Raw genomic sequence first — 57671 nt, 5'->3', positions numbered from 1 at the left:
AAATCACCTTCCGGATCAATCACACATTGCTGCACCCATTGCGCGCTCTGCTCAAGCAAGCGGCGCAAAAGATGGGATTTGCCGGAACCGGAATTACCCTGCACAAGAAGACGGGTTGCCAGAAGTTCTTCGAGATCAAGCATAGCCTGTTTACCGCTTCCCAGCGCACTTGCTGACGCGGTCCCGCTTCCAGCGACAGATCCCATGTCGATACCGACCTGCATCTCGCCTCCTTCCGGAAAATCAATTAATCTGAAATCAGGCGACTCAAACCAGCGCCTTTTGACCTGCCATCCCCTATCACCTTTGATAAGAGCAAGGCCAGACGCAGAGGCAAATGCCCACAGAAGCTGTCTTTAAAGCGTAAAAAACTTGCGCAATAGCCGCCTTTCCTCTATAGCAGCGCCATCCGCGTAGACACCCTTGGAGGCAGCGCGGGATGAAGCTGACTGGCCTCGTTCTATGAACGAGGTAAATCGGAAGGTTTCATGTCGTTTATTTTTAAGCGACACTCCAGTTATTATTTGAAAGGTAATGCCATGAGCGAAAATTTCGTGCTCAAGGCCGATTTGCGCAGCCGGGTTGGTAAGGGGTCCTCCCGCGAACTTCGCCGCAACGGCCAGATTCCGGCTGTCATTTATGGTGACAAGCAGGCCCCCCTTGCAATCGCTATTCCTTATAAGGAAGTTTATTACAAAATCCACGGCGGCGGCTTCAAGACCACCATCATCTCGATCGATGTCGACGGCAAGAAGATCAACGTTCTGCCGAAAGACTATCAGCTCGATCCCGTTCGCGATTTCCCAATGCATGTCGACTTTTTGCGCGTTTCCGCAAAGTCGGTTGTAACGGTTAACGTTCCGGTTCAATTCAAAAACGAAGAAGCATCTCCCGGCATCAAGCGCGGCGGTGTTCTTAACATCGTTCGTCACGAAGTTGAACTCGTTGTTGCGGCTAATGCAATTCCAGACAATCTCGAAGTCGACCTTACCGGCCTCGAAGTCGGTGACACGGTACACTTCTCGGCAATCGATCTGCCGGAAGGTGCAGCGCCAGTCATTCAGGACCGCGATTTCACCATCGCGACCATTGCTGCGCCTGCCGGCCTGAAGTCGGACGACAACGCAGAAACCGAAGAAGAAGAAGAAGCAACCAAGGAAGGCGAATAATCGCTTTCCGAAGGTCGGGGATCTCTTTACCATGCTGCTCATTGCAGGACTTGGCAATCCGGGCCCCAAATATGCGCAAAACCGGCATAATATCGGTTTCATGGCGGCGGATGAAATATTCCGCCGTCATCGTTTTTCCAACTGGCAAAAAAAGTTTCAGGCTGAGATTGCCGACGGCACCGTCGACGGCGAGAAGATTATTCTGATCAAACCTCAGACTTTCATGAATCTTTCCGGTCAGTCCATCGGAGAAGCTATGCGCTTTTACAAGCTCAGCTCTGCTGACCTTGTCGTCATTTATGATGAACTGGATCTAGCACCCGGAAAACTTCGTATAAAAACAGGCGGTGGCTCTGGTGGGCATAATGGCATCAAGTCGATTGATGCACATTTACAATCCCTGCCCGGAGGCAAAGATTATCGCCGTATGCGCCTCGGTATCGGCCATCCCGGCGCAAAAGAACTCGTTCACAACCATGTGCTGGGCGATTTTGCGAAAGCTGACGGCGAATGGCTTGACACGCTCACTGGCGCAATTGCAGACAATGTCGGCCTGCTTGCGAAGAATGAGAATAATACTTTTATGAACCGTGTCGCAGTCGCTATGGGAGACGGGAATCAACGACCAAATGGTTTTAAAGCCCGGCCTGAAGAGGCCATCAAGCCTGCTCCAAAGGCGCAGAGCCATATAAGGCAAGCGCGTCAAAACCAACGCCCTGCCAATATCCCCCAAAGCGGTCCGATGGCTGATATGCTGAAAAAGCTTTTCGGCAAGAAAGATTAAGGTCCGCCCTCTTTCCGGCCCCGCACCACTTGACGCTCTACCCTGCTATGGCGCATAGCGGCGGTAATTAATTCTATCGAGACAGGTAAGATCATGGGTTTCAAATGCGGCATTGTTGGCCTGCCAAATGTTGGCAAGTCCACGCTCTTTAACGCACTGACCAAAACGGCTGCTGCACAGGCTGCAAATTATCCGTTCTGCACCATTGAGCCAAATACCGGTGAAGTCGCGGTTCCTGACCCACGTCAAAGTGAGGTCGCGCGTATCGCAGGCTCTAAGGAAATCATCCCGACTCGCATCAATTTTGTCGATATTGCCGGTCTGGTGCGGGGCGCTTCAAAAGGTGAAGGGCTTGGCAACCAGTTCCTCGCCAATATTCGCGAAGTCGATGCAATCGTCCACGTGCTGCGTTGCTTTGAAGATGATGACATCACGCATGTCGAGGGCCGTATTGACCCCGTTTCAGATGCTGAGACAGTGGAAACAGAGCTGATGCTAGCCGACTTGGAAAGCATCGAGCGTCGCATCGTGCAGATCCGCAAGCGCGCCACCGGCAAGGATAAAGAAGCACTCACCGTCCTTCCTGTCATGGAGCGTGCATTGGAGCTTCTGCAAAATGGCAAGCCCGTGCGTCTGATGCTTACCAATATTTCTCCAGAAGATCTTCTCATCCTCAAGGGCCTTAATCTGCTGACCTCAAAGCCCGTGCTTTATGTCGGAAACGTCGCAGAAGAAGACGCTGCCAAAGGCAATGAATACACCGAAGCTGTCGAAAAAATGGCTCAGGAACAAGGCGCTCAGACAGTCATTATCTCCGCAGCGATTGAAGCAGAAGTCGCTCAACTGCCTGATGAGGAAGCCAAGGAATATCTGGATAGTATGGGTCTTGAAGAGCCGGGTCTCGACCGTCTTATCCGCTCTGGCTATAAGCTTTTAGACCTGATTACCTATTTCACCGCTGGGCCAAAGGAAACACGCGCCTGGACCATCAAACGTGGCACCAAAGCACCTGGCGCGGCTGGCGTGATCCATACGGATTTTGAACGCGGTTTTATTCGCGCACAAACGATTGCTTTTGAAGACTACGTCAAATTTAACGGTGAATTGGGCGCCAAAGAAGCCGGAAAAGCCCGTGACGAAGGCAAGGAATACATCGTTCAGGATGGCGATGTGCTGCTATTTCGTTTCAATACCTGATAGAAAATCAATCACAATAAAAGGCCACCCAATCGGGTGGCCTTTTAGTTTCAACTTCAATTCGCTCTGCTTTCTCTAAAAGTCGAAGCTGGTGACTAGACCTTAGTCACCTTCGAATTCGACGAGAGTTCGAACAGGAACGCCAAGCGCTTCCAGTTTCTTACGTCCGCCCAGATCAGGCAGGTCGATGATGAAACATGCAGCCACAATCTCGGCACCCATCTGCAACAAAAGCTTCGATGCGGCTTCGGCAGTGCCGCCCGTAGCAACCAAATCATCAACCAGAATGATGCGCTGACCGGGTGCGATTGCGTCTCGATGCATCTCCATTTCATCAATGCCATATTCGAGACTATAAGCTATCCGCACCGTATCCCGCGGCAGCTTACCTTTTTTACGGATTGGCACAAAGCCAGACGACAACTGATGCGCGATGGCTCCGCCCAAAATAAATCCGCGCGCCTCAATACCCGCAACCTTGTCGATCTTATTACCCGCATAGGGATAAACAAGTTCATCAACCGCGCGTCGGAACGCCTGTGCATTGCCCATAAGGGTAGTGACGTCGCGAAACTGGACCCCCTTTTTGGGATAATCCGGTATCGTCCTGATTGCGTCTTTCAAGCTGGCCTTGAACTCAGGTTCCATTTTTAGTCCTCTTCAGAACGCCTCATGCGAACAATCCGCGAGCTAAATTCTTGCCTTGTTCAATCATGATCAGTCCTCGCTCAAGCGACTTATCAATTTATGCAACAAGATAGTGAAAAGAAAAAGGGCGCCATTGGCGCCCTATCGATAGGCTGAACGCATTTAATGTTTAACGTCTGACCAAATCATACGTTTGGCGATGTAAACAAGACCCGCAAACAGGATCAAGAAAACCATCACTCGGAAACCGGTTTTCTTTCTCTGTTCGAGATGCGGCTCCGCGGCCCACATCAGGAATGCGGCGACGTCACGCGAATATTGATCGACAGTTTGCGGAGCGCCGTCATCATAGGTCACCTGATCATCGCTGAGCGGCTTCGCCATAGCCAGCGATTTACCCGCGATGAAATACGGATTGTAATAAGTGCCCTCTGCGACTTCGACGCCCGCTGGTGGCTCTTGATAGCCAGTAAGAAGCGAATAGACGTAGTCCGGACCATTTTCGTTATACTGCGTGAATATATCGAATACGAAGGTCGGAAAGCCCCGCTCAACAGCACGTGCTTTTGCGATCAATGATAAATCCGGTGGTGCAGCACCATTGTTAGATGCTGCGGCCGCATTGGCATTCGGATATGGCGACGGGAAATGATCCGTCGGAATGCCGGCACGGGTGAACATATCACCGTCATCATTCGGACCATCTTCAACTTCATATTCGGCCGCGAAAGCCTTGACCTGATCGTCCGAGTAGCCAAGGTCTTGCAGCGTACGGAATGCCACCAAATCCAGCGAATGGCAGGCAGCGCAGACTTCCTTATAGACTTTCAGACCACGCTGCAGCTGGGCTTTATCATAGGTCCCAAAAGGACCGGAGAAGCTCCAATTTTGCTCTCGCGGTTTATGGATCGGAAAAGCTTCTACTTCGCCTGCCCCGTCTTCCTGAGCGAAGGCGCCACCAATGGCAACGCCCATCGCCACAAGCGGCACAACGCCCAAGGAAGCGAAATTTTTGAGGAACGTTTTCATTCTTTTGTCCTTCATCTCTCGCCGACTCAGTTGTTGATCGCCACTGGGGCAATCTCTGTTTTGCCCTCGTTCTTTTCGAGCACTGCCTCGGTGATAGAGTTCGGCAGACGCTTGGGCTTTTCGATCAAACCGAGAAGCGGCATGATGATCAGGAAGAAGGCAAAATAGTAAAGCGTTCCCATCTGAGTAAGGATAACGTAGACCCCCTCCGCCGGACGCGAACCGAGCCATCCGAGGAAGATACAATCAGCCACGAAAATCCAGAAAAACAGTTTGTACCATGGACGATAGACCGCCGAACGCACCTTCGACGTGTCGAGCCACGGCAGAACAAACAGGATCGCAATCGAGCCAAACATCACCAGAACACCACCAAGCTTTGAGTCGATGGGTCCGATATTAAAGGTCACGGCACGCAGCATCGCATAGAAAGGCAGGAAGTACCATTCAGGAACGATGTGCGACGGCGTCTTGAGGGAATCCGCCGGGATATAGTTATCCGCGTGGCCGAGATAGTTCGGCATATAAAAAATGAAATAGGCAAAGACGAGGAAGAAGATCAGTGCCCCGAAAGCGTCCTTAATGGTTGCATAAGGCGTAAACGGAACCGTATCGGTCTTTGTCTTGACCTCAATACCCGTTGGGTTGGTCTGACCTGTTACGTGCAGTGCCCATACGTGCAAAACAACCACACCTGCGATCATGAATGGCAGCAAATAGTGCAGCGAGAAGAATCGGTTAAGTGTGGGATTGTCGACGGCAAAACCGCCCAGCAGCAATTGCTGGATTGGCTCACCAATGATCGGAAACGCCGTAAAGAAGCCGGTGATAACCGTAGCTCCCCAGAACGACATCTGTCCCCATGGCAGCACATATCCCATAAAGGCTGTTGCCATCATCAGGAAGAAGATGATTACGCCAAGTATCCACAAAAGCTCACGCGGAGCCTTATAGGAGCCGTAATAGAGACCGCGCGCAATATGCAGATAAACCGCGACAAAGAAGAACGATGCACCATTGGCATGCATATAACGCAACAGCCAGCCGGAATTAACATCGCGCATGATCTTTTCGACCGAATTGAACGCGATTGCGGTGTTTGCTGCATAATGCATGGCAAGCACAACACCGGTCAAAATCTGCGCAATCAACATGAACGCCAAAATGCCACCAAAGGTGTACATATAGTTCAGATTGCGTGGCGTCGGGTAAGCGACGAAGGAATCATACATTAATCGCGGCAATGGCATCCGCTCATCGACCCATTTTTCGATGCCGGTCGAGGGCGTATATGTGGAGTGACCACCACTCATGTTTTATCTCCCCAAGATCTGTATCAGCCGATCCTGATGACCGTATCGGAAATGAACTCGAACTGCGGAATCAACATATTCTCTGGTGCTGGGCCACTACGGATACGACCAGCAGTGTCGTAGTGCGACCCATGACATGGGCAGAACCAACCGCCAAACGTGCCAGCTTCACCCAGAGGTACGCAGCCCAGATGGGTACAGACCCCGATCATAACGAGCCAGTTTTCCTTGCCCTCACCCGCCGAGCGAGCCAGGTCGGTTGCTTCAGCATCCGCAGGAAGATTTGCATTTCGCGCTAGCGGATCCTTGAGATCAGCCAGTGCTGTCTCCTGGGCTTCTTGAACTTCTTTTTCGGTACGGTTCCGGATGAATACCGGCTTGCCGCGCCATTTAACCGTTAGGGAGCCGCCTTCCGCGAGGGAAGATACGTCAACCTCAACGGACGCCGCCGCAAGTGTCGAAGCGTCTGGACGCATCTGGTCGATAAACGGCCAGGCCAGTCCGCCAACTCCGACGACACCTGCCATTCCCGTCGCAATATACAAAAAATCACGCCGTGTCGGCTCAGCCGTGTCGTGTGCGCTCACGTGCCAATTCCTTTTCAACCTGCATGTTCAATTGAATACTCCCCTCGTCCTCTTGCAGCTAAGCAAAAATAGTCCTGCAAGTACTCACAGAACAAATTCCCTCCATCTCACCATTCGGTTTAGGCGGGAAGAAAAGTCTTGTCCAGACAGCAACTCGCTGGGACGGCACCATGTCGCAGGCTATTTTTCGCGCTTATTTAAGCCCAAACTTACTGCAGCCACAATCTTAAACAAGCATTAATATTCTCGATTGATCCCCAGGTCACCGAGAAATCGACCAGACTACCGGGCCCAGAGCGTCACATATAACCGCCCACGTTCAATCAGATTATCATGCCATCTGCCTTCCTCTGCGTTCCGGGCTTGTCCACAAGATGAGCAGACTCAAGCGCAGCAATTGTGGAAAGTCGATATGCAAACGCACTAATAGTCTATCATCTCATTAGCTGATTGAGGTCATCCTAGTTAGGAACTTCGAACTGCGAATCGAGTGCGTAGACGCTTGATTGAAGACGAAAGCCTAAGCCAGCTCTCAAACAGAGCTTAGATCGCTTTCATTGAAGCCAATTATCTAATCGACCAACTCCGCTTCCGCCTCATCAAACCCCAGAAATCCGCCCGATTGGCGCGCCCAAAGTTTGGCGTAAATACCGTTGAGCGCAACCAGCTCCTCATGCGTTCCGTCTTCCACAATCCGCCCCTCATCCATGACAACTAGCCGGTCCAACGCTGCAATGGTGGAAAGCCGATGCGCAATTGCGATGACAGTTTTCCCCTCCATCAATGTGTTGAGACTATCCTGAATCGCAGCTTCCACTTCGGAATCAAGCGCTGACGTCGCCTCATCAAGAATAAGAATCGGCGCATCCTTGAGCATCACACGCGCGATCGCAATACGCTGCCTCTGTCCGCCCGACAATTTGACTCCGCGCTCGCCAACATGGGCATCCAATCCCCGGCGACCCGCTGCATCAGTTAGCATGGGAATAAACTGATCGGCCTGTGCAAGCTTAATGGCGTGCTCCAGCATCGCTTCGGTAGCATCAGGACGCCCATAAATAATATTCTCGCGCACCGAGCGATGCAGAAGCGAAGTGTCCTGTGTCACCATCCCGATATTTGCGCGCAAACTATCTTGCTGAACATCCGCAATATTCTGGCCATCAATAAGGATGCGCCCGCTTTCAAGATCGTAAAAGCGCAACAGCAAATTGACCAGCGTCGATTTTCCCGCGCCTGATCGTCCGACTAGACCTACCTTCTGTCCGGCCGGGATTACAAGCGAGAGACCTTCAATAACGCCCTTACCCTTACCGTAGTGAAATCCAATATCGTCAAATACGAGTTCACCTTTGGTCACTTTCAGTGGCGCCGCATTTGGTTTGTCGGCCACCTCTTGCGATTGGGCAAGCGTGGTGATTCCGTCCTCCACTGTTCCAATATTTTCAAACAGTGCGGACATTTCCCACATGATCCATTGTGACATGCCATTAAGCCGCAACGACAAGCCGATACCAACAGCCACTGCACCCACGGAAATCGCTTCATTCAACCACAGGATGATACCGATCGTCCCTACTGCAAACAGCAAAATGCAATTGGCAACATAGAGACTGAAGTGAAACCGGGTAATCAAACGCATCTGTCGATGCACGGTCTGAAGAAACCCATCCATGCTTTCACGCACGTAAGATTCTTCGCGAGTCGAATGCGAAAAAAGCTTTATGGTCGCAACATTGGTATAGCTATCAACAATACGACCCGTCATAGACGAGCGCGCATTAGCCTGCTCTTCCGATGCTATTCTGAGCTTTGGAATAAAATATTTGAGCAGCAAGATATAGGCGCAGAGCCATACTGCAAACGGAAGCATCAGAAAAATATCGGCCGAAGCCGCGATGAAAAGCGTGCCCGCGAAATAAACGATGACGTAATTTAATACGTCCAGCAGCTTCATCACCGCTTCGCGCACCGCAAGCGCAGTTTGCATCAACTTGGTCGAGATGCGCCCAGCAAACTCATCCTGAAAAAACGACAATGATTGCCGGATCAGATAGCGATGCATCAACCAGCGCACCCGCATCGGGTAATTTCCAAGCAAAGTCTGGTGAATAAGCAAGGATTGGAGCAGCGCTACGCCGGGCAAGCCCACCAGAACCAACCCAGCGATCAACGATAAACGCCAACCTTCCTGTTGCAAGAAAGTCTCGCGCGATTGTTGGGAAAGCCAGTCCACTATATTGCCAAGAAAGGCAAATAACGACACTTCGATTACCGCAATGAGTGTCGTGAAAAACGCCATTCCCAAAAGCCACGGCCAAGCGCCTCGTGTGTAATAGAGGCAAAAGGCTACCAATCCCCGCGGCGGCTCACGGGGTGTTTCTTCAGGATAGGGCTTGAGCTGATTTTCGAACCATTTGAACATATGAGTTCTTTTATTTGGCCAGTGGAACATTGCCAAGCAAATTCCGGGATAACTAAATTTTGCAAGGCTCTTGCAGCTTGCTCAGCTCTGCGTTACCGCGAACATATGACTTTGCGAATTGCCCTTTACCAACCCGACATTCCCGGAAATACCGGAACGATCCTGCGCATGGCCGCCTGTCTGGGCTTTGCCGTGGACCTTATAGAGCCTGCGGGATTTGATGTTTCAGATCGCGCACTTCGCCGGTCCGGCATGGATTATTTAGAACAGGCAGCTTTAACGCGCCACGCTGACTGGAGCCAGTTTAACGATTGGCGAAACGCCTCTGGGCGAAGGCTCGTCCTCCTATCGACCAAAGCGGCCATCCCCTACACAGATTACAAATTCCAAGACAGTGACATTATCTTATTTGGACGCGAGTCATCAGGCGTTCCCGAAAGCATACAAGATATGGCAGATGCGCGATTAATCATCCCCATGGTTCCCGGCGCCCGCTCATTAAATCTTGCGGTTTCCGTAGCGATGACTGTCGGCGAGGCTCTGCGTCAAAGACGCTAAAAAAGATTCACAAACAATATGATAGCCAATTAACCTGAATCAGTTTTCAAATTTTCTCGCGTAAACTTTGCATCGCTTTTTTGGAATGTAAAAAGGAATCCTATTTCAAAGGCTTGGCCGGTAAACTTGAATCAGGAAACGAATTGGCTTGATTTGAATGCTCAGACACCAAATTAGTGCATAGACTTGTGCCACTTTTTAATCAGAGCTCGGCAATCGGCGCATCGTAAATTCGATCACATCATCTGGACGTTCGCACCAACTTTCGATCTCGGTCCAATAAGCGGCCTTAGGGAAAGCCTCGAACCATTCCCGTGCCTTGGCCCTTGCCGCCTGCCGCGGTAAAATAAAAGTCTCGCGAAGAAATCCATCCTTCGGCAATCGCTTATTACTCGCACGACTTTTCGCGAGTTGCTTTCGCAATCCTTCAAGTGGCGGACCGGATTTGATGCGGGACATTGGATTGCCTCCATCTGCATTTCGCCTGTAGGCGAACCACTCAAATCATATCGCAAGAGTGTATCGAAAAGATTTACGGGTGCTTGCTCACAATTGCTCTAAAACAAAATAGGCAAGGGCACACAGAAAGACGAGTCATTTCTTGGGGACATGAATTCTGCTTTTGTAGCATAATACGGTTACCGCTAGGCCAAGCCATAGGATTTTGTTAGAGGAAGGGCCTATAAGGTTGAATAGCCGATATTTTTCCCGTTCCCGATAAATTGCGAGAGGACCCCCAATGCAACGCGATCAAATTCCCGCAGAAATCCCGCAAGATATCGAAGAGAAGAAGCAGACAGCTCGCAATTGGTTTGAAGAACTGCGCGATCGTATCTGCACCAGCTTCGAGCAACTTGAAGACGAGCTACAGGGCCGTCTTTCCGATCAAGAGCCCGGCCGGTTTGTTCGCACTCCCTGGGAGAAAGGCGAAGGTCAAGGCGGTGGTGTTATGTCCATGATGCATGGACGCGTTTTTGAAAAAGTCGGTGTCCATGTATCGACTGTGCACGGCGAATTTTCACCTGAGTTTCGCAAGCAAATTCCGGGAGCAGAAGAAGATCCGCGTTACTGGGCAAGCGGCATCTCGCTCATTGCCCATCCGCAAAATCCCAATGTTCCAGCCGTCCATATGAATACAAGAATGGTCGTGACAAGCCGCCAGTGGTTTGGTGGCGGTGCAGACCTAACCCCTGTGCTTGATCGCCGTCGAACGCAGGAAGATCCCGACACGCAAACCTTTCATAAGGCTTTTCGTTTCATCTGCGAGCGGCACAAAGATATCGTCGATTACCAGCGCCTGAAAGATTGGTGCGACGAATATTTTTATCTTCCTCACCGCAATGAAGCGCGCGGCATTGGTGGTATTTTTTACGATTGGCTTCATTCCCCCCAGGAAAAGGGAGGATGGGACGCCGATTTTGAATTCACCCGCGATGTCGGAAGAGGTTTTTCTGTCGTCTATCCGCATCTTGTGCGACAGAATTTCAACAAAGACTGGACCCCAGAAGACCGGGAAGAACAGCTTATACGTCGCGGTCGCTATGTAGAATTCAACCTGCTTTATGATCGCGGAACGATTTTCGGCCTTAAGACAGGTGGAAATATTAATTCCATCCTATCTTCCCTGCCGCCGGAAGTGAAATGGCCATAATAAAAGGCGGGGAATTCCCCGCCTTTCTTATGATTTCGGCTGATTGCGCAGCTTCTCCGCCTGGGCATAAAACTTCTTTTCCCATTCGGAGTGATTATCCAAACCTTCTTTGATGAAGGGGGTAAAAATCGCAAGATGCATCAGACACCAATTGATAAACCGCGCTGGAAACTTCAATGGCTTCACAAAGTCTACGAACAGCACCACGCGGGTTTTATCGGTATGGTTCCATGCCTCATGTTCATAGGCATCATCGAAAATCAGCACCTTGCCTTCTTCCCAATGACACACTTGCTTATCGACACGGATTGCTAGCTTGTCGGCTGGCTCCGGTACAATCATGCCCATATGCAGCCGCAACACCCCATTATATGGACCGCGATGCGGCGGCAGATGCTTACCCGGCTCAAAAATCGAGAACATCGCTGTCGTAAGCCCAGGGATTTTTTGAACCGCGCGCCAAGTATTGGGGCAAGCATGTATATTTTGTTCTGATTTTACCCCAAAGCCTAAGAGAAAAAAAGTCTTCCAGTGATTATCCGACGTGATCGTTTTGACGTCCGAAGAAATGTCTTGAAATGACGGCAACTCGCTCTGGCGCAGTAAAACCTTTTCCAGCTCTGCGCGGATCGCCGGAAATTCTTTTTCTATATCAGCCACCCACGGAAAGACGGCATTGTCATAAACAGGTGGGTTCCCCAGCTTTGCATATTTCAAATTAAGCCGCTCGGCCCACGCCACAATTCCCATGAAAAATCGGGTTACAATACCTGGTCGCTCCATCGGTGCGAGACCTTCGGTACCAAATTTTTGTGTAGCACCACTTGTATCGGCATGTATCTCAGAGCGCTCGGGTTTGGTCATTTATAATCTTCCAATAATAGTATTTAGGGTTGTTCCCCTCATTTTGAATGAGATTAGTTGGAAAACAAACCGGTTACAAAAATCGTCATCCCGCAAAATCAGTGATCACGATTGATTTTCGCTAGAAGCTCCTCTTTGTCGAGACTAAAATTTGACTCGATCCAAATGGCCTCAAGTTCTTTCAAAATCTTGCCCAGTTTGGGGCCCTTTTCAATACCCATAGTAAGAAGATCTGCACCCGTCACCGGAAATAGAGGTGCTTCATAATTTTGCGCCGTTTCAAGCAGACGTGAAAATGCACCCACTTTGATCATGGCCTCATCATTCATCGCTGCCTCGCCCCGCGCCGCAGCATAGCCCAGCATTACTCGGTCCAATACGGCCTGTTTGCTGCTTCGATAAAGCAATTTCTTAAGCGCATATTCGGAGAGCTCGGATTTAACAACGTCTTGACGCGCCCATGCTTCAAGCCGCGCCCTTTCGGCATTCGACATTTTGAGCCGCTTGCCCATTTCAGATACCCGCGCAGCATCGGGCGGAACCATGCTTTCAAGCCGAAGCAAGGCATCTGTAGGCCAATCCAATTCCTGTTCGGTTCTGACCAAAGAATGAATTGCATCAATGCCCCATTTTTCACTTTCTGGCAGTATTACCGAAAGTACCCCGGATTGACGCATCCATAAAAGTGCGCGGGAGGGATCGGAAGCAGAAAGAAGTTTTTTAAGCTCCACCCATACCCGTTCGGCAGAAAGCTGGTTCAAGCCATCTTTAAGACGAGCGCTGGCGCGCAATCCATCCGCTTCCGGTCGGCCTGAGCCGTACCACGCAAAGAAACGAAAAAAACGCAGAATTCTCAGATAATCTTCCCGGATACGCGCTTCCGCATCCCCGATAAAACGCAATGTGCGCGTTTCAATATCGGCAAGCCCGCCAACGTGATCGACAATCGTCCCATCGGCCTTTGCATAAAGCGCATTGATAGTGAAATCGCGCCGCTCGGCATCTTTTTGCCAATCCGTACCAAAAACGACCTTAGCATGGCGACCATTGGTTTCTATGTCCGTGCGCAAGGTCGTCACCTCAAAAGGCCGCCCCTGCACGACGACCGTCACCGTGCCATGCTCAATGCCGGTCGGCACCGGTTTGAAACCCGCATCCTTCACGAGACGCATCGTGTCCTGAGGCAGATGCGTGGTGGCAAGATCGACATCGCTGACCCTTGTGCCAAGCAAACTATTGCGAACCGCGCCCCCAACAACGCGGGCCTCGCCCCCGTCACGGTTTAGCGCATCAAAAAGTGCCCGCAATGGCGGCGATTTCAGCCATTCAGCCTTGTCAGAAATATTCACTATATCGCTCAACGATAGAGCCTTTCATAAAGTCCGCGAATAATTCCGGCAGTGATACCCCAGATGCGTCGTTCTTGATATGGCATGGCGTAATAAAAGCGTTCTTTGCCATTAAAGACCCTGCTTTCACGCCGGTGGTTGGCCGGGTCCATTAAGAAAGACAGTGGCACTTCGAATATATCTGCAACCTCATCCGGATTAGGATAGACTTCAAACGGCGTGTTTACCACGGCCAGCACCGGAGTAATAGAAAACCCGCTACCGGTTAAATAACGCGGCAAATTCCCAACAATCTCTGCCTTATTGGAAGCAAGTCCGATTTCCTCCCTCGCCTCCCGTAAGGCCGCATGTTCGGCGGTTCCATCTTCCCTATCAATCGCGCCACCAGGAAAAGCAATCTGCCCCGAATGCTGACGCAACCTATCACTGCGCTTCGTCAGCAGCAGCGTCGCCTCAGATCCCCGATCCACCACCGGCACTAACACGGCAGCATCACGCATTTTTGCCGTGACCATAGTTTGCGTGAAGGTTGGATTAAGTAAATGATCGCCAGTCAGCTCATTTTCATCGGGCTGCCAATTGCGTACCCTTTCGATAAAATCACCCGCTGAATATTCCGGGAAACGTTGGGACGTCCACACCGTCATCGAATGGATTTCTCCAATTCGTCAGCCCGCATGACGGGGAATGTCTCACCGCCTGAACGAATTGCAAACATAGTTACTCCCTCGACCTCGACTTCCTCGCCCAGCGCTACCAGCTCATAAGTTACAGATCGTGTCAGCAGCGCTTCCAACCGTCCACGCACCAGAATATAAGGTTTTAACCCGCCGCTCTCCTCTTCGACCACAAAGCGTAATGGATGATCTCTCCCCGCTTCCACCACATCGCCCACATTGGTGCGAAAGGTTAGAACCTGACTTTCACCCGTTCCGGATATCTGCATTTCAACGGCGATGAAATGGGCATCTTCAACCCGGATGCCAATCTTTTCGACCGGTGTAACCAGATAGGTCTTGCCGTCTTCATCCTTGCGTAAAACCGTAGAGAATAACCGCACAAGCTGCGGCCGCCCGATCGGCGTGCCCATATAGAACCATGTTCCATCAGCACGGATTTCCATATCAAGATCGCCGCAGAACTCAGGATTCCACTGCTCAACGGGTGGAATACCGCGTTCTTTAGTGGCAGGCCCGCCCTGTGCATCCGCATGAGCGCGGGCAATGAGAGCTTCAACTCCGCCCGATTCTTCTATAGCAGGTAATGAAGTGTGCGGCATTTGCTCGCCGTTAGGGGTGCTTTTTGTCATCCGACTCGGCTATTCCTGTTTGAACGGGATAAAATGTCTTAAGTCATGAAATAGTCACCGTTTCATCGCTTGTCAGCATTATAGAGCGATTTACCTGTAATATGCAGGGGTCGGAGAACATTGCGAGGTCCTTATGAGCGTTGTTGTCACGCCTGAAACCGCCAATTCTAACGAGATAATCGCGCAAGCCGAACGGGCACTCGCTGATATCGCTCGGATCAAGGAAAGTGTCGATACCGTCATCTTTGGACAAGAAAGCGTCATTGAACGCACACTCGTTGCAATTTTGGCTGGTGGGCACGCGCTCCTTGTCGGCGTGCCGGGCCTTGCTAAGACCAAGCTTGTTGAAACGCTAGGCATCGTGCTCGGCCTTTCGGGCCAGCGCGTGCAGTTCACTCCAGACCTAATGCCATCGGATATTATCGGCTCGGAAGTCATGGAGCAAGATGCCGACGGGCGACGCTCCTTTCGCTATCTTAAAGGGCCCATTTTTGCCCAGCTTTTGATGGCCGACGAAATTAACCGTGCGTCGCCTCGCACTCAATCAGCACTTTTACAGTCTATGCAGGAATATCATGTGACTGTTGCTGGACAACGCTATGATCTGCCTAGCCCTTTTCATGTGCTTGCGACGCAAAACCCTTTGGAACAGGAAGGCACCTATCCTCTTCCCGAAGCCCAGCTTGATCGCTTTTTGATGCAGATCGATATTCTTTATCCGGCGCTGGAAGCCGAACGCCGCATTTTGCTCGAAACGACCGGCCTTTCAGAGGTGAAGCCTGAAGCGGTTCTAGACGCTGAGCGCCTTAAGAAAATGCAGGCTTTGGTGCGGCGTATGCCAGTTTCTGAAAGCGTGGTGGATGCAATTCTCAAACTGGTACGTTCCGCACGACCCGATTCTGACAATGAACATGCCAAAAAACATATTGCCTGGGGGCCCGGTCCTCGTGCCAGTCAGGCCTTGATGCTCTGCGCCCGGGCGCGTGCGCTTTATGATGGCCGGCTTGCGCCTTCTATTGATGATGTGAAAGCTCTCGCCGAGCCGGTCTTGCAACATCGCATGGCGCTCAACTTCGCAGCCCGAGCTGATGGAATGCATGTGCGTGATGTTATCGCGAATTTGGTTAAAGGTGCGATCTAATGACTATCGGCGCGGAAGTTTCGACTTCAGACCGCAGGGATGCGTTAGCCCGCGCACGTGCGCGAGCATCAAGCATCCCCGATCTGCTGGTTGAAGCGCGCCGCGTCGTCAACACGGTAATGAATGGCTGGCATGGCCGCCGCAAGCGTGGTCCGGGCGAAAACTTTTGGCAATTTCGCCCTTATGTGCAGGGCGAGCCCCTTTCTCATATCGATTGGCGGCGTTCCGCCCGCGACGATCATACTTATGTGCGAGACCGCGAATGGGAATCTGCGCATACGGTCTGGTTATGGTGCGATTTTTCTCCGTCCATGCTCTATCGCTCACAGCTCTCAGATGTTTCCAAAGAAGCCCGTGCGCTGGTGTTAATGTTCGCGCTCGCCGAACTTCTCTCGCGCTCTGGCGAACGCATTGCCTTCCCCTCGCTTTTGCCGCCTTTTTCGGCACGCAATGGTGCTGAGCGCCTCGCAGGATCGCTAATGCATGAAACGCCGAGCCATTCCCTGCCCGATATCCAACATATGCGGCGCTTTTCGGAAGTGGTTCTCGTTTCCGACTTCCTGCAACCATTCGACGAATTAACCGCCTTTCTTGATAATCTCGCCCGGCGCGGTGTTCGGTCGCATTTGGTAGAAATCTGCGATCCTGCCGAAGAAACATTTCCCTATTCGGGCCGTACGGAATTCCTTGATCCCGAAACGGGCGCGACACTTCTCGCTGGCCGTGCAGAAACCTATGCCGAAGATTATCGCCGTCTTTACCTTGCCCGCCGCGAACATTTATCAGATTTTTGCAAACGGCTTGGCTGGACTTATTCCGTTCATCGCACCGATAGACCAACCACGGAAATATTATCACGCTTGCATAATGCGTTGAGCGCGTCCTCCCAGGAAGGCGGACGCATATGAATATGATCCCGCTCGCATTTGGTTCACCGCTGCTGCTTATAGGCCTTCTTACCCTACCGGTAATCTGGTGGTTGCTGCGCATGACCCCACCGCGCCCGCAAGAAGAAGTTTTTCCGCCACTGAAAATTCTGGCCCAGATTTTCAGGCGCGAAGAAGTGCCGTCAAAAAGCCCGTGGTGGATGACGCTTATCCGTCTTCTCATTGCAGCACTTGTGATTCTAGCCCTCGCCGCACCGGTATGGAATCCCAGTTCCGTGACCTTTTCTGGCAATGAGCCACTGGCTATCATTATCGACAATGGCTGGGCTTCCGCTGAGGATTGGAAACAACGGCAGCAAGCGGCAGAAAAACTCATTTCGGATGCCGAAAGCACGCGGTCCCAGATCTATATTCTCGGAACAGCGGAACCCGCCAATGTCGAAATTGGTCCCTATGATGGCAAGCAAGCGCTCGAACGCTTGCAAGCTCTAAAACCTCGCCCCCTTCCTGTCACTCGCCAGACCGCATTTAAACGTCTCACTTCTAGCTTGCCCGAAGATATAAAGCTTCGTCTGGCATTTATGAGTGACGGATTAGCCCAGCCCCACGATGCGCAAACCTTCGCCCAACTCGATGAAAGCGGGCAGCTTGCATCTGTCTTGTGGTATGATGCCAATCTCGAACAGATTTTTGCGCTGACTGGCATAAATAATCAGGCCGATCATCTCGAAGCCGTTGCCATTCGTCCTGAAACGATGACCTCTGCGCGCACGCTCACCGCATCAGCCTATGACGACAAAGGTCGGCGCATCGCCGAAGCCCCGCTCTCGTTCGCTGTTGGGAGCACACAAGCGACTGCGCGCTTCAGCCTTCCCGTAGAATTGCGCAATGACTTCCGGGTGATCCGCATAGATAGCGTTGAGCAAGCCGCCGCCACTCATCTGATTGATGCTGGCTCCGAGCGCCGCACCGTTGGCCTTCTGGCCGGGAGCGAAAGCGACCTCGCGCAGCCCCTTCTCTCACCGTTGCATTATATTTCTCGCGCGCTCTCACCCCATGCAAATCTGATCCAAACACGATCGGCTGATCTCTTGCAAACAGTGCCGGAAATGCTGAACGCAAAGCCGTCAGTCTTGATTTTGGCGGATATCGGCACATTGCCACAGCCGGTGGAAGAGCAGCTTTCACGCTGGGTAGAGGAAGGCGGAACTTTGGTACGCTTTGCCGGGCCTCGCCTTGCTGGTGCCAGTGCCGGTGCCAGCGAAAACGATCCGCTTTTGCCTGTCCGTCTGCGTAAAGGCGAAAGAGCGCTCGGAGGCACGCTGTCTTGGTCCGAACCGCAAAAGCTACGTTCATTTTCGGACACCGGCCCGTTTGCAGGACTTGCCATTCCTGACGACGTAACTGTGACGCGGCAGGTTTTGGCTGAACCCTCCTATGATTTGAATGAAAAAACCTATGCTACGCTTCAAGACGGAACACCTCTCATAACGGGCGAACGGAGGGGACATGGTAATATTATATTGTTTCACAGTTCGCCTGACGCGACATGGTCTAACTTACCGATCTCCGGTTCTTTTGTAGAAATGTTGCGCCGTATTGTTTCACTTTCCCAGCGCACTGGTGCCCAGAACGATCAAAACTCTGTCTCGCTGCCCCCGTTCCAGCTGCTTTCAGCATCGGGCGAGCTCATTCCCCCCACGCCGGAAGCGCGCCCTTTGATGGTAGAAAACCAAGAGCAGCCAGAAGTTAGCCTCAACACACCACCCGGTTTTTACGGCAACGACGACGGGCTGAAAGCACTCAACATTTTTGAAGGCAATAATATCAAGCTCCAGCCGATAGTTCGGCCGGCCCTTTCAGTGGGCATAATGCAAGCTTCTTATAATGCTGATCGGTCCATTTCTTTGCGCGGCCCATTATTTGCCTTGGCCGCTATATTGCTTGCGCTTGATACATTGCTCATGCTCTGGCTGCGCGGTGCATTCCGCAGGCGCTTGAGATCACGTGCCACCGTTGCAAGTCTGGCAATTCTGATGGCAATGGCTGCACTTTTTCTGCAATCCGCCGGGATCGACCGCGCCCATGCCCAAGAACCGCAAATCCATGATGACAGCAAACCCGGAGATGATGCTATCATCAATGCTGTTTCGCAAACCCATCTTGCCTATATTCTGACCGGAAGCAGCGAAACAGATCGTATTAGTCAAGCAGGTCTGCGCGGGTTGAGCTATGCGCTGATAGACAAAACGGCGCTTGAGCCGGGAGATCCGATTGGCGTCGATCCAGCCTCCGATGAGCTCGCCTTTTATCCGCTGATCTATTGGCCCATCGACCCAGATACGCCCATGCCAAGCCCTGAAGCCATTGCCAAAGTTGATGCCTATATGCAGCAGGGCGGTACAGTTTTGTTTGACACGCGCGACCAGTTTGAGGCGGGCAGCAGCCTTGACGCTTCAGTCTCAGCCGCCAGCCAACGTTTGCGCGCCATACTCAATAATATGAATGTTCCACCGCTCGAACCTGTGCCCGATGATCATGTGTTGACGAAGTCATTCTTCATCATGCCAGATTTTCCGGGGCGCTATCGGGGAAGCCCCCTTTGGGTTGAGGCTTCTGCGCCAGCGGAAGCGTCACAGAATAGACCCGTGCGGACCGGAGACGGTGTGTCTCCAATTATGATTACGGCAAATGATCTGGCCGCCGCATGGGCTGTTGATGAACAAGGAATGCCGCTATTTCCCACCATCCCTAACGATCCAATGCAGCGTATTTATGCCATTCGCGGCGGCGTCAACATCGTGATGTATATGCTCACTGGCAATTATAAATCCGATCAGGTTCATGTTCCGGATCTTCTTGAGCGTTTAGGAAATTAGGGACGGATATGAACATAGAATTCGAACCCTTCCTCCCTCTTTCATGGCTGATTGCTATTCTGGCGCCCCTCGCCATTCTTATTCTTGCAACGATTGCGTTGCGGATGCGCGGCGGGATCATTCGCCTTCTCGCCGCGGCAGTATTAACATTGGCTTTGATGAACCCCGTCGTGGTGCATGAAGAACGCGAGCCCTTAAAAAGCGTCGTCGCCCTCATCGTAGATCGCAGCCAAAGTCAGGATTTGGGGAACCGTCGCACAGATACCGACACCGCCCTTAAAGCTCTACAAGAGCAGCTTGCAACGATGCCGCAATTTGAAACACGTATCGTAGAAGCCGGACACCCTAACGAAAACGATGACGGCTATGCCACGCGCCTGTTTGAGCCCATGGCGCGAGCGCTGCTTGATGTGCCTCCATCGCGCATAGCAGGCGCAATTATGATTACCGATGGTCAGGTGCATGATATTCCGGAGAACCAAAATTCTCTGGGATTTGATGCGCCATTACACGCTCTCATAACTGGCCATCCAGACGAATTCGACCGCCGCATTCGCTTTGATAAAGCGCCGCGTTACGGCATTAGCGGCAAGCCACTAGAAATGTCCTTCACAGTGGTTGATGAGGGCAAAGATTTGGGCAATCCCGCACCCGTCGAAATTCGCGTGAACGGAGAAACCGTAACGCAAGAAGAAGCCCGGATTGGACAGGAAACACCGGTTTTCATTCAGCTGCCACGTGCGGGTGTGAATATTATCGAGATAACAACCCCCGCTCTTCCCGGTGAGGTCACCGATACCAATAATCGTGCCGTTGCCACTGTCGACGGCGTTCGCGAAAATCTCAGGGTACTTCTTGTTTCTGGCGAACCGCATAATGGCGAGCGCACATGGCGTAACCTGCTCAAATCCGATGCAGCTGTGGATCTGGTACACTTCACCATTCTGCGCCCCCCAGAAAAACAGGATGGCACCCCGATCAACGAGCTTTCCCTCATTGCTTTTCCCACGCGTGAACTGTTCGTCGACAAGGTCAACGAATTCGACCTAATTATTCTAGACCGTTATCAGCACCGCGATGTGCTACCGCTGCTCTATTATGATTATATCGCGCAATATGTGGAAAATGGCGGTGCGCTGCTGATTGCAGCCGGGCCCGAATATGCGGGGCATATGTCGATCGCCCGGACGCCGCTTTATAGTGCTTTACCTGCGATGCCGACAGGCCAAGTGATAGAAAAGGCGTTTTATCCGCGCTTGACCGAGCTTGGCAAACGCCATCCCGTAACCCGCGGTCTCGATGGAAGCGCGCAAGAGCCGCCGCATTGGAGCCGCTGGTTCCGAACAATTGATATCGGCCCGCCAGAAGGCGAAACCGTGATGAGCGGAGCTGATGGGAAACCACTTCTGGTGCTTGATCGTATCGGCAAAGGCCGCGTCGGCATGTTTCTTTCCGATCAAGGCTGGCTTTGGGCGCGAGGCTTTGAAGGCGGCGGCCCCTATGCCTCGCTTTATCGACGTATCGCACATTGGCTAATGCAAGAGCCGGAACTTGAAGAGGAAGCACTAACCGCAAGCAGCAGCGGCCGTACGCTTTCTATCCATCGTCAAACTATGGGCGACAATCCGGGCGTCGCTATCATAACAACGCCATCCGGCAAGTCAGAGCAAATCGATCTCGTGCAAAACCAGCCGGGCCTATTCACTGGCACGCTTAATACCGAAGAGATAGGCATTTTTCGTATTAAAAATGACGATTTAGAAACACTGGCCCATCTTGGCCCTATAGATGCGCCAGAGTTTGCTGATAGCATCTCGACCATTGACCGATTGCTGCCTTTAGCCGAAGCAACCAGCGGATCAGTTCATCGCGTGCACGCAACACCCGACAGCTTGGTTCAACTGCCCAGCCTAGTTGCAATTGCTGCCAACCGTCCCGCAAACGGCAATGATTGGATTGGCCTGCGTGAAACCTCGGACACGCAATTGAAAAATATCAATCGTGTCCCGTTATTTTCTGGCCTATTGGCTCTAGCGGCACTGCTCTTTATTTTCGCTGCTATGTGGTATCGCGAGGGGCGTTGATCCGCCCTTCCCCTTTCCTCCTTCCCCTAAGCCCGGTTGGCGTGGCGCACAACACCTGAAACATCGTTCAGAGCGCCAGCAAAAAGCTCGCATGCAAGTAACCGACGCGGGTCAACCGGCGCAGGCATCACCACACAGCCGGGACTGACCATCTTAAAGCCAAACGGGGCGTAATAAGGCTCGTCACCCACCAAGATGATCAAGCGATGCCCATCTTTCTTGGCCGCTTCAAGCGATATGGCCATCAATTTGCGCCCAATACCGCGATTTTTCCACTTCGCATGAACCGCAAGCGGCCCCAGCAAAAGTGCCGGCGTTCCGCCAATATCAATCGGTGTCAGTCGCAGCGAACCAACAACAACACCGCCCATCAGCGCAACATAAGACAGAGCTCTATCATGTGGCCCGTCCTCACGGATGAAATGCGCGGCACGGGTAAAACGCCCCGGACCGAAAGCTGCGGCATTAATAGCCTCAATTTCGGAGTCATGATCAGGCAGTTCCCGAGCATAGGTGAGTTCAAGCTGTTGCATGGCTTTATCGCAATAGGAGTTTTGGAAGGGGCGATAGGAGTCTTGGAAAGACCAAGAAGCCCAAGGCGAAGGCAAAGGCAAAGGCAAAGGCAAAGGAATGCATTCCGCGAATTTGTCGCGGCCAAAATCATCGTCGGATGAAAAGCATTCCTATCACATCATTCTCCTGTGCAACCGCAAAATGGTTTAACCACATTTTGAGTGCTGCCTAACACCATATTGGTAAAAAGTAAATCTTTATCTTTCAAAACGGCAGCATAAATTAGCCTTTTCGGCAGTGTAACGCATTGTTCACAAACTGAACGCTAGCGGCAAGATATTTTCGCTCTATTCTCTCATCAAAAGGGAGAAATCGCATGGGCCTTCTCGTCGATGGAAAATGGCATGATGTCTGGTATGACACCAAAAGCACACAAGGTCGCTTTGAACGCTCAAAATCGCAGTTCAGAAATTGGATAACTGCCGATGGCAGCCCCGGTCCAACAGGCGAAGGCGGATTTAAAGCAGAGCCCGGCCGCTACCATCTTTATGTTTCTCTCGCTTGTCCCTGGGCGCACCGTACGCTGATTTTTCGCGCTTTAAAAAAGCTCGAAGATGCAATCTCCGTTTCTGTGGTCGACTATCTAATGGCTGAAGAAGGTTGGACCTTCAACGGATCTACCGGCAGCACCGGTGACGAACTCTATGGTTCAAAAAGGCTTTATGAGATCTATACCCGCGCCGATCCGCAATATTCTGGCCGTGTCACCGTTCCTGTTTTGTGGGACAAGCAGCGCGAGACGATTGTTTCAAATGAATCTTCTGAAATTATCCGTATGCTCAACACAGCTTTCAACGATTTTGCTGACGCATCGCTAGATTTTTATCCGCCCGATTTAAGAAGCCAGATCAATGAAATAAACGACTATGTTTACCCCAACATCAATAATGGCGTTTATCGTGCAGGTTTTGCCACCACTCAGGACGCTTATGAAGAGGCATTTGTACAATTATTCGATGCGCTCGATACGCTGGAAAACAAGCTTTCCAAACAACGCTATCTGGCTGGTCCAGAATTGAGCGAAGCGGATTGGCGGCTTTTTACCACGCTGGTGCGCTTCGATGCTGTCTATGTCGGCCATTTTAAATGCAATCTGCGCCGTATCGTCGACTACCCAAATCTGTGGAATTACACCCGCGAACTTTATCAAATCCCGGGGATTGGAGAGACGGTGAACTTTGAACATATTAAAGGCCATTATTATCGTAGCCATAAAACTATCAATCCAACCGGCGTGATACCAAAAGGCCCGGAGATTGATTTCACGATCCCTCACGACAGGGAACGTTTTAATAATTAATCATCTAGCCACTGCATACATCTTACCATTCAGGTAACGGATCCAGATTGTGTAGCACCTCTTGGAGGCGGCGCTTGGTGGCAAGCGTCGTGCCTTCGGGCAATTTGTCCAATGGAAAAAACCCTGTTTCGGCGATTTCGATATTTCGCCCTTTGGGCGCTAATTGTGTGAACGAGCGGCAAACATATAATGCAACATGATCGCGCGGCGATGCCTGTGCATTCTTATAAAGTGCAAAAAGTTCTGGCCTTGCGGTCAAAACAATATTGCCCTCCTCGCGCAATTCTTTATCTAGCGCCTGACCAAAAGTCTCTCCCCTATCGACACCACCACCTGGCAAATGCCATCCTGGAACATAGGTGTGTCGCACTAGGAAAACTGAATTTTTATCTTCATTAATGACAATTGCGCGAACGCCCAATGTCATCGGTCGGCGAAAAAGGAAATAAGTATGAAATAAAAGATTACGAAACCGCATGGGGGCTCTCCGATTCCATATGTATGAAGCAAAATCTTGGAATAATTTTATCAAGAAACTTTGTCACTCACCATTTGCCTTGGCTGCAAACTGAAGTAAACCAATTAAATGTTTCGCCTCGTTCATATTTCAGACGTCCATCTTTCGCCCTTGCCTCGTTTGCGTTATCGAGAACTGGCATCAAAACGCATCACCGGCTATATTAACTGGATGCGCAATCGCCGGGACACTATGCAGGGAACGGCGTTAGATAATCTTATTTCTGATATGCTTGCGCAAAAACCCGACCACATCACTATTACTGGCGATCTGGTCAATCTTGCGCTTAATCTGGAAATAGACGTGGCTCGGGACTGGCTGAAACGCCTTGGCGATCCCGAACAGGTTTCGATTGTTCCCGGCAATCATGACGCCTATGTTCCCGGCGCACTCAATAAAGCCTGCCAAGTTTGGGAACCTTGGATGCGCGGTGACGGGATGAACAATCACGGTAAACGCCTTGAATTTCCCTTTTTAAGGGAACGCGATGGAGTTGCCTTGATCGGCGTTTCATCGGCACGAGCAACTGCGCCTTTTATGGCGAGCGGGGATTTCCGATCATCCCAAGCAAAACGGCTGGCAACAATGTTGGATGCTGCCGGTACGCGCGGATTGTTCAGAGTGGTAATGATCCATCATCCTCCAGTCCATGGAGCAACCCCAGCCCATAAGCGGCTTTACGGCATACGGCGTTTTCAAAAAATTATCCGAAAACACGGCGCCGAACTCATACTGCATGGCCACACACATCTTGCCACGCGCTACGATATTGATGGCCCAAACGGTAAAGTGCCGGTTATCTGCGTACCGTCCGCAAGTCAGAACTATGGAGGGCATAAACCTGCTGCGTGCTATAATCTCTTCAATATAGCCCGCCAACCGCAAAACGGCTGGTCATGTGTTTGGGAGCAACACGGCATTGAAGATGCGAGCCAGCGCATCGTCAAACTTTCAGAATTGCAGCTTTATTGAAACAACACTTGTTCAATGCGATCATGAAACAGCGCAAAGAGCACGATACAGGCAACCAAACCGCCAAACAAAAACCAGGTAAAACGAGAGGCAGGCTGTCGCGGGGGATCAGAAACCATCGCTGAACTTACGGCCTCAGCCGCACCTTGTTCGCCTCCCTCTGCTACTGGTTTGCGGATCGGAATCGGCTCACCCTCCAGCAAGCGCGCACGCTCTACCATTCGCTCAGCGATATAGAAGGTGACCGCATCAGCAATTTTGCCGGAATTGGTACTTTCCGCCACAATAATCCGACCAAGCCGCGTATCACGAACAAAGCGATAAGTTCGCCGATCTCGACCCATCATGACATGCGAAGTCGCATCAATCCAAAGCCGAGGCTGCAATCCCGATGAAAGTGCAAAGTCCCATTGCGGATCGTCAAGCGGCACATCATCAAAAACTGGCTGTAATTCTTGGGCTAACAATTCAAGCCGTGCCCGTTCTGCTTCGCTGGTCTCAGTAGCCACATCGCCTCGATCAGCCGCTGCAATTTTCACTGCACGAACTGCATTGGCTAATTTGCGCGAAGTTGCGCCGGACTTTTCACTCTCGTCCATAATCTGCCTCACGCTAATTTCAGTTGAACTTAACGCAATTTAGCTCAACCTCCAATAAAAAGACGGCGCTCGGCGCCGTCTTCAATGCAAGCCATGCGGATATTTTATTGTTTGATCAGCCGATTTGCGGCGGAAACCACCGCCTCAAGCGAGGCACTCACAATATTGTCGTTAATTCCAACACCAAACAATTTCCCATCAGAATGAGCTATTTCAACATAGGAAATCGCTGAAGCATCAGAGCCTTGCTGCAGTGAGTGTTCGGAATAATCAACCACCGACATTTGAACGCCCAGATACTTCGAAAGAGCATCTATAAATCCATCAATTGGCCCGGTCCCGCGCCCCTCAATGGTTTTAACAACACCATTATCGGTAATTTCGGCAGTGAGAACGCGACGTCCTTTTTGCTCCGAATCCGGATAGGTATGGTGATCCACAAACTTGATGCGTGCACCAGGTTGCAGAACATAGAGCTTCTGAAACTCCTCATAAATCCGTTTGGACGGGAGCTCCTTGCCTTCATCATCCGTGATATTTTGAATAAACTCGCGGAATTCCACCTGCAAATTGCGCGGCAGATTTATACCATAATCAGCCTGCAATATATAGGCTATGCCACCTTTACCCGATTGAGAATTGATCCGGATGATCGCTTCATAAGAGCGCCCCACATCCTGCGGATCAATCGGCAGATAAGGAACTTCCCAAATAGGTGTGTTAGCGGTTTTTCGGGCCTTCATGCCTTTGTTGATCGCATCCTGATGCGATCCTGAGAAGGCTGTATAGACCAATTCACCGACATAAGGATGCCGCTCGCCAATCTTCAATTGGTTCGAATATTCATAGACTTCCTTCATCCGGTTAATATCGCTGCAATCGAGTTCCGGATCGATGCCCTGTGTGTACATATTCAAGGCCAGCGTCACCACATCGACATTGCCTGTGCGTTCGCCATTGCCAAACAACGTACCTTCAACCCGATCTGCACCGGCCATCAACCCCAGTTCGGTTGCTGCAATCCCCGTCCCGCGGTCATTGTGAGGGTGCAGCGAAATGATCAAATTTTCACGATTGTCCAGATTGCGACACATCCATTCAATCTGATCGGCATAGACGTTTGGCGTGTTCATCTCGACAGTGGATGGCAAGTTGAGGATCAACTTATTATCCGCCGTTGGCTTGACGATCTCAGTCACCGCATTGCAGATTTCCAGCGCGACTTCCAATTCAGTGCCGGTGAAACTTTCTGGCGAATATTGGAAGCGATAACCGTCCCCCGCCTTAGCAGCCATATCCATGATCATCTTGGCGGCATCGGTCGCTATCTGCTTAATTCCCTTCACATCTTTGGCAAACACCACGCGGCGTTGCAATTCACTGGTGGAATTATAGAAATGGATAATCGGCGTCTTTGCACCTTCCAGCGCTTCAAATGTACGGGTGATTAATTCAGGGCGGCATTGCACCAGCACCTGCAAGTCCACATTATCCGGCACATTTCCCTCTTCGACCGCCCAACGGCAAAAATCGAAATCGGTCTGTGAAGCGGATGGAAACCCGATCTCAATCTCCGGAAAACCCATTTCGACCAAAAGACGAAACATCCGCTCTTTTCGATCATGCCCCATCGGATCAATCAGCGCCTGATTGCCATCGCGCAGATCCACCGAGCACCAAATTGGCGCTTTCTCTATTCGCTTAGAAGGCCAGGTACGATCACTTAAATCGGGCGCGGGGAAAGGTGAATACTTGCTCGCGGCATCCGGCATACCCTTGCGTTTAGTGGCAATTGGGGCGGCAGTAACATTCTGTTTCATCGGTTTTCTCGTTCCTCCCGGTCCATTCTGGCGGCCATTATCAGCCCCATAGACACGGATATTCATGCGTAAGTACAGATTTCGAATATGGCGGTAAAGGAGCATGCGCGGCGGGAGCCGGTTCGACCGCCGGACGCTCCTTTAATGAGCCCGGCGATCGCCGCTAAGGCCGAGGGTAAGAAGCGAGTTTAGAACGCAAACATTCACGCGCACACCAAAGGTGGCGACGGATTGTTCCAAAATATTTGCGCTATTCATGTTCATGAAAAGCTTTTTACACTCCGTAATCACACTGCGCAAGTGTGTAATCTTCCACTACGGCACCCGAAATCGTAATTAAGCAAAAGGAATAGAGCTGGTACCGAGCGGAAGTTTCGCTTCATCCTCCGGCTCGACGTGAATAACTACCCGAGTATTGCTCCATTCAGCCTTCAGCGCATCCTCGATTCGGTCACAGATCAAATGTGCATCACCCACACTCATATCCGCGGCCACGACCAGGTGAAACTCAATAAATGTGACCCGGCCTGCAATACGCGTTTTAAGATCATGAACTTCGATCGCACCGCCGGCATTAGCCGATATCACATCGCGAATCCGGATTTCCTCTGCGGGTTCTACGCCCATATCCATCAGGCCCTGCACGGAGGAATTGATAACGTGCCAGCCGTGCCAAAGAATATTGATTGCCACAAGAACCGCCAACAACGGATCTAATATCGCCCATCCAGTGACCAGCGCGCCAACAAGTCCAGCCAAGACGCCGAAGGATGTGAACACATCCGTCATAATATGCTTTCCATCGGCCTCAAGGGCCGGCGAACGATACCGCCTGCCGACGCGGATAAGCATTGTTGCCCAGCCACAATTGATCACACTGGCTATGAGATTAATGCCAAGGCCGAGCCAAGGCTCGTCTAATGTCCGCGGCGATTGCAGCGCTGACCACGCTTCGCGTACAATAAGAAGCGCGGCTAGTGTGATCAAAACCCCTTCTACGACCGCTGAAATATATTCGGCCTTGTGATGCCCAAAAGGATGATTGTCATCCGCAGGCAAAAAACTGACACGTATCGCCCACCACGCGCCAAACGCCGCAATAACATTCACAATCGATTCAAGCGCATCCGAATATAAAGCGACAGATCCGGTAAGGGCAAAGGCCAAGTATTTCAGGCCCATGACGCCTATGGCAACAGGAATTGACCACGCGGCGAGCCGCCGAACCTTTGCATTCGCGTCCATAACGAACCTTTATACTGAGCATTGCTGAATGGATAGAGATCAATTCAGAACGAAACACGGACACAATCCATGCCGGTCACCCTGAGTGTCCATATCGAGGCTCTATACCGTAAAAGCCCCCGCAATCTAACCCCTAGTTTGGTGATTTTCTACTTGCATACACAAACTACGTATCCGCAAAAAATAATAAGGCGGCTGCCACATGCAAACCGCCTTATACCACCTATGCATCAGCTGCGATTAGTAATTACTGTTACCCGGCTTAATATTTGCTGCAGCAAGGTGCTTAACAGCATTCTCAATTATTTTCATACCTGCATCATGCCCCAGCGTCATGATTGATTCTGGGTGAAACTGGACCGCAGCAACTGGCTCATGCTTATGTTCAAAAGCCATGATAACCCCATCCTCCGTCACCGCCGTGACCAAAAACTCATCAGGTAACCGATCTGGATCGGCAAATAATGAATGATAACGTCCTACTGTGACTTCCTTGGGCAGCCCTTCGAAAATAAGCCCCGGTTTTGACACGCGAATGCGGGAAGGCTTTCCATGCATCGGAATTTGCAACTGCCTCAGAGCGCCGCCATAGGCTTCTGTCAATGCTTGCAACCCTAGGCAAACGCCAAAGATCGGCAAATTGCGCTGGCGCGCTTTCGATATCGTCGCCTTGCAGTCGAAATCTGAAGGCATCCCCGGGCCCGGCGAAAGTACAACAAGATCCGGGTTAACGCGTTCAAAAACTTCGTCCGCAACTGGAGTTCGGACCGTCGAAACATTGGCACCAGTCTGCCTGAAATAATTGGCCAGCGTATGAACAAATGAATCTTCATGATCGACCAGCAGGATCGAAATCCCCTCTCCCACTTTTTCTGCTTTAGCTTTCTCGACCACCTCATTGACCTTCTGCGCTTCACGCACGGCCGCAATCATGGCCGATGCTTTCAACTCCGTTTCTGCCTCTTCCTCTTGCGGATCGGAATCAAACAGCAATGTGGCGCCTGCCCGTATTTCAGCAACCCCATCCTTAATTCGGATGGTCCGCAATGTAAGGCCGGTATTCATATCGCCATTGAAATGCATCATTCCGATCGCTCCGCCATACCAGGCGCGCGGACTGCGTTCGTTTTCTTCCAAAAACCGCATCGCCCAGAGTTTGGGAGCGCCCGTCACCGTGACCGCCCAAGCATGGCTGAGAAAACCATCAAAAGCGTCCATCCCGTCCCGCAAACGACCTTCGATATGATCCACTGTATGGATAAGACGGGAATACATTTCAATTTGACGTCTACCAATGACGCGCACCGAACCTGGTTCACAGACGCGACTTTTATCGTTGCGGTCCACATCGGAACACATAGTCAATTCTGATTCATCTTTTTTGGAATTAAGGAGCTTCAAAATCTGTTCTGAATCAGAAATCGCGTCCTCTCCGCGTTTGATAGTGCCAGAAATCGGACAGGTTTCGATGCGGCGACCATTAACCCGCACAAACATTTCCGGCGACGCGCCAACCAAATATTCGCTCTCGCCCAAATTTATGAAAAAAGAATAGGGTGAAGGATTGATTGTTTTCAGCCTGCGGAAAATTTCTGCGGGTGCAGTGTGACAACGCTCATAAAAAGTTTGCCCCGGAACGACTTCGAACAAATCGCCGCGCTTAAAACTTGCTTTGGCGCGCTCGACCAATTGAGCATATTCACCCGGTTCATGGTCACCGCGCGGTAGATCACGCTCGGCTGGCTCAAACACTTGCCTTGGCGTTTCGCGTGGCAAGCCATGAGTGGACGATCCATCCCAGGAAAATTCATAGCGGTCCACCCACGCACGTGCAGAATAGTGGTCGGCAACAAAAATTTCGTCAGGAATAAACAGCACAAGATCGCGCTGATCATCAGGCCGCTTGAGTTTGTATTCAATGGGATCAAATTGGAAAGCCAGATCGTAGCCAAAGGCCCCATAAAGACCTAAGTTTGAATCTTCTTCTGAAAAAAACAACCCAACAATTGCCCGTAATACGGTAAAAACGGAAGGAATACGGGAACGTTCTTCTTCAGTAAAAACTCCAGTTGGATGGGCGATTGTGAGTGCGATGAGATTTTCATCCGCTATATCGATTGTAACCTCAGACAGCGCTTTCACAGTTTCGAGAATAGGCCGGAGAAGAATTATACCGCGCGCATTTAAGGCCTCAATACGCATCGTTCGGGCCCGGGAGGTAATCGCCACCGGCGGATCAATAATTGCGGTATCCCAACGCGTATAACGACCCGGATATTCATAATTAGACGAGAAAACTGCGCCCCGTCTTTCGTTTAACACATCAATATATCGATCAATGGCCCCCTTATAGGAGGTCAGCTGGCGTAGGCGCTCGACGACGATGCCGCCGTCGGTCTCATGGGTAAATATTTCGTTGTCCGCTATTTTCGCGTTCATGATTGGAATTCCCAAACCTTATTTCATTTCGAACACTTCGAAACCCGAATTCCCGCCGTTCCCTCCCAACAGCCAAATAAAAAGGCCGCCTGGAAATCCCAGCGGCCTCTTTCTCTAACGCATATGCGCAAACGCCTGCGTGGCCGCTTTTAGCGAACCCACCACCAGCCATTCATGACAATGCGCGAAAACTTCATGCCATAGTGTTAGCCTTCTCGTGTCACGCTTGCAATAGCAAACTTATTCGAGATCTTCGGTTATGTTGCTAAGATATTATGCGTCTTAAATGCTCCGCTGCACCTTTGTCTTGGGAGGATATTCTCTGCGAGCTATCAGACTATGCTAACGGCCCCCCCAAATGCGCTATATGAATGCGCATCCTTTGGGCGGACCTTCAATGAAACGGACGACATTCAACGAAACCGGTGAAATCCAACGAAGCAGGTGACATCCAAGAAGCGGGCAACATCACATGTGGCGGGCAACATCACATGTGGCGGGCAACATCACATGTGGCGGGCAACATCACATGTGGCGGGCAACATCACATGTGGCGGGCAACATCCAATGTAGCAAAGAAAATCCGGGCAGTTCCTTTAGCCCGGATTTTCTCGCCCTTAATGAGGACGCTGAGGTAGTGAGCGGGATGAAGACCCACCACCAATAGAAGCCAGAAGGCTTTGCGGCATAAATGTATAAGAACAATATTACTTTTAGTAACAACAACATCAATACCACAGTCAAACCCGCTACACAACCTATAATTGCATGTTTTATGTTTACCACTAAAACATGTATAGCTTAGTAGTTTCACCAGGGTCTGTATTTTTAGCTTGCCAATCCGTTGAAATTCCGATTCATTTTGCTCGATTTATATAAGAGGAAGAGCCGTTCCTCAGTGCGGTCGGGGAGAAAATGATGAAGCAACTTGATGCGATGGATAGAAATATTCTGCAGGCGCTTCAGGAAAATGGGCGTTTGTCGAATACCGAACTTGCAGATCGCATAAATCTCTCCCAAACAGCGACAGCCGAACGTGTGAAACGTTTAACGCGCGAAGGATATATTATCGGCTATTCAGCACGGCTTTGCCCAAAAAAACTCGACCGTTCCATGCTGATCTTCATAGAGATAAAACTGGATCGGACGACGTCAGAAGTATTCGAAACTTTTTCGGCCTTTACTCGTGATAATCCCGATATCCTTGAATGCCATATGGTCGCGGGCGGTTTCGACTATCTGATCAAGGCCCGTGTTTCAAATATGGAGCACTATCGCCGTTTTCTTTCCCATGGCCTGCTATCCCTCCCCGGAGTGCGGGAATCTCATACTTATGCCGTTATGGAAGAGATAAAAGAAAGTTTTCATCTCACTTTGTGACCAACCCAGCGGCAATTGGCCTGTGGCGCTCATTTCCATTAAATGACAGACGAAGTCGACCAGAATGGTTGCACCTTCCTTGTTGGGGCTGATATTAGAAAAGCCCCAATCTGAAAGCATTTGAAAATGATCTCTGCGCGCCTCGCCGCTTTTCTTGAGCAAAAAAATATTTATTACGGATGGATTGTTGCCGCCATAACATTCCTCACAATGTTGGCCACGGCCGCCGCAATGGGATCTGCCGGAATTTTAATCGACCCTCTTCAGGCTGAATTCGGCTGGACTAACGCAGAAATTTCCTTCGCCATGGCGCTGCGGCTTGTCCTTTTTGGCCTGATGGGCCCATTCGCAGCCGCTTTCATGAACCAATTTGGGCTGCGCAACGTGATCACCGCGGCTTTGATGATGATTTCACTTGGCCTGATCGGCTCAATGTTCATGACCGAGCAATGGCATATGCTCGTGCTTTGGGGCATCGTGATAGGTTTGGGAACAGGCATGACCGCGCTTGTGCTCGGCGCAACGGTGGCGGCACGTTGGTTTGAAAAGCGCCGCGGACTGGTTGTAGGAATGATGACCGCAAGCACCGCGACCGGTCAGCTCATATTCATGCCTATTCTGGCAAGCGTTAGCCAAAACATCGGATGGCGTCCTGCTCTTGCGATTGTGGTGGCCTTTTTGCTTGCATCGCTCTTGCTGGTGACTTTGTTCATCCGCGACAACCCGGCAGATTTGGGCCTGAAGCCTTATGGCCGAACCGCACCGATAAGCGTACCGGAACCCAAAAAATCATTTGCTGCGATGCTGGCTTCGCCTCTGGTTACTTTGGCCCAAGCTTCAAAAACCAAAACATTTTGGGTGCTTTTTGTAACTTTCTTTGTTTGTGGCTTTTCAACCAATGGTCTTATTCAAACCCATTGGATTGCACTTTGTGGGGATTTTGGAATTATTCCGACCGGCGCGGCTGGCATTCTGGCGGTTATCGGTGCATTTGACCTTATCGGCACTATCGGGTCGGGCTGGCTTACCGATCGTTTTGACAATCGCTGGCTGCTGTTTTGGTTCTATGCACTACGCGGTCTGTCTCTGATCTATCTGACATTCACTGACTTCTCAGTCTATGAACTTGCTCTTTTCGCAGCCTTTTATGGCCTTGATTGGGTTGCGACCGTTCCGCCCACAGTGAAACTTGCAGCCGAACGTTTTGGACCGGAAAAAGCGGGAATAGTGTTTGGTTGGATTTTTACAGGTCACCAAGTTGGCGCAGCCGCCGCTGCAGCTTTCGCTGGCTATGTTCGCACCGATTATGACAGCTATATGCCCGCACTCATTCTAGCCGGGGCAATGTGTGTCGCGGCTGCCACACTTGTTTTCCTGCTAAAGCGTCCCGCCGATATTCGCCCTGCTTTGCAGCCATCATAAGCGAACATCGCCCCAATCAGCGCGACGCGCCCAGCGGAAAACCTCTCCGTCCCGTTTGGTGAGCAGGCTTTCTTTGACCGAACCATCCTGCTGACAAAGCTTCAAGCTGACTTTACCTCCGCCAATGCGCGGGGGCGCGATTACACGGGCAGTAGCTGAACCGATATTATCGCGCGCCGCTGCCAGATAGATAAATTTTTCATCTTCCCACGGAACTTCCGCGCTTTTGGTCAAACGATGAATTTTACTTCGCGCCACACGGCGTGAAAAATGACACCAATCGGGTGCTAAAATCGGACAATTTGCGTGATGTGTGCAAGGGGCTGCAATTTTTGCGCCGCGCTCAATCAAAATTTTCCGCGCAGCAAGAATTCGCTCCCACCCCGCTGGGGTGCCCGGCTCGACAATTAGTAGTAAATGCTGCGTAGATGCCCAGAGCTGTTCAATAAGAGCCGACCTCTCCACCTGCTCGAGCTCATCCAAGACATAGGTTATTGTCACCAAGTCCGCTTTATTAAACTCTAGTTTTTCCTTAACCAGATTGCCTGCGCGCCAATCCGTTTCCACGCCAATATTAACGGCCAGACGTTGCCCTAAAGCTCGAATTGCAGGACTTGCTTCAACCAATGTTGCAGATGCGAGACCTGACCAACAATCTTTTGCAGCCCATAGAGCTGTCCCCGGTCCTGAACCGACATCAAGCATGGATTTGGGCGAAAAATCCGCGCAAATTTCTGCAACACTTTCAAAGCTAGCGCGCACTGCCGCAAAGGTTGCTGGCAAGCGCGCTGCCAGATAGGCCTGCGCTGCAAGCTGATCGGAAATATGCATTTTACCGTCACGGACTTCCGCACGGTAACGCCGCGATAGCATTTCAGAAGCGCGTTTAAGGTCAGCAAGCGGTACGCCCTCAAGCGATTGATCTACCGCCTGACGTAAAAGCGAAGGCAATTCCATGAAAGATCAACGCTCCAGAACCTGCTTTATATCCACTAGGTTCGATCTCACACGAAGAATATAAAAACCCATAGTGGTTAAATGAGAAGGCGTTATCCATGCATCGGGATTGCCATTGGAAACAATAAATGGACGCATATTAAGAGCAGAGCGCAACTGCGCTTCCATTTCATCCCAAACACCATCTAGGTGTTTTTCTGCCAAGACACCTCGGAAGTCTGAATGTGCAGCACGCAGCAACCCATAATAGGCATAAAGCTGACCATAGGCGAACCAGAAGCGGTCATCGGCTCGGGTATCGAACCATCCAGCATGGTGATTTTCCGCTCTATCTTTGAGGATTGCTGATGTTGATCCCAAATCACTGGCAATACGATCAACAAATTGAATCAAATTATCTGCACGGGCATCAAAAGTAGCCTGACAGTTTTCCAACCGCGCGTTGAAGGCACGCAAATCTTTGGCTGCCGACCGATAGTAACTAGGCGTCGGCGTTTTGGGGCCAAAAGGATTAAGCCCGAAATACCAAGCATCTTCGGCGAATTGCAGATTGCCACGCGCCTTTTGGAGGTCGCTATCTATCTGAGAAGTGCCGCGCAACCGGCCAATATTGTCGACCAACTCAATCGCGGTCCGACGAACCGCTGAATTAATACCCCGCTGGAACGACGCTTTATTGTCCAGAAACGGCGTACGATCCCAGGAAAGACCAAAAAAACCAAGCTTATACAATAACATGGATGAAATCCATGCATTTTGGTTTACATTGAAATCCGTCAATTCTGCAGCAAAATCTGCCAAGGCCGAAGGCGAACATTTCCGCCCTGCACTTATTGTCTTTGCCGCCTGCACGGGTTCAGATTGCACTGACCTCGCGGTTTCACTGGATGGCGTCCCCGTCGCCAATGCACCGCCGTTAGCTTCTCCGTTAGGCTTATCTTCAGCATTGAGAGCTGGGCTGACAGGCTCGTCCAATGATGGTGATGCGCTAATCTCTAGAGCCTCACCGGGGGTCGTGGCTGTTTTGTAACTATACTTATCGGGATAGTCCGGATTGAAATTGGTCCAAACCTGAGTCTGCCAAATAAAATATCCGTACAACCCGCCAAAGCCTATAACGGCCAAGACAATTGCAATCTTCCACAGATTTCCTAACCGTAAAAAAACACGCCATAGCGCACTCAAAGGCACCGCTATTAATCGGGCGAGAGCGACGATCAATCGTCCAAGGAAGGAAACGACGCTTTGCACTGCATTCCACACGATTACCAATCCTTCCAACTACCCGCCAATTGCCATCATATTTTACGATAGACACATAGAATGGAGGAATGATTTCGACAACCAAGAATGACATAGAAATAAAATTATCGTAGGTTTTTACAGCACATGGGTTGAAAGACGACCTTCAATCCGTAACATGGCCAGTTCGGGCTGACATCAGCCTCACTTTCACCACACGATATGTAGCAAACAGTCGCTCAAAAAGAGACTTGTTCCATCTGCGTCGTATTTAGAAAAGTTCTTGCCGCTAAGATACACGAATGATGATATTTTTGATGTTTGCTAGAAGCGGGAACCGGGAACAACAACTACAACCGTAAAATCGGCCCGGTAAATGGAGAGTTAAATGGAGCTCGAATTGATGCCACCACTCAAAGGCGCACTAGGCACCGTTGCCTTGACTGCTGCAATCCTCACAGCCTTCCCGACACCCAGTTTGGCCGCAGAACCTGAAAGCTGTTCCACGGTTAGATTTTCCGATGTGGGTTGGACAGACATTACATCCACCACAGCGGTTGCAACCGAAATTCTTAAAGGACTGGGATATAAGACCGATATCAAAGTTCTTTCTGTTCCGGTGACCTATGCATCGTTGAGCAAAAAAGACATTGATGTGTTTCTCGGTTATTGGAATCCTTCCATGACCGCTGATTTGCAGCCATATCTCGACGATAAAACTGTAGAAACATTGCGCACGAATTTAACCGGTGCAAAATATACGCTTGCCGTCCCCCAATATACCTATGATGCCGGGTTGAAGGATTTCAAAGATATTGCCAGTTTCAAAGACCAACTGGGTGGCAAAATCTATGGTATCGAACCCGGTAATGACGGTAACCGCTTGATCCTTGATATGATTAATCAAGATGCCTTCGGCCTTAAATCTTTTGACCTGGCTGAATCGTCAGAGCAAGGCATGCTCGCCCAGGTCGGCAGAAATGTCAGAAATAAAGAACCCATCGTATTTCTGGCTTGGGAACCCCACCCGATGAATAAGCGCTTCGACATTGCATATCTGAGCGGGGGCGACGAATTTTTTGGACCCGACTTAGGCGGCGCTACTGTTGAAACAAACGTTCGCGCTGGCTACGCTCAAGAATGCCCAAATGTCGGCAAGTTTCTCATGAACCTCGAGTTCCAACTTGAGATGGAAAATGAAATCATGGGAAAAATCCTTGACGATGGTGAGATGCCTGCCAAGGCTGCATCCGAATGGCTAAAAGCCAATCCTACAGTGCTTGATCAATGGCTTGATGGAGTTACGACGGTCGACGGTAAAGAGGGACTACCCGCCGTCAGGGAAGCGCTTGGTCTCTAGCCCATTGAGATGGGCGTTACCTTAGCGCCCATCTTGGAATAACTTATATTCAATTCACCGCGGGGACCTGATCGTTGAACTGGTTGACGGATTATAAAATTCCGGTGGGACCTACAGCCAAAACGGTGGTTGATTGGTTGACCAATAATATGGGCGGTTTTTTCGATACGCTTGCATCAATTATGCAGAGCATGATTGATGCCCTGCTCTACGTTCTCCAATTGCCGCCTCCGCTGTTGCTGATAAGTTTATTTGCAATTATCGCCTGGTTGATCCAACAGCGCCTCTCAGTGGTAATCCTTACAATTATTGGTTTTCTCTTTATCCTTAATCAGGGCTATTGGGATCGAACACTTGAGACATTAACCCTCGTCTTGTCCGCCTGTGTGCTGTGTATGGCGATTGGGGTGCCGCTGGGAATCGCTGCAGCCCACCGGCCTGCGCTTTATGCTGCAATGCGCCCCGTTCTCGACTTAATGCAGACGCTACCCACCTTTGTTTATCTTATTCCGGCAATAGTCTTTTTCGGTATTGGCATGGTACCAGGGCTCTTGGCTACCGCCGTGTTTGTGCTTCCAGCACCGGTACGCCTCACCCATTTGGGGATTTCTTCCACACCCTCTTCTTTGAAAGAAGCTGCGGAAGCCTTCGGCGCATCCCGATGGCAACTTTTATGGAAAATCGAGCTGCCCTGTGCGATGCCGCAAATTTTGGCGGGACTGACACAAACGATCATGCTGTCCTTATCGATGGTGGTCATTGCGGCTCTGGTCGGTGCCGATGGGCTCGGCGTTCCGGTCGTCCGCGCGCTCAATTCTGTCAACACAGCACTTGGTTTCGAGGCTGGTCTCGTCATCGTGGTGGTAGCGATCATTTTGGATCGAATATTCCGTGCCGGACGTGAGAAATAGGGATCAGTTACGATGACTATGATAGCTATTGAAGACGTCAGCATAATTTTCGGCGACAATGCCCATACAGCTCTAAAACTGGCAGACCGGGGGGCTTCACGCTCACAAATCCAAGCCGATTGCGGCCATGTTCTTGGTGTTCATGATTGTACCCTCCACATTCAGGAAGGTGAGATACTGGTTTTAATGGGACTGTCAGGGTCCGGAAAATCTACCTTGTTGCGAGCGATCAACTCTCTCAATCCGATTTCTCGGGGTCGGGTCCTCATTCGTGACGGCGAACGCTCGATAGATGTCGGCAGCGCGAACCGAAAAACGCTGCGTTATCTACGCACAGAACTCGTATCGATGGTATTCCAGCAATTCAGCCTTTTACCTTGGCGCACCGTAGAAGAGAATGTCGCATTCGGTCTTGAACTATCGGGGATCAAAAAAGAGGAACGACTTTCTCATGCCCGCCAACAGCTCGAATTGGTTGGCCTTCAAGACTGGGCCAAACACAAGGTAAGTGAACTTTCAGGCGGAATGCAACAACGCGTCGGCCTCGCCCGTGCTTTTGCGACGGGAGCGCCCATACTATTGATGGACGAGCCTTTTTCAGCGCTCGACCCGTTGATCCGTACCCGGCTTCAAGATGAACTGTTAGCTCTGCAAAACCGCTTAAGAAAAACTATTGTCTTTGTCAGCCATGACCTCGATGAAGCCATGAAAATCGGAAATCGCATCGCGATTTTGGAAGGCGGGCATATAGTGCAATGCGGCACACCGCAACAAATCCTACTACAGCCAGCAAATGACTATGTGGCGGATTTCGTTGCTCATATGAACCCTCTTGGTGTTCTACGCGCTGGCGATATTATGATCCCGTTTGATCGCAATGCCCAACCACGCCCATTTGCAGCCACCGCACAACCGGAAACGATGGTAAGGGATTTGCTGGACGCTATCGCCAATACCGGCGGAGATGTTGGCATTGTGCAAAACGGTGCGATCATCGGAAAAATTGCTGCCGATGATATTGTCCGGGCTCTGGCCTGGCACCAACGCCGCGCCCTTCAATAAATAAATAGGCAATGCTGATTGTGAAAAACCCCGCCTAAAGACGGGGTTTTGAATGTTCAAGCGTGAACTACAGCTGTTTGGGCCTTAATTCTCGTCCGCGCTTCTACGCGGGCGCGAATGGCATCAACATCAGCACGCGGTGTGGCAGAAAACAGCTTCTTGGTGTAGTCGTGCTGAGGGTTGTTGAAGACTTCATCCCGTGATCCATATTCGACGACCTCGCCGAAATACATGACCATCACATCATCGGCGATATAACGAACCACCGAAAGATCGTGACTGATAAACACATAGGTCAGATCAAATTCTTCCTGCAGATCCGAAAGCAGATTGAGCACCTGTGCCTGCACAGATAGGTCAAGCGCCGATACAGGCTCATCCAGCACCAATAGCTTAGGATTGAGCATCAAAGAACGCGCAATAGCGATACGTTGGCGCTGTCCACCTGAGAACATATGTGGATATCGGTTGAAATGTTCGCGCCCAAGCCCAACTTTGAGCAGCATTTCCATCGCTTTTTCGCGTCGCTCCGCCGCCGACATTTTTGTATTCAACAGCAAAGGTTCGGCCAGCACATCGCCAATTTTCTGACGTGGATTGAGCGATCCATACGGGTTTTGAAAGACGATCTGAACCCGTTGGCGCATTTCCGCGGTAAGTCCATCGCGTGCAATATTCACATCCTTGCCGTCAATCAGCAACTCGCCGCTGGTCTGCGGATCGATCATAGTCAATATACGCGCCAAAGTAGACTTGCCACAGCCGGACTCACCGACAATCGCGAGCGTTTTACCCTTCGCTACTTTGAAGCTTACACCCTTGACGGCATGAACCACTTTCGGCTTGCCAAACAGTCCTCCGCCGACATGATAGTCGCGCTTGATATTGCGCGCTTCGAGGACAATCTCGCTCATCGCGCATCTCCCGCATTATTTTTAAATATAAAGTCTGAAATGGTTGGAAGGCGATCGCCGGTAGCATTTTCCGGCAGAGCCGAAAGCAGCGCCCGCGTATAGGCGTGTTTCGGAGCGGAGAATAGCGATAACACATCGGCATCCTCCATTTTGCGACCCTTATACTGTACAATCACCCGGTCTGCTGTTTCTGCCACAACACCCATATCATGGGTAATCATAATCAGTCCCATGCCATGCTCGACTTGCAGTTCCATCAACAGGTCAAGGATCTGCTTTTGAATGGTTACATCAAGGGCGGTCGTCGGCTCATCTGCAATGAGAAGCTTCGGATTACACGCAATTGCAATGGCAATCATCACACGCTGGCACTGGCCACCGGACATCTGATGCGGGAAGCTCTTCAGTCGCTCGGTCGCATCCCGAATACCGACCAGCTCCAGCAATTCCACCGCTCTCGCCCGTTTAGCAGCCCCTTTCAGGCCCATATGCCGTTGAAGCACTTCCTCCAGCTGATATCCAATCGTAAAACATGGATTAAGGCTGGCAATAGGCTCTTGGAAGATCATCGAAATATCACGCCCGATGATTTTGCGGCGGTCTTTTTCGGACATTGTCAGCAAATCCTGCCCGTCGAACTTCATGATATCCGCAGTGACGGTTGCTAACTTAGGCAACAGGCCCATAGCTGCGAGCATCCCCACAGATTTGCCCGAGCCAGACTCGCCGACAATGGCGAGCACCTCTCCCTTATTTACAGTAATGTCGATACCGTCCACGGCCTTAAATTCGCCAGTAGAAGTGTCAAACGAAACCGTCAGGTTCTTAATCTCAAGCAGCGCCATCAATCAGCTCCTTTTCAGCTTGGGATCAAGCGCGTCACGCAATCCATCGCCAACGAGATTGATAGCAAGAACGGTGATGAGAATCGCAAGGCCCGGGAAAGTTACAACCCACCAAGCGCGTGTGATGAACTCACGTGCTTCGGCAAGCATTGTCCCCCATTCTGGGGTCGGCGGCTGCGCGCCCATATTTAAGAAACCAAGTGCGGCAACTTCGAGGATCGCATTGGAAAATGACATGGTCGCTTGGACAACCAAAGGTGCCAGGCAGTTAGGAAGTACGGTTTTGAACATCAAACGCAGACGGCCCGCACCCGAAAGTTTTGCTGCCGTAACATATTCACGTTCTTTTTCCGCCATAACCGCAGCGCGTGTTAAGCGAGAAAAGTGAGGAAGCAGAACCAAAGTGATCGCGATAACCGCATTTTCTAGGCCAGGACCAAGGATCGCCACCAAAACAAGCGCCAAAAGCAGCGACGGGAAGGACAGCATCACATCCATGATGCGCATGAAAACCGCGTCCACTACGCCACCAAGGTATCCCGAAAACACCCCTATCGTAATGCCCAGACACATAGAGATGACGACGATGACAAAGCCGACCAGCAGCGAATATTGTGCACCGTAAATCAAGCGCGATAGAATATCGCGACCAACTGCATCCGTACCCAGCAAGAACATAGATGAACCACCCTCCTGCCACGCTGGCGGCCGGAGGAAATATTCACGAAACTGTTCAGTGGGACTATGTGGGGCAATCCATGGTGCCAAAATCGCCATCAGCACGATTGCGATAAAAACCCAAAGTCCAATTACGGCACCACGATTGACACTGAAATAGAACCAGAAATCGCGTAATTGCGCCAGACGTCCAACACCCGCAACCGGCTTGTCAGCTGGAGGCATATCCACCGGGTTGGTCACATTTGAAATATCACTCATTTTGCTTCACCTGTGCCGAATACGCGGATTGATCAGACCATAAAGTAGGTCCACAATGAGATTAACCGCCATGACCAGCCCCGCGATAAGCAGAAGCCCGCCTTGCACAACCGGATAATCCCGACGCGAGATCGAATCGAGCATCCATTTTCCTATACCAGGCCAGGAAAAGATCGTTTCGGTTAGAATAGCCCCGGCCATCAACACTCCGACCTGCAAACCTATGGTCGTGATAACAGGAATGAGTGCGTTACGCAGTGCATGCAGTCCAACCACGCGCCGCGTCGGTAAACCTTTCGCTCTCGCCGTGCGGACATAATCTTCGCCAAGAACTTCTAACATAGCCGAGCGCGTCTGCCGTGCAATCACCGCAAGCGGGATAGTTGCAAGCACAATGGTTGGCAAAATCAAATGGGACACGGCCGATAAAAACGCGCCCTTTTGGCCGGATAATAAACTGTCTATCAGCATAAATCCTGTGACAGACGGAAAATAATAAAGCAACGAAATACGTCCGGAAACCGGCGTCCACTGCAGATAATTCGAGAAGAAAATAATGAGCAGCAGACCCCACCAAAAGATCGGCATCGAATAGCCGACAAGCGCTATTCCCATTAACGATTGATCAAACCAGGAGCCCCTTTTTACCGCCGCGATGACACCGGCCGGGATTCCGATCAAAACTGCCAAAATTATTGCACATATTGCCAATTCGAGCGTTGCGGGAAACAGCGCAAAAAACTCCGTTAGAACCGGCTTCTTCGTGACGATGGAATAACCAAAATCGCCATGAAGGAGGTTCCAAACATAATCCAAATATTGCTGCCATAAGGGGCGATCAAACCCGAACTGCGCCATAAGCTCAGCGTGTCTTTCAGGGCTAACGCCGCGCTCGCCAGCCATCAACAGCACCGGATCGCCGGGCAAAACCCTAACAAAACCGAACGCTACGATGGTAATTCCTATAAAAGTTGGCACAAGATAGGCCAGTTTATTGAATATAAAACGTAACATTGAACAAACTCCGACCGGGAGCGAGGTCTCCGCCTCGCTCCCGGTCGCCTGTGTTAAACAAAACTATTCTGCAATATCGGTGCTATCAAAGCGATGAAGACCGACCGGATCCATTTTATATCCAGTAACCTTCTTCGACATTGGCATATAAACAGTCGAGTGGTCTAGCGTTGCCCATGGCGCCTGTTCTTTAAAGATCACCTGAGCTTCTTCATAAAGCTTAACGCGTTCCGCTTGATCTGTCGTAATTTTCGCCTTTTGAATCAACTCTTCAAATGGCTCATAGCACCATTGGGCGCGGTTGTTATTGCCAACTCCGGCGCAGCCAAGCAGCACGCCTAAGAAGTTGTCTGGATCACCATTGTCCCCTGTCCAACCCAGAATGACAGCGCCATCGCGATCCTTGTCCGATGATTTTTTGAGGTATTCACCCCATTCCATCGACACGATTTCAACATCCACCCCGACTTTGGCAAAATCGGACTGAAGCAATTCAGCCACGCGACGCGCATTTGGCATATATGGGCGGCTCACAGGCATAGCCCAGATCTTCATTTTAAGATCTTTTACGCCAGCAGCTTCGAGCGCCTGCTTTGCTGCTTCGGGATCATATTTATCGTCTTCGATTTTGTCGTTATAACCCCACATCGTCGGTGGAATCGGATTTTTTGCAGTTTCACCGGAACCCTGGAATACCGCGTCAACAATAGCCTGTTTGTTGATGGCCTGATTAAGCGCCCTGCGGACCTCCGGCTTATCAAACGGCTCAAGCAAAGTATTGTATGCCAGATACGCAACGTTCAGCCCAGCCTGCTCGTCAACCTTAAGGTTTGGATCAGCTTTCAGACCTTCAATATCTGCCGGTGCCGGATAAGACATAATGTGGCACTCGCCCGCCTTGAGCTTTTGTGCACGCACCGCTGGATCGGTGGTAATGGCAAAGACCAAATCTTCAATCGGGCGTTTACCGTCCCAATAATCCGGATTCGCCTTAAAGCGAATAACCGCATCCTTCTGATAGGCAACGAAACTGAACGGACCAGTACCAAGTGGGACCTGATTAAGGTCTGCCATCCGGTTTTCTGCTTCGAGCTGATCAGCATATTCCTTGGAAATAATCGATGCGAAGTCCATCGCTAAGTCGGCAAGAAACGGTGCTTCTGGGCGACTGAGAACGAATTTCACTGTGTGATCATCAATACGCTGTATTTCCTTGATCAGCGTCGGAAACTCCATACTGTCAAAATATTGGTATGAAACACCCGGGCTATATTCGTACCAAGGATTGTCTTTGTTGGACTGCCGCTCAAAAGAAAAGATCACGTCATCGGCATTAAATTCGCGCGTGGGCGTGAAGAAATCCGTAGTCTGGAATTTGACGCCTTTTCTGAGGTTGAACGTATATTCGAGCCCGTCCGGCGAAACCTCCCAGCTTTCAGCCAAGCTTGGCTCAATAGTGGTTTCACCATGCTTGAATTCCACCAAACGGTTGTAAACCGTACGTGAGGAGGCGTCGAATGTGTCGCCGCCAGTATATGCTGCCGCGTCAAAACCTTCAGGCGAAGCCGGTGAACAATATACCAGGGTCTTCGCCGACGCCGCTCCGCTCATGAGAACGGCAAGAGCAGTTGCCGCTAACAGTTTCTTGTATTTTTTCATTTATACCCGCCTCCAGGAAAAATCGTGTCGTGTACGACCGATGCACACAACCGGCCTTTATGGAAGCCCTTGACTGGCCACAATGCAAGCGTATTCTTTAGAATTCCGTCGTATTTTCAACCCATTATTTGCACTATTTATAGAAAATTTTTCCCCCGCCAAGGGAATTTTTAGAAAATTGCGCTATGGGTCACTATTTTATAATATTTAGCTGGTCACATTCTGCTTGCAAAGAGGTAATTTTATTTCTCTTTTATACTCCCATAATCTTGAACCCATAAACCTGTACGCACATCTCGTACAGCTCATAAATCATCACTTGCGCTTAATTGAACAAAAAGTGCGCTCATCTCTTGGCATATGGCTTTGTATATATTGCTAAACTTGTCGACCGCTTTTCTCGCAACGAGATCCATATCAAAATAGGTCTTATGCGAACCGTCTCTCTAAACGGCACGTAAGTTAGACATCACAACATTGTTTTTTCCTTTTAAACACCGAATCAGGTAATCTGAACAGCGGTTTGGAAAAAGCCTTTAGCCTCACACAGGCATTGGATTGGCGGAATAAACGCTTCTGAGAATTGCTGTTTAAGCTAAAGGTGCTTGACCGACTCGACGAAATCCATACAGAGACGTATGTCGATTATGCGTTACGCCTAAAGGAAAGGAGGGATGCTTAGAAATTGGTTGGTATTATTCCGGCTAGTTTCTTTAGTAGGCGGAGATCAAACACTCAGCTCATTCTCCGTCACGCTGCGATTCTATCGAGAGGGCTTAGAAAGCACTTAAGATAATGCTTCAGGGCAAACCTGAAACAAAATGCTTTGATTTTTGAGACAAAACCAAAAGTTTTTTGTCCGGTAAGTATAAGCAACCACTTCTCTACGACTAAATATAGGATAGACTTCTTAACGCCGTTTCAAGAACGGGCAATCTTTTTAACCATGCAGTCGTACGGGGGTAAGGCGGCAATGACCAAAGAACATATTTTTTTTGATTTAATTGAAAATGTAGATGAGGCAGCAAATTTTCTGTCTGCTCTCGCAAATAATAAAAGGCTTTTGATATTATGCAAATTACTTCATAATGAGATGTCCGTCGGCGCTCTGGCAAAATCGATAGATCTGAGCCAATCAGCACTGTCACAACATCTTGCAAAATTAAGGGCGCTTGATCTCGTCTCCACGAGGCGTGATGCTCAGACCATTTATTATATGGTTTCTTCACCGCATATTGAGCTTATGCTCACGACTCTTTCGAGTCTTTATATGACTCCACGCCGACGCGAAATAACGGCTTTAGCCAATTAATCGTGTTAAGTGGACAGTTGTGCGATGAGGCATATGCGAACTGATTCGTACGGCTCTTTCACTCAAATAACAGACGCGGACGATCCGCGTCTGCTACCATACCGAAATATCCGAGAAAGAGATCTCGTCGGCAGAGAACAACGTTTTATTGCCGAAGGGAAAGTTGTTCTGAACGTTTTATTTTCCTCGACAGCACGTTTTGAGGCCGAATCCCTGCTGGTGTTGAATAGCCGGCTCCACGGACTACAACGATCGCTGAACCTTCCGGAAAATATCGAAATCTTCTGCGTTCCTCAGCATATTATGGATGAGGTAGCAGGTTTCCATGTACATCGCGGAATTTTGGCTGTGGGAAAGCGCAAACCTCAGCCGACGCTACCGGACTTGCTAGCCCAGCTTCCAAAAGAAGCGCTTATTGTCGCTTTATGCGGTATATCCAACCACGATAATGTTGGATCAATTTTCCGCAACGCAGCCGCTTTTGAAGCCGCGACCCGCTTTACCGAAAAGCCATTCGGGTTTCAGTTGGGGCAGCACTTAAAGTCCCGTATTTTCGCGGAATGGCGATAGAAACGATTATAGAACAATTGCAAGCGGCGGGTTTCGATATTCTTGCCCTCAGCCCGAGTTCTCCGCTCAGTATTTACGATATAAAGCGTCAATCGCGACAATGTCTGCTGCTGGGAACCGAGGGCGAAGGGCTACCGCAGCATTTGCTAAAAAAACTCACCACAACCAGAATTCCGATGTCGCAAGAATTTGACAGCCTGAATGTCGCCACTGCATCCGGAATCGCTCTAAGTCTATTTAGCCGATTCCGGTAGCAATATAGATTAAGCTGCTGAAGCGTTACCCGACACGGTCGTAATCAGCCGCTGCAGCATTTCTTCCGCCTGCTCTGCCCGTTCTGACCGGCTAATAAACCCGCCTCCGAATACGCGCGCGACATTGCTGTCATCCGAATATAGCACACAGGCTTGACCTGGGGCGATACCGCTTTCACCGTCAACCAATTCCACCCATGTGGAGCCTTGGGAATGATAGAGAACCGCCGGACGGGGTGGCCGCGTTGATCGCACCTTGGCATAGACTTTGAACCCGCTCTCAGGCAAGTTTTCAAGTCGTTCATCACCGAGCCAGTTAACGTCCCGCAAATACACTTTATGGGTTTCCAGCGCTTCGCGAGGCCCGACAATCACACGTTTCTGATTGGCATCAAGATGAACAACATAAAGCGGCTCGCCTGCAGCAACGCCGATCCCCCGACGTTGACCAACCGTGTAATTGACGATTCCCTCATGGCGTCCCAACACCCGGCCATCAATATGCACAATATCGCCCGGTGTCGCTGCTTCCGGCTTCAATTTAGAAATAATATCCGAATATTTCCCTTGTGGAACAAAGCAAATATCCTGACTATCCTGCTTTTTCGCAACCGTGAGACCTAATTCTTCCGCAATCTCACGCACTTTCGACTTTGGAAGATGGCCAAGTGGAAATCGCAAATAATCAATCTGTTCCTGTGTGGTCGCAAACAGAAAATAGCTTTGATCCCGGTCCGTATCCACCGGACGAAACATAGCCCGATGCGCACCATTTGCACGACTTCTAATATAGTGCCCCGTCGCCAGAGCGTCGGCACCTAATTCGCGTGCAGTCTGCAGCAAATCGGCAAATTTTACCGTTTGATTACACGCCACACACGGAATGGGCGTTTCACCGCTTACGTAAGAATTCGCGAACGGATTAATCACCGCTTCGCGAAAGCGCGCTTCATAATCCAATACATAGTGCGGAATGCCCAAACTTTCTGAAACACGCCGCGCATCTTCAATATCTTGTCCCGCGCAGCAAGAACCGGCACGATGAACGGCTGCACCATGATCATATAGCTGCAAAGTGACGCCTATGACGTCATAACCTTCCTGCTTCAGAAGGCCCGCCACGACCGAGGAATCAACCCCTCCTGACATGGCAACAACAATACGAGTGTCTTCCGGTCGACCCGGCAAATCGAGGCTATTTAAGCTCATTTTGAATCCAGTTCCGGGTTAAAGGCCCGGCCTTTGAGAGTTCATATCGGGGCTATATAGAGCAATCAACGCATGATTGCCAAGATAACGCTTCATCCGAGCGACAATTTTCTGCTCTTTAGCGCTTATTTCGCGCTAATTGTGTCTATAATTTGCCGCTTTCTGCGAGGAATTCGCGTTTTTGGTCTCTTATCGTCAATTTTTTGCAAGTGTTACCAGATAGTTACCGCCTGTTTAGGCAATTCTTAAAGCTGTGCAGGTAGTGTTGGCCTCGATTGGGTCCTTGAGTGTTGTGTAGAGAGTACAATGACCGATCTGGCAAGACCGCGTATAAAGTATGTAATCGGTCCTGATGGCAGCCCGCTGACCATCGCGGACCTCCCCCCCGCCAATACAAGGCGCTGGGTCATCCGCCGAAAGGCAGAAGTTGTCGCCGCTGTTCGCGGTGGGCTTCTTAGCCTAGAGGAGGCATGTCAGCGTTATACATTGACGGTGGAAGAATTCCTTGGATGGCAGTCCTCAATCGACGAGCATGGCCTCGCCGGTTTAAGGACAACAAGAATCCAGCAATATAGGCACTAGCCACCGCTGGCCCATTGGGCAGAAAAGGATATCGAAACTAACCCCGGCTGGTGTACTGGCCGGGGTTTTTGTTTATGTCTCACACTCTATATGGCTGAATGAAAGAACGATGGAGATCTGTCATGACTGATGCCGTAAATATTACCAAGCAGGATAGCCCACAGGGTGGGTCTTACATTGCAACGCTGGATGGAGAACGCGCGGAAATGACCTATACGCGCGTGAATGACGATCTAGTCTCGATAGACCACACCTTTGTCCCAGAAGCATCGCGTGGGCGTGGCATAGCACAGGCTTTGGCAGCCTATGCGGTCCAGGATATACGTCAATTGAACGGAAAACTTGTGGCCCAATGCAGCTTTATGCAAGCTCAGCTCAAACGGCATCCCGAATGGTCTGACGTTGAAAAATCTCAACAGCTCTGATTACTGCAAATCTTTGATTCGGCTAGCCAGGTTCTTTTTTGATTTCCGCGCCGAACCGATACTTTCTTCATCGGCCTTTAGCAGCTGATGAATCGGGGATTCTACCCCTTCTTTTCGGGCGGTATCGGCGATCACTCTTGCAGCAAGTGCTGAAATTTCTTCACGAAGCGTGGAGTTTTGCTTTGATAAATCATCCGATATTTCCCGCGCATTGGAATTTCCGCGATTTTGGCGCTCTAACATTTCCTGCGCATCGGATAGCTCAATAATTAAACGATCAAGCTTCTTCTGCAGCTCTTCATTGCGCCGCTTCTCGCTTTTGAGTTCGGTTTGGGTCGCCGTCAATTGTGTTGAAACCTCATTATAACGCAGCGAGGCACTTTTCCTCTCGCGTCGCATTTCGCTCAGTTCATTAAAAAGTCGGGTATATTCAGCTTCTTTCGCACTGACCTCGATACGTAACGTATCGCACAATCCCTGCAAAGCATTCAGATGATTCTGAAGCCGTTCAGCTTCCGCCTCGAGAATTCCCGCCTTTTCCAAGGCAATATCCCGATCAGCACTCGCTGCCGTGAGGTCTTTTCTGACGGCAGCAACATCCTTGGCAAGATTTGCCACATCGCCCTCAAGCAAGGGAATGCGCTTTAGCTCATCATACTGCCGACCGAGCTTCACCTGAAGCTCAGCCGTCTTTTTCTTCTCTTCAGTAAGTTTTTGCCCAACTGCACTGATTGCGACAGCATGTTCTGCACGCAAACCATCGCGTTCAGCTTGGATTTCTGCGAGACTGATTGGCAGATCCGCATGAATTTGTTTGCGTGCCAGATAAACGGCCCGCTTCCAAACCATAGGTCCAAGCAAGATCACGACGAAAACCGTCATGAGAACGCCAAGAATGAAAATAAGCGCGTACTGAATCACGTTTCTGTCACAAAGAAAAAGGGCCAGTCATTATCTGACTGGCGATTATTCATAGAGCAGTGTGCACAGCTTACTAGAAACAATTGAACAAAATGCAAAAATTTGCAATCAGAATGGATTCCACGTCGGCGTTGCCGAAAGCTTCAAATATCCGATATTGACGCCCAACCGCGCTCCCACACCGGTCCGTATTGGAACCAACATAATATTTTGGCGCTTGAGAACATTAAATCCGGCACCGGCGATGACATAGGCAGATCCTGCAACACCCGCATAACGTCCAAAGAGATTTTGGACATCATCCAGATTATAAACCAGCATCATCACTCGTGAGCCTTGACCTCCAAAGTCCCAGCCCAGTGACGGCCCTTGCCAGAAAGTTTTGTGATCTCCGGCATTTTTTGTATAAAGCGTGCCCTCTCCGTAAGTGAGACCGCCTATAAAAGCACCCGAACCTTCTTCACCCAAAATATAGCCATTTGGCAGGCCAAAACTTTGGAAGGCTTTTTCTACTGCACTGGCAATACCGCCCGAAGTGGATCCGAAAAATCTATGTCCGGAATCGACAATTTCTTCGACAGTATAAGTATTACCTTGCGCCTGCGCAGAATGCGGCGAAGCGATGAACAAAATCACAAACGATGCAAACATCATCGCTAAAAATAGCGCTGTGTTGCGAAAGCTGTGCTGCGACAGGGATGGTATGGCCATCTATAATTTCCTTTTGCCTACCCGTTCTCTGTCTGGCGCCCTGTTTAATATGCTGCGTTTCTTCTGAACGCGTAATCGAATCGTTTTTATTTTAAACGAGAATATATTGTTTAAACCTTTAAAAGCTAAAATTGGCTAGAGGAAGGCAAGTCAAACAGCTTTCTTGCGACCGAAGAATCTGCCGTGTATCCAGATAGGTGACATTCGGGGCGATTCGCCCGCTGCTCGTTCCCAAGCTCGTTTCGCTGACGGAATTCGCTTTAAATTTCAACGATCAGAGCCTCGGAGATATAGCTTAATGTCCTACCGAAGCTTTGGAACTGTTAACCGAACGCGGCTGTAACCAATTTAATGGTTCACTACATAGCCGAATGTGTTCCCGGAGAAAGCTCTATGCCATTGCCCGTCACCCTTTCCGCTCTTGATCTTGGCGCCCTTCTTTGCAGCAGGATCTGCCATGACATTATTTCGCCCGTCGGCGCCATCAATAATGGGTTAGAATTGCTCGAAGAAGGTGGCGCAGACGAAGATGCGATGATGTTGATCAAATCAAGCGCGATCAACGCTTCCGCCCGACTGCAATTCGCACGCATCGCTTTCGGCGCCGCAGGTTCCGCTGGCGTACAAATCGACACTGGCGATGCGCAGCAAGTAGCCCAGGAATACTTCAAAAACGAAAAGGCAGAACTCAGCTGGGAAGGCCCCCGCGTTCTTTTGCCAAAGAATAAAGTAAAGCTACTTCTTAATCTTATCCTGATCGGAAACGCTGCCATCCCCCGCGGTGGTTCACTCGCGGTTCGCCTCGAAAACGGTGATAGCGAAACACCGCGTTTCGTCATCACAGTAAAGGGTCGTATGTTGCGCGTTCCGCCGAAATTCCTTGAACTTCACTCCGGAGCCACCCCTGAGGATCCGATTGATGCACACTCGGTGCAACCCTATTACACAATGCTATTGGCTGAAGAGACCGGCATGACAATTTCCATTGATACCACCGCCGAAGATATCAGTTTCTCTGCCCAATAAGTTACGCTCAAGGTCTATAAATGTAAAAAGCTCCGCCGAAGCGGAGCTTTTCTATATTGAAGAGCACATAAATTAATTATGCACTCTCGCGCAATTCGCTGCCCTCTGGCTCACGCAAGACATAGCCTCGGCCCCAGACGGTTTCGATAAAGCTCTGATTTCCAGAGGCTGCATCCAACTTTTTGCGCAGCTTGCAGATGAAAACATCGATGATTTTCAGCTCAGGCTCATCCATACCACCATAGAGATGGTTGAGGAACATTTCCTTGGTAAGGGTAGTGCCCTTGCGCAAGCTCAGCAGTTCAAGCATCTGATATTCTTTGCCGGTCAGATGAACGCGCTGTCCAGCAACTTCCACCGTCTTCGCATCAAGATTAACCACCAGATCACCGGTCGTTATGATTGATTGCGCATGCCCCTTAGAACGGCGCACAATCGCATGAATGCGAGCAATCAATTCATCTTTGTGGAAGGGTTTCGTCATATAGTCGTCCGCACCAAAGCCAAGTCCGCGGACCTTATCTTCAATACCAGCCATACCAGACAAGATCAGAATTGGGGTCTTGACTTTAGCCAGTCGCAAAGTGCGCAGAACCTCATATCCCGACATGTCGGGCAGATTTAGATCCAGCAAAATGATATCATAATCGTAAAGCTTGCCGAGATCGATACCCTCTTCGCCAAGATCCGTCGTATATACATTGAAGCTCTCAGATTTGAGCATCAACTCGATGCTTTGTGCGATAGCACTGTCATCTTCAATTAAAAGGACGCGCATATCTTATCCCCTTTCCGCCGCTGACCAGATTCCCTCACGGCAGCACACGGAACTGTCGTTGCCATAGCATGAAGGTGCCTGCAAATGGTTAACAAAATATGATTCTGGTTGGCAAGCATTATTCTAACCTCTTTAGAAAATTCTCGTATCCAACTGAATCAAAGAGACTTTCTTCGTCAGAAAGCTTTCTGTGTTCACATTAAGATTCCTGCCTAAGTGATTCATTCGATTCTAGCTTTCACCTGTTACCCAAAAGCCACAGAGAGTTTACCGAGCCTTAAGTCCTAATACATATGATTAACTTTGCCGGTAAAGGAATGGTTACCAAAGCAGCGAAATCTTAACTTTTTGTTTCGCTTAATGATGCTGTTCTGAATCTGGGGTGCAGGCTTTACCCCTTGAAAATAGGGGTTTTCGGGGGTTTTCGCAGAAATTTACGGAAAAGCCGCACAATGGAGCCTGTTAATAAAGTCGGGGAGCGCCCCACTTGGATGGTGTTCAAGGAGTAATGCGTATGAAGCCACGTGAAAGCCTAGTCAGGCTAAAACTCTTCCAGGTGAAAGAGAAACGTCGTCAACTGGGCCAGCTCGACCTGATGATCGGCGAGTTTGAACGTATGGCGGGTGAACTTGACGCCCAAATCGTCTTCGAGGAAAAGAAGGCAGGCATCGTTGATATCAATCACTTTGCTTACCCAACCTTCGCTAAAGCGGCTCGCCAACGGCGCGATAATTTGCTCGAATCAATTCGTGATTTGGTATCTCAGAAAGAGACCGCAGAAGCGGAACTAAGCGTCGCGGAAACGGAGCTCGCAAAGGCAGAGGCGCTTGAAGGTCGCGATGCTTCCAAGATTCGAGAGGTAGCGGCGCGCACCACGAACCAACGCCGGGCGATGATCGGATAAATAGTCAGGCACCGTTTCACGCGGTGCCTTTTTTCTTGCATGATCGGCTCAGCTTACGGTCTTTATTTGCACTTTCTTATCAAAATAGTCGAACACAGACCGAAAACGCACGCTAAATAGGTAATGAAATCAATATCTCTTTCCCTGAGCCGCGTGCCGAAACTAGCCCAATGGGGTCTGCTGCTCATTGCTTCCGCACTTCTGATATTCATCGCAGAGGCGATAGCACTTCCGGCTTCATTCTTGCTGGGTGCAATGACAGGCGCGATTTTATTGGCAGCGCGCGACAGTACCATTCGTCTTTCGCACGGCCTTTCTCTGATCGCACAAGCCATTATCGGACTTCTGATCGCCCGTGCGATGACCTGATTTTTTCATTAGCATGGGTCAGCATTTAACAGCCATTCTCTTATCAACCGGCTTTGCACTTCTTGCCAGTACGGCGATTGGCTATCTGCTTGCGCGGTTTCAGATTGTGCCTGGAACAACCGCCGTTTGGGGAATTTCCCCCGGTGCGGCTGCAGCTATCACGCTACTGGCCGGAAGTTTCGGAGCCGATGCACGCCTTGTTGCCTTCATGCAATATTTGCGCGTCGTTCTGGTGGCAACCGTCGCTTCGCTTGTGTTGATGTTTACCTCCGACACCGAAACGCCCACCCCTAACGCTATAGAATGGTTTCCCACCATAGAATGGGCAACGCTATTGCCAACCCTCGCCTTGGTTCTTGGCGGTGCCTATTTAGGCAACCGGCTACGAATTCCGTCAGGTGCGATGCTGGTTCCGTTAGTGCTGGGTGCGTTTTTGCAAGATATGGCTATTTTAGTTATCGACCTTCCGCCATGGCTTCTTGCCATTAGCTATATTTTGATCGGCTGGCGCATTGGTTTGGGTTTTTCAAGAGCCATTTTAGCCCATGCAGCCCGCGCGCTACCTGCCGTGTTAGCGGCAACATTGCTGCTGATTGCGTTGTGCGTTCTATTCGGAATGGCGTTGGGGCATGTACTCGAACTAGATCCTTTGACCGCTTATCTTGCTACAAGCCCTGGTGGAGCGGATACAATTGCCATCATTGCCGCTTCGAGCGATGTGGATCTTCCTTTTATTATCGCCTTACAAACCAGCCGCTTTTTCATCGTGCTGCTTGTGGGTCCCACAATTGCTCGCTTTGTCGCCCGCCGCGTAGACAATAGCCGAGTAGATAAGCGCATAAAATAAACCCGGCTTACGCCGGGCTTGTCCAACCATAATTTATTTGCCAAAAAACCCGCGAATGGTCCCAATGATCTTGTCCTGATCATTTTCAGACAAATAAGGATGCATCGGCAGACTTAAAATGCGTGAAGGAAGCGCTTCAGAAACCGGCAATCCACCCGGAGCAACGGGAAAATGCTGATATGCTGTCTGAAGATGCAGAGGCTTAACGTAATATATAACCGATGGAATGCCCGCTTCCTGCAAATGCGCCTTCAAATCATCGCGACGTTCGCTTTCGATAGAATATTGTGCCCATGCAGAACGATTGTCCGATGGCAATTCCGGCACCTTCACGACCTCGCGCAGCCCTTCATTATATCGCTTAGCGATGCGCTCCCGCGCTTCCATTTCATCCTCAAGGATTGCAAGTTTTTCCAGCAGAACCGCTGCCTGAATAGTGTCGAGCCGTGAATTGATACCAATACGAACATTGTCGTACTGGGTTTCGCCCTTCCCGTGAAACAGGACCGAGCGAAGGGTCTCGGCAAGTTCCGCATCATTGGTGAACATCGCCCCACCGTCGCCATAGCACCCAAGCGGCTTGGCCGGGTAGAAACTTGTCGCACCTACGTGACCAAAAGCCCCGCACATGACATTGCCACGTTTGCCACCAATCGACTGCGCGGCATCCTCGATAACGAATAAGCCTTCACGCTCCGCAATAGCGGTGATGCGGTTATAATTGGCAGCGAGCCCGAAGAGATCCACGGGAATGATTGCCTTAGGCTCAAGCCGACCTTCTTTACGCACTGCTGCAATCGCTTCTTCGAGCTGATCAACATTGATATTATAATTATCAGGATCAACATCGATAAACACCGGCTCTGCGCCCACCAGCGCTACGACTTCTGCTGTCGCAGCGAATGTGAAGGAAGGGCAGAAAACCGCGTGCCCAGGACCAATGCCGCGCGCCATCAAAGGCATCTGCAACGCATCAGTGCCGTTTGCGCACGCGATTACATGTTCAACGCCCAAATATTCGCCAAGTTTCTTTTCGAACTCAGCCACTTCCGGACCAAGAATATACCGGCCTTCCGCAACAACCTTGGAAATAGCGGCATTGAGACGGTCTTCGATACGCGCGCGCTGCGCCCCAAGATCAATGAATTGCATGTTGGCTCCAATAAAATTAGCACGCACCAAGACGTACACGAATCTTTGCGCACTTATCTATGCTGTTCCGCACGTTCCTGCCATGGCCTGAGCAATCAAAGTTTTGCGAACTCTGTAATACCGCTTGACAGACTTGCAGGCAATAAACGCTATTTGGCGTGACGAACGGTCCCTTTTGTGAGGATGCGCAAAACGCTAATCGCCTCATGCCCATCGGTACGCGGCGTTTCACGCGTTTCGATACAATGAAGGAAATGTTCAAGCTCGCGCGTTAGCGGCATCCCTTCCTCGACTGCAACATAATCCGGCTCGACGGATTTAAACGCCCAGCCATCGTCTTCTCGCCAAACTTCATGCTTGTAAATTGCAAGTTTGCGCTCCCATGGCTCACCATCGTCAAAGACGGCCATTCCTTTGCTACCCACAACGCTCAGACGCCGTTCACGATAGGCATTCAGACGGGATGCAAAAAGGTGACCACGAATGCCGCTAGGGAATTCCAGATGCAGATGCGCAAAGTCGCTTAAGTGATCCAGAATCGCTGTCCCCTCGCCTCGCACGACTGAAGGTTCTTCCCCGGTGATTGCGAGAATCATCGAAAGATCATGCGGCGCCAGATCCCACAAGGCATCGTTTTCCGAATGAAATTTCCCCAAACCTACTCGGTGCGAATGCACATAGCGAATATCGCCCAATTCGCCACTTTGAACCATATCCAGCAATTTTTCGAACGCCGGATGGAAGCGCAATATATGCCCAACCATGAAAATCCGGTTATGTTCAATTGCGGCCTTTACCTCTGCTTCAGCATCGGCGACCTCAAGCGCAATCGGTTTTTCCACCAGCACATCTTTGCCATGCTTGATGGCTTGAGTGGCGTAATGCGCATGAAATTGCGCGGGCAGCGCCAAGACGATCCCGTCAATATCCGGTTGTTTAAAGAGCTGATCAACGGGGATATTCGGAACCCCAAATTCAACAGCGAATCGCTCCGCATTTTCCGAACGGGCATCCGACACTGCATGCAGCGCGCCAAGCCTGTGGAGGGTACGAATATGGTTGCCGCCCCAATAGCCACAACCTAAAACAGCAATACGAGGTGCCATAAATCCATGCCTTTGCTTTCCGTAAGTTCCTTATCTGGGCAAATCATGGAAAACAAGATGAAACTCATACGAAGAGTGCTTGACAGGATTGGATTCCCCACATATACCGCCGCCATCCTTGCAGTACACTTGCATAGACGCGCTGATGGCAGCACTCTGATATGCAAGACCTGCAACCATGTGTGGCGGAGTAGCTCAGCCGGTTAGAGCAGCGGAATCATAATCCGCGTGTCGGGGGTTCGAGTCCCTCCTCCGCTACCATTTATTTTTCATAGAAAAATCAACATTACCCCCTCTTGGCTCCGGCATCCTCTCTTGGTTTCGGTAATTGTGATCAATATCACGCTTATCTACGAGGAGACGCTATGGAGTGCCCCCGTTTCACCGGACAGATCGGCTAGTTTGATTTAGCCCTGATGAACTGCCGAGGGGAAGCCATCTTGAGCGCGGAATGAGGATGT

51 protein-coding genes, 1 tRNA gene and 2 pseudogenes (1 of these 54 running past the window's edge) are annotated in these 57671 nt (G+C 50.4%); 24 read left to right on the top strand and 30 right to left on the bottom strand.

All coding sequences use genetic code 11. The annotated features are described in order from the left end of the window. Window positions 1–224 carry the 5' end (the start) of a helicase HerA domain-containing protein gene (locus C7374_RS03915; RefSeq protein WP_111574321.1) on the bottom strand. It extends 1318 nt beyond the left edge of the window, so the window shows 224 of its 1542 coding nt (coding positions 1–224); the start codon lies at window positions 222–224; its stop codon lies beyond the left edge, outside the window. Window positions 225–539: 315 nt separating this feature from the next. Here C7374_RS03915 and C7374_RS03910 point away from each other — a divergent pair, with 315 nt between their 5' ends. The 3 genes from C7374_RS03910 to ychF all read left to right on the top strand — a co-directional run bounded on the left by C7374_RS03910 (window position 540) and on the right by ychF (window position 3150). Continuing rightward, the gene (locus tag C7374_RS03910; RefSeq protein WP_111574629.1) at window positions 540–1169 is read left to right on the top strand and encodes a 50S ribosomal protein L25/general stress protein Ctc; all 630 of its coding nucleotides are present in this window, start codon (window positions 540–542) and stop codon (window positions 1167–1169) included. A 31-nt stretch (window positions 1170–1200) separates the two neighbouring features. Next, window positions 1201–1953 carry an aminoacyl-tRNA hydrolase gene (pth, locus tag C7374_RS03905; RefSeq protein WP_111574320.1) on the top strand — a complete coding sequence of 251 codons (753 nt, stop codon included), beginning with the start codon at window positions 1201–1203 and terminating at the stop codon, window positions 1951–1953. 93 nt (window positions 1954–2046) lie between these two features. Beyond that, window positions 2047–3150: a redox-regulated ATPase YchF gene (gene ychF, locus C7374_RS03900; RefSeq protein WP_111574319.1), complete on the top strand. Its 1104-nt coding sequence runs from the start codon at window positions 2047–2049 to the stop codon at window positions 3148–3150. Window positions 3151–3252: 102 nt separating this feature from the next. Here the strand turns inward: ychF and C7374_RS03895 are convergent, their stop codons facing one another. From C7374_RS03895 to C7374_RS03875, 5 genes are all read right to left on the bottom strand, one after another. Beyond that, window positions 3253–3798, bottom strand: coding sequence for an adenine phosphoribosyltransferase (locus C7374_RS03895; RefSeq protein ID WP_111574318.1), 546 nt, complete (start codon window positions 3796–3798; stop codon window positions 3253–3255). A gap of 162 nt (window positions 3799–3960) precedes the next feature. After that, a complete protein-coding gene (locus tag C7374_RS03890) occupies window positions 3961–4827 on the bottom strand; it encodes a cytochrome c1 (protein ID WP_210205066.1) in 867 nt (288 codons plus the stop codon). Between the two features lie 26 nt (window positions 4828–4853). Further along, window positions 4854–6140, bottom strand: a complete 1287-nt coding sequence (locus C7374_RS03885) for a cytochrome b (RefSeq protein WP_111574316.1) — start codon at window positions 6138–6140, stop codon at window positions 4854–4856. A gap of 23 nt (window positions 6141–6163) precedes the next feature. Further along, window positions 6164–6727 (bottom strand): ubiquinol-cytochrome c reductase iron-sulfur subunit, encoded by a 564-nt coding sequence (gene petA, locus C7374_RS03880; protein ID WP_111574315.1) that lies wholly within the window; start codon window positions 6725–6727, stop codon window positions 6164–6166. Window positions 6728–7298: 571 nt separating this feature from the next. Then, complete coding sequence (locus C7374_RS03875; protein ID WP_111574314.1) at window positions 7299–9152, bottom strand: ABC transporter ATP-binding protein; 1854 nt, start codon at window positions 9150–9152, stop codon at window positions 7299–7301. A gap of 105 nt (window positions 9153–9257) precedes the next feature. Here C7374_RS03875 and C7374_RS03870 point away from each other — a divergent pair, with 105 nt between their 5' ends. Then, window positions 9258–9710, top strand: a complete 453-nt coding sequence (locus C7374_RS03870; RefSeq protein ID WP_111574628.1) for a tRNA (cytidine(34)-2'-O)-methyltransferase — start codon at window positions 9258–9260, stop codon at window positions 9708–9710. Window positions 9711–9908: 198 nt separating this feature from the next. On the opposite strand, the gene C7374_RS03865 is transcribed toward C7374_RS03870, so the two are convergent. Continuing rightward, the gene (locus C7374_RS03865) at window positions 9909–10169 is read right to left on the bottom strand and encodes a hypothetical protein (RefSeq protein ID WP_111574313.1); all 261 of its coding nucleotides are present in this window, start codon (window positions 10167–10169) and stop codon (window positions 9909–9911) included. Between the two features lie 280 nt (window positions 10170–10449). On the opposite strand from C7374_RS03865, the gene hemF reads away from it, so the two are divergent. After that, window positions 10450–11361: an oxygen-dependent coproporphyrinogen oxidase gene (gene hemF, locus C7374_RS03860; RefSeq protein ID WP_111574312.1), complete on the top strand. Its 912-nt coding sequence runs from the start codon at window positions 10450–10452 to the stop codon at window positions 11359–11361. A gap of 27 nt (window positions 11362–11388) precedes the next feature. On the opposite strand, the gene olsC is transcribed toward hemF, so the two are convergent. The 4 genes from olsC to C7374_RS03840 form a co-directional block, all read right to left on the bottom strand. Further along, entirely contained in the window at window positions 11389–12225 is an 837-nt protein-coding gene (gene olsC / locus C7374_RS03855) for an ornithine lipid ester-linked acyl 2-hydroxylase OlsC (RefSeq protein WP_111574311.1), read from the bottom strand. 98 nt (window positions 12226–12323) lie between these two features. Then, entirely contained in the window at window positions 12324–13586 is a 1263-nt protein-coding gene (locus C7374_RS03850; RefSeq protein WP_111574310.1) for a CCA tRNA nucleotidyltransferase, read from the bottom strand. Then, on the bottom strand, window positions 13583–14221 hold the full coding sequence (locus tag C7374_RS03845; RefSeq protein ID WP_111574309.1) for a CoA pyrophosphatase: 639 nt from the start codon (window positions 14219–14221) through the stop codon (window positions 13583–13585). The genes C7374_RS03850 and C7374_RS03845 overlap by 4 nt, the downstream gene beginning before the upstream one ends. Beyond that, window positions 14218–14883, bottom strand: a complete 666-nt coding sequence (locus C7374_RS03840) for a DUF1285 domain-containing protein (protein WP_111574308.1) — start codon at window positions 14881–14883, stop codon at window positions 14218–14220. The genes C7374_RS03845 and C7374_RS03840 overlap by 4 nt, the downstream gene beginning before the upstream one ends. Window positions 14884–15016: 133 nt before the next feature. Between C7374_RS03840 and C7374_RS03835 the strand changes: the two genes are divergently transcribed. The 4 genes from C7374_RS03835 to C7374_RS03820 are packed head-to-tail and all read left to right on the top strand — an operon-like array spanning window position 15017 to window position 21874. Continuing rightward, complete coding sequence (locus tag C7374_RS03835) at window positions 15017–16024, top strand: AAA family ATPase (RefSeq protein ID WP_111574307.1); 1008 nt, start codon at window positions 15017–15019, stop codon at window positions 16022–16024. After that, on the top strand, window positions 16024–16932 hold the full coding sequence (locus C7374_RS03830; RefSeq protein WP_111574306.1) for a DUF58 domain-containing protein: 909 nt from the start codon (window positions 16024–16026) through the stop codon (window positions 16930–16932). The genes C7374_RS03835 and C7374_RS03830 overlap by 1 nt, the downstream gene beginning before the upstream one ends. Beyond that, window positions 16929–19790 carry a DUF4159 domain-containing protein gene (locus C7374_RS03825; protein WP_111574305.1) on the top strand — a complete coding sequence of 954 codons (2862 nt, stop codon included), beginning with the start codon at window positions 16929–16931 and terminating at the stop codon, window positions 19788–19790. The genes C7374_RS03830 and C7374_RS03825 overlap by 4 nt, the downstream gene beginning before the upstream one ends. An 8-nt stretch (window positions 19791–19798) precedes the next feature. Then, a complete protein-coding gene (locus tag C7374_RS03820; RefSeq protein WP_111574304.1) occupies window positions 19799–21874 on the top strand; it encodes a glutamine amidotransferase in 2076 nt (691 codons plus the stop codon). Between the two features lie 26 nt (window positions 21875–21900). Here the strand turns inward: C7374_RS03820 and C7374_RS03815 are convergent, their stop codons facing one another. Further along, window positions 21901–22482 carry a GNAT family N-acetyltransferase gene (locus tag C7374_RS03815; RefSeq protein WP_483459061.1) on the bottom strand — a complete coding sequence of 194 codons (582 nt, stop codon included), beginning with the start codon at window positions 22480–22482 and terminating at the stop codon, window positions 21901–21903. Between the two features lie 281 nt (window positions 22483–22763). On the opposite strand from C7374_RS03815, the gene C7374_RS03810 reads away from it, so the two are divergent. Further along, window positions 22764–23747, top strand: coding sequence for a glutathione S-transferase family protein (locus C7374_RS03810; RefSeq protein WP_111574302.1), 984 nt, complete (start codon window positions 22764–22766; stop codon window positions 23745–23747). 22 nt (window positions 23748–23769) lie between these two features. On the opposite strand, the gene C7374_RS03805 is transcribed toward C7374_RS03810, so the two are convergent. Next, window positions 23770–24225, bottom strand: coding sequence for an NUDIX domain-containing protein (locus tag C7374_RS03805; RefSeq protein WP_111574301.1), 456 nt, complete (start codon window positions 24223–24225; stop codon window positions 23770–23772). Window positions 24226–24333: 108 nt separating this feature from the next. Here C7374_RS03805 and C7374_RS03800 point away from each other — a divergent pair, with 108 nt between their 5' ends. After that, window positions 24334–25236, top strand: a complete 903-nt coding sequence (locus C7374_RS03800; RefSeq protein WP_111574300.1) for a metallophosphoesterase family protein — start codon at window positions 24334–24336, stop codon at window positions 25234–25236. On the opposite strand, the gene C7374_RS03795 is transcribed toward C7374_RS03800, so the two are convergent. From C7374_RS03795 to C7374_RS03780, 4 genes are all read right to left on the bottom strand, one after another. Further along, the gene (locus C7374_RS03795) at window positions 25230–25835 is read right to left on the bottom strand and encodes a hypothetical protein (RefSeq protein WP_111574299.1); all 606 of its coding nucleotides are present in this window, start codon (window positions 25833–25835) and stop codon (window positions 25230–25232) included. The two genes, C7374_RS03800 and C7374_RS03795, sit on opposite strands and share 7 nt — an antisense overlap. 104 nt (window positions 25836–25939) lie before the next feature. Continuing rightward, window positions 25940–27655: a 2-isopropylmalate synthase gene (gene leuA, locus C7374_RS03790; protein WP_111574298.1), complete on the bottom strand. Its 1716-nt coding sequence runs from the start codon at window positions 27653–27655 to the stop codon at window positions 25940–25942. A 336-nt stretch (window positions 27656–27991) separates the two neighbouring features. Further along, window positions 27992–28900, bottom strand: a complete 909-nt coding sequence (locus tag C7374_RS03785) for a cation diffusion facilitator family transporter (protein ID WP_111574297.1) — start codon at window positions 28898–28900, stop codon at window positions 27992–27994. Between the two features lie 240 nt (window positions 28901–29140). Continuing rightward, entirely contained in the window at window positions 29141–31339 is a 2199-nt protein-coding gene (locus C7374_RS03780; protein ID WP_111574296.1) for an anthranilate synthase component I, read from the bottom strand. 918 nt (window positions 31340–32257) lie between these two features. On the opposite strand from C7374_RS03780, the gene C7374_RS03775 reads away from it, so the two are divergent. After that, the gene (locus tag C7374_RS03775; RefSeq protein ID WP_111574295.1) at window positions 32258–32719 is read left to right on the top strand and encodes an Lrp/AsnC ligand binding domain-containing protein; all 462 of its coding nucleotides are present in this window, start codon (window positions 32258–32260) and stop codon (window positions 32717–32719) included. A gap of 126 nt (window positions 32720–32845) precedes the next feature. After that, on the top strand, window positions 32846–34141 hold the full coding sequence (locus C7374_RS03770) for an MFS transporter (RefSeq protein ID WP_111574294.1): 1296 nt from the start codon (window positions 32846–32848) through the stop codon (window positions 34139–34141). On the opposite strand, the gene C7374_RS03765 is transcribed toward C7374_RS03770, so the two are convergent. Next, window positions 34136–35098, bottom strand: coding sequence for a small ribosomal subunit Rsm22 family protein (locus C7374_RS03765; RefSeq protein WP_111574293.1), 963 nt, complete (start codon window positions 35096–35098; stop codon window positions 34136–34138). The two genes, C7374_RS03770 and C7374_RS03765, sit on opposite strands and share 6 nt — an antisense overlap. Before the next feature lie 6 nt (window positions 35099–35104). Then, window positions 35105–36379 carry a DUF2333 family protein gene (locus C7374_RS03760; RefSeq protein ID WP_374850083.1) on the bottom strand — a complete coding sequence of 425 codons (1275 nt, stop codon included), beginning with the start codon at window positions 36377–36379 and terminating at the stop codon, window positions 35105–35107. 349 nt (window positions 36380–36728) lie between these two features. Here C7374_RS03760 and C7374_RS03755 point away from each other — a divergent pair, with 349 nt between their 5' ends. The 3 genes from C7374_RS03755 (at window position 36729) to choV (ending at window position 39673) form a co-directional block, all read left to right on the top strand. Further along, window positions 36729–37700 (top strand): choline ABC transporter substrate-binding protein, encoded by a 972-nt coding sequence (locus C7374_RS03755; RefSeq protein ID WP_111574292.1) that lies wholly within the window; start codon window positions 36729–36731, stop codon window positions 37698–37700. 74 nt (window positions 37701–37774) lie between these two features. Continuing rightward, complete coding sequence (choW, locus tag C7374_RS03750) at window positions 37775–38611, top strand: choline ABC transporter permease subunit (RefSeq protein ID WP_111574291.1); 837 nt, start codon at window positions 37775–37777, stop codon at window positions 38609–38611. 12 nt (window positions 38612–38623) lie between these two features. Next, entirely contained in the window at window positions 38624–39673 is a 1050-nt protein-coding gene (choV, locus tag C7374_RS03745) for a choline ABC transporter ATP-binding protein (protein ID WP_111574290.1), read from the top strand. A gap of 56 nt (window positions 39674–39729) precedes the next feature. On the opposite strand, the gene C7374_RS03740 is transcribed toward choV, so the two are convergent. The 5 genes from C7374_RS03740 to C7374_RS03720 all read right to left on the bottom strand — a co-directional run bounded on the left by C7374_RS03740 (window position 39730) and on the right by C7374_RS03720 (window position 45044). Beyond that, entirely contained in the window at window positions 39730–40587 is an 858-nt protein-coding gene (locus tag C7374_RS03740) for a dipeptide ABC transporter ATP-binding protein (RefSeq protein ID WP_111574289.1), read from the bottom strand. Then, entirely contained in the window at window positions 40584–41432 is an 849-nt protein-coding gene (locus C7374_RS03735) for an ABC transporter ATP-binding protein (RefSeq protein ID WP_111574288.1), read from the bottom strand. The genes C7374_RS03740 and C7374_RS03735 overlap by 4 nt, the downstream gene beginning before the upstream one ends. 3 nt (window positions 41433–41435) lie before the next feature. Beyond that, window positions 41436–42335 (bottom strand): ABC transporter permease subunit, encoded by a 900-nt coding sequence (locus C7374_RS03730; RefSeq protein ID WP_111574626.1) that lies wholly within the window; start codon window positions 42333–42335, stop codon window positions 41436–41438. 42 nt (window positions 42336–42377) lie between these two features. Further along, on the bottom strand, window positions 42378–43385 hold the full coding sequence (locus C7374_RS03725; protein ID WP_111574287.1) for an ABC transporter permease subunit: 1008 nt from the start codon (window positions 43383–43385) through the stop codon (window positions 42378–42380). Window positions 43386–43448: 63 nt separating this feature from the next. After that, a complete protein-coding gene (locus C7374_RS03720; protein WP_111574286.1) occupies window positions 43449–45044 on the bottom strand; it encodes an ABC transporter substrate-binding protein in 1596 nt (531 codons plus the stop codon). 973 nt (window positions 45045–46017) lie between these two features. Here C7374_RS03720 and C7374_RS03715 point away from each other — a divergent pair. Further along, window positions 46018–46356, top strand: a complete 339-nt coding sequence (locus C7374_RS03715; protein WP_111574285.1) for an ArsR/SmtB family transcription factor — start codon at window positions 46018–46020, stop codon at window positions 46354–46356. 24 nt (window positions 46357–46380) lie between these two features. Further along, window positions 46381–47180 (top strand): annotated as a pseudogene (locus C7374_RS03710) (TrmH family RNA methyltransferase). A 9-nt stretch (window positions 47181–47189) separates the two neighbouring features. Here the strand turns inward: C7374_RS03710 and mnmA are convergent. Then, on the bottom strand, window positions 47190–48389 hold the full coding sequence (gene mnmA, locus C7374_RS03705; protein WP_111574284.1) for a tRNA 2-thiouridine(34) synthase MnmA: 1200 nt from the start codon (window positions 48387–48389) through the stop codon (window positions 47190–47192). A gap of 306 nt (window positions 48390–48695) precedes the next feature. Here mnmA and sciP point away from each other — a divergent pair, with 306 nt between their 5' ends. Together sciP and C7374_RS03695 are read left to right on the top strand one after the other, a co-directional pair. Then, a complete protein-coding gene (gene sciP / locus C7374_RS03700; RefSeq protein ID WP_109707414.1) occupies window positions 48696–48971 on the top strand; it encodes a CtrA inhibitor SciP in 276 nt (91 codons plus the stop codon). A 122-nt stretch (window positions 48972–49093) separates the two neighbouring features. Beyond that, entirely contained in the window at window positions 49094–49396 is a 303-nt protein-coding gene (locus C7374_RS03695; RefSeq protein ID WP_111574283.1) for a GNAT family N-acetyltransferase, read from the top strand. Here the strand turns inward: C7374_RS03695 and C7374_RS03690 are convergent, their stop codons facing one another. Further along, window positions 49397–50293, bottom strand: coding sequence for a coiled-coil domain-containing protein (locus C7374_RS03690; RefSeq protein ID WP_210205074.1), 897 nt, complete (start codon window positions 50291–50293; stop codon window positions 49397–49399). A gap of 132 nt (window positions 50294–50425) precedes the next feature. After that, the gene (locus C7374_RS03685) at window positions 50426–51028 is read right to left on the bottom strand and encodes a DUF1134 domain-containing protein (RefSeq protein ID WP_111574281.1); all 603 of its coding nucleotides are present in this window, start codon (window positions 51026–51028) and stop codon (window positions 50426–50428) included. 393 nt (window positions 51029–51421) lie between these two features. Between C7374_RS03685 and chpT the strand changes: the two genes are divergently transcribed. After that, window positions 51422–52054 carry a histidine phosphotransferase ChpT gene (gene chpT / locus C7374_RS03680; protein ID WP_111574280.1) on the top strand — a complete coding sequence of 211 codons (633 nt, stop codon included), beginning with the start codon at window positions 51422–51424 and terminating at the stop codon, window positions 52052–52054. A 76-nt stretch (window positions 52055–52130) separates the two neighbouring features. Here chpT and ctrA read toward each other — a convergent pair whose 3' ends face one another. Beyond that, a complete protein-coding gene (gene ctrA, locus C7374_RS03675; protein WP_111574279.1) occupies window positions 52131–52832 on the bottom strand; it encodes a response regulator transcription factor CtrA in 702 nt (233 codons plus the stop codon). A 514-nt stretch (window positions 52833–53346) separates the two neighbouring features. Here ctrA and C7374_RS03670 point away from each other — a divergent pair. Together C7374_RS03670 and C7374_RS03665 are read left to right on the top strand one after the other, a co-directional pair. Then, window positions 53347–53736, top strand: coding sequence for a flagellar export protein FliJ (locus C7374_RS03670; RefSeq protein ID WP_111574278.1), 390 nt, complete (start codon window positions 53347–53349; stop codon window positions 53734–53736). 123 nt (window positions 53737–53859) lie between these two features. Next, a pseudogene (locus C7374_RS03665) lies at window positions 53860–54952 on the top strand (AbrB family transcriptional regulator). Between the two features lie 33 nt (window positions 54953–54985). Here the strand turns inward: C7374_RS03665 and C7374_RS03660 are convergent. Together C7374_RS03660 and C7374_RS03655 are read right to left on the bottom strand one after the other, a co-directional pair. Beyond that, window positions 54986–56104, bottom strand: coding sequence for a DegT/DnrJ/EryC1/StrS family aminotransferase (locus C7374_RS03660; protein WP_111574625.1), 1119 nt, complete (start codon window positions 56102–56104; stop codon window positions 54986–54988). A 149-nt stretch (window positions 56105–56253) separates the two neighbouring features. Beyond that, window positions 56254–57210, bottom strand: a complete 957-nt coding sequence (locus tag C7374_RS03655; protein WP_111574277.1) for a Gfo/Idh/MocA family protein — start codon at window positions 57208–57210, stop codon at window positions 56254–56256. Between the two features lie 184 nt (window positions 57211–57394). Between C7374_RS03655 and C7374_RS03650 the strand changes: the two genes are divergently transcribed. After that, window positions 57395–57471, top strand: a tRNA-Met gene (locus tag C7374_RS03650). Window positions 57472–57671: the final 200 nt, after the last annotated feature.

The sequence above is a fragment of the Falsochrobactrum ovis genome (genome assembly GCF_003259955.1).
Lineage (GTDB): Bacteria > Pseudomonadota > Alphaproteobacteria > Rhizobiales > Rhizobiaceae > Brucella > Brucella ovis_A.
The sequence above is the reverse complement of the archived record's forward strand: the minus strand, read 5'-3'. Positions and strand labels throughout refer to the sequence as shown.

Excerpts from the sequence above, each read along its gene's own strand:
- C7374_RS03655 (WP_111574277.1), bottom strand. The coding sequence starts at position 57,210 with ATGGCACCTCGTATTGCTGTTTTAGGTTGTGGCTATTGGGGCGGCAAC.
- pth (WP_111574320.1), top strand. The coding sequence starts at position 1,201 with ATGCTGCTCATTGCAGGACTTGGCAATCCGGGCCCCAAATATGCGCAA.
- C7374_RS03845 (WP_111574309.1), bottom strand. The coding sequence starts at position 14,221 with ATGACGGTGTGGACGTCCCAACGTTTCCCGGAATATTCAGCGGGTGAT.
- sciP (WP_109707414.1), top strand. The coding sequence starts at position 48,696 with ATGACCGATCTGGCAAGACCGCGTATAAAGTATGTAATCGGTCCTGAT.
- C7374_RS03810 (WP_111574302.1), top strand. The coding sequence starts at position 22,764 with ATGGGCCTTCTCGTCGATGGAAAATGGCATGATGTCTGGTATGACACC.
- C7374_RS03795 (WP_111574299.1), bottom strand. The coding sequence starts at position 25,835 with ATGGACGAGAGTGAAAAGTCCGGCGCAACTTCGCGCAAATTAGCCAAT.
- C7374_RS03870 (WP_111574628.1), top strand. The coding sequence starts at position 9,258 with ATGACTTTGCGAATTGCCCTTTACCAACCCGACATTCCCGGAAATACC.
- C7374_RS03875 (WP_111574314.1), bottom strand. The coding sequence starts at position 9,152 with ATGTTCAAATGGTTCGAAAATCAGCTCAAGCCCTATCCTGAAGAAACA.
- C7374_RS03765 (WP_111574293.1), bottom strand. The coding sequence starts at position 35,098 with ATGGAATTGCCTTCGCTTTTACGTCAGGCGGTAGATCAATCGCTTGAG.
- C7374_RS03755 (WP_111574292.1), top strand. The coding sequence starts at position 36,729 with ATGGAGCTCGAATTGATGCCACCACTCAAAGGCGCACTAGGCACCGTT.
- C7374_RS03660 (WP_111574625.1), bottom strand. The coding sequence starts at position 56,104 with ATGCAATTCATTGATCTTGGGGCGCAGCGCGCGCGTATCGAAGACCGT.
- C7374_RS03840 (WP_111574308.1), bottom strand. The coding sequence starts at position 14,883 with ATGACAAAAAGCACCCCTAACGGCGAGCAAATGCCGCACACTTCATTA.
- C7374_RS03740 (WP_111574289.1), bottom strand. The coding sequence starts at position 40,587 with ATGAGCGAGATTGTCCTCGAAGCGCGCAATATCAAGCGCGACTATCAT.
- C7374_RS03775 (WP_111574295.1), top strand. The coding sequence starts at position 32,258 with ATGAAGCAACTTGATGCGATGGATAGAAATATTCTGCAGGCGCTTCAG.
- C7374_RS03685 (WP_111574281.1), bottom strand. The coding sequence starts at position 51,028 with ATGGCCATACCATCCCTGTCGCAGCACAGCTTTCGCAACACAGCGCTA.
- C7374_RS03865 (WP_111574313.1), bottom strand. The coding sequence starts at position 10,169 with ATGTCCCGCATCAAATCCGGTCCGCCACTTGAAGGATTGCGAAAGCAA.
- C7374_RS03835 (WP_111574307.1), top strand. The coding sequence starts at position 15,017 with ATGAGCGTTGTTGTCACGCCTGAAACCGCCAATTCTAACGAGATAATC.
- C7374_RS03720 (WP_111574286.1), bottom strand. The coding sequence starts at position 45,044 with ATGAAAAAATACAAGAAACTGTTAGCGGCAACTGCTCTTGCCGTTCTC.
- C7374_RS03735 (WP_111574288.1), bottom strand. The coding sequence starts at position 41,432 with ATGGCGCTGCTTGAGATTAAGAACCTGACGGTTTCGTTTGACACTTCT.
- olsC (WP_111574311.1), bottom strand. The coding sequence starts at position 12,225 with ATGACCAAACCCGAGCGCTCTGAGATACATGCCGATACAAGTGGTGCT.
- C7374_RS03830 (WP_111574306.1), top strand. The coding sequence starts at position 16,024 with ATGACTATCGGCGCGGAAGTTTCGACTTCAGACCGCAGGGATGCGTTA.
- C7374_RS03895 (WP_111574318.1), bottom strand. The coding sequence starts at position 3,798 with ATGGAACCTGAGTTCAAGGCCAGCTTGAAAGACGCAATCAGGACGATA.
- C7374_RS03805 (WP_111574301.1), bottom strand. The coding sequence starts at position 24,225 with ATGCGGTTTCGTAATCTTTTATTTCATACTTATTTCCTTTTTCGCCGA.
- ychF (WP_111574319.1), top strand. The coding sequence starts at position 2,047 with ATGGGTTTCAAATGCGGCATTGTTGGCCTGCCAAATGTTGGCAAGTCC.
- C7374_RS03670 (WP_111574278.1), top strand. The coding sequence starts at position 53,347 with ATGAAGCCACGTGAAAGCCTAGTCAGGCTAAAACTCTTCCAGGTGAAA.
- C7374_RS03890 (WP_210205066.1), bottom strand. The coding sequence starts at position 4,827 with ATGAAAACGTTCCTCAAAAATTTCGCTTCCTTGGGCGTTGTGCCGCTT.
- C7374_RS03715 (WP_111574285.1), top strand. The coding sequence starts at position 46,018 with ATGACCAAAGAACATATTTTTTTTGATTTAATTGAAAATGTAGATGAG.
- C7374_RS03785 (WP_111574297.1), bottom strand. The coding sequence starts at position 28,900 with ATGGACGCGAATGCAAAGGTTCGGCGGCTCGCCGCGTGGTCAATTCCT.
- C7374_RS03725 (WP_111574287.1), bottom strand. The coding sequence starts at position 43,385 with ATGTTACGTTTTATATTCAATAAACTGGCCTATCTTGTGCCAACTTTT.
- choV (WP_111574290.1), top strand. The coding sequence starts at position 38,624 with ATGACTATGATAGCTATTGAAGACGTCAGCATAATTTTCGGCGACAAT.
- C7374_RS03885 (WP_111574316.1), bottom strand. The coding sequence starts at position 6,140 with ATGAGTGGTGGTCACTCCACATATACGCCCTCGACCGGCATCGAAAAA.
- ctrA (WP_111574279.1), bottom strand. The coding sequence starts at position 52,832 with ATGCGCGTCCTTTTAATTGAAGATGACAGTGCTATCGCACAAAGCATC.
- C7374_RS03910 (WP_111574629.1), top strand. The coding sequence starts at position 540 with ATGAGCGAAAATTTCGTGCTCAAGGCCGATTTGCGCAGCCGGGTTGGT.
- mnmA (WP_111574284.1), bottom strand. The coding sequence starts at position 48,389 with ATGAGCTTAAATAGCCTCGATTTGCCGGGTCGACCGGAAGACACTCGT.
- leuA (WP_111574298.1), bottom strand. The coding sequence starts at position 27,655 with ATGAAACAGAATGTTACTGCCGCCCCAATTGCCACTAAACGCAAGGGT.
- C7374_RS03800 (WP_111574300.1), top strand. The coding sequence starts at position 24,334 with ATGTTTCGCCTCGTTCATATTTCAGACGTCCATCTTTCGCCCTTGCCT.
- C7374_RS03695 (WP_111574283.1), top strand. The coding sequence starts at position 49,094 with ATGACTGATGCCGTAAATATTACCAAGCAGGATAGCCCACAGGGTGGG.
- C7374_RS03780 (WP_111574296.1), bottom strand. The coding sequence starts at position 31,339 with ATGAACGCGAAAATAGCGGACAACGAAATATTTACCCATGAGACCGAC.
- hemF (WP_111574312.1), top strand. The coding sequence starts at position 10,450 with ATGCAACGCGATCAAATTCCCGCAGAAATCCCGCAAGATATCGAAGAG.
- C7374_RS03730 (WP_111574626.1), bottom strand. The coding sequence starts at position 42,335 with ATGCCTCCAGCTGACAAGCCGGTTGCGGGTGTTGGACGTCTGGCGCAA.
- C7374_RS03825 (WP_111574305.1), top strand. The coding sequence starts at position 16,929 with ATGAATATGATCCCGCTCGCATTTGGTTCACCGCTGCTGCTTATAGGC.
- C7374_RS03820 (WP_111574304.1), top strand. The coding sequence starts at position 19,799 with ATGAACATAGAATTCGAACCCTTCCTCCCTCTTTCATGGCTGATTGCT.
- C7374_RS03770 (WP_111574294.1), top strand. The coding sequence starts at position 32,846 with ATGATCTCTGCGCGCCTCGCCGCTTTTCTTGAGCAAAAAAATATTTAT.
- chpT (WP_111574280.1), top strand. The coding sequence starts at position 51,422 with ATGCCATTGCCCGTCACCCTTTCCGCTCTTGATCTTGGCGCCCTTCTT.